Annotated in this window: 48 protein-coding genes and 2 pseudogenes (2 of these 50 cut by a window edge); 21 read left to right on the top strand and 29 right to left on the bottom strand. The window is 72.7% G+C overall.

The genetic code is table 11. From position 1 onward, the window contains the following. Positions 1 to 141, top strand: partial view of a hypothetical protein gene (locus CLT71_RS24385; protein WP_101369154.1) — the 3' portion only. It extends 129 nt beyond the left edge of the window; the window shows 141 of its 270 coding nt (coding positions 130–270); its start codon lies off the left edge, out of view; its stop codon occupies positions 139 to 141. A gap of 67 nt (positions 142 to 208) precedes the next feature. Here CLT71_RS24385 and CLT71_RS24380 read toward each other — a convergent pair whose 3' ends face one another. The 4 genes from CLT71_RS24380 to CLT71_RS24365 form a co-directional block, all read right to left on the bottom strand. Further along, positions 209 to 715, bottom strand: a complete 507-nt coding sequence (locus tag CLT71_RS24380; protein WP_101369153.1) for a tetratricopeptide repeat protein — start codon at positions 713 to 715, stop codon at positions 209 to 211. Positions 716 to 832: 117 nt separating this feature from the next. After that, positions 833 to 1,690, bottom strand: a complete 858-nt coding sequence (locus tag CLT71_RS24375; protein WP_101369152.1) for a low molecular weight phosphatase family protein — start codon at positions 1,688 to 1,690, stop codon at positions 833 to 835. 63 nt (positions 1,691 to 1,753) lie between these two features. Next, the gene (locus tag CLT71_RS24370; protein WP_199187708.1) at positions 1,754 to 2,020 is read right to left on the bottom strand and encodes a hypothetical protein; all 267 of its coding nucleotides are present in this window, start codon (positions 2,018 to 2,020) and stop codon (positions 1,754 to 1,756) included. Beyond that, positions 2,017 to 2,235, bottom strand: coding sequence for a DivIVA domain-containing protein (locus CLT71_RS24365; RefSeq protein ID WP_101371739.1), 219 nt, complete (start codon positions 2,233 to 2,235; stop codon positions 2,017 to 2,019). Before CLT71_RS24365 ends, CLT71_RS24370 begins: the two co-directional genes overlap by 4 nt. 492 nt (positions 2,236 to 2,727) lie before the next feature. Between CLT71_RS24365 and CLT71_RS24360 the strand changes: the two genes are divergently transcribed. From CLT71_RS24360 to CLT71_RS24350, 3 genes are all read left to right on the top strand, one after another. Beyond that, positions 2,728 to 2,955 carry a winged helix-turn-helix domain-containing protein gene (locus tag CLT71_RS24360; RefSeq protein ID WP_199187707.1) on the top strand — a complete coding sequence of 76 codons (228 nt, stop codon included), beginning with the start codon at positions 2,728 to 2,730 and terminating at the stop codon, positions 2,953 to 2,955. Positions 2,956 to 3,073: 118 nt separating this feature from the next. Further along, a complete protein-coding gene (locus CLT71_RS24355) occupies positions 3,074 to 3,628 on the top strand; it encodes a Uma2 family endonuclease (RefSeq protein ID WP_486483425.1) in 555 nt (184 codons plus the stop codon). Between the two features lie 114 nt (positions 3,629 to 3,742). Beyond that, entirely contained in the window at positions 3,743 to 4,372 is a 630-nt protein-coding gene (locus CLT71_RS24350) for a hypothetical protein (protein ID WP_101369149.1), read from the top strand. 13 nt (positions 4,373 to 4,385) lie between these two features. Here the strand turns inward: CLT71_RS24350 and CLT71_RS24345 are convergent, their stop codons facing one another. Continuing rightward, positions 4,386 to 4,952: a hypothetical protein gene (locus tag CLT71_RS24345; protein WP_486483424.1), complete on the bottom strand. Its 567-nt coding sequence runs from the start codon at positions 4,950 to 4,952 to the stop codon at positions 4,386 to 4,388. 184 nt (positions 4,953 to 5,136) lie between these two features. On the opposite strand from CLT71_RS24345, the gene CLT71_RS24340 reads away from it, so the two are divergent. Then, the gene (locus tag CLT71_RS24340) at positions 5,137 to 7,836 is read left to right on the top strand and encodes an FtsK/SpoIIIE domain-containing protein (RefSeq protein WP_486483423.1); all 2,700 of its coding nucleotides are present in this window, start codon (positions 5,137 to 5,139) and stop codon (positions 7,834 to 7,836) included. Then, positions 7,833 to 8,273 carry a hypothetical protein gene (locus CLT71_RS24335; protein ID WP_101369146.1) on the top strand — a complete coding sequence of 147 codons (441 nt, stop codon included), beginning with the start codon at positions 7,833 to 7,835 and terminating at the stop codon, positions 8,271 to 8,273. Before CLT71_RS24340 ends, CLT71_RS24335 begins: the two co-directional genes overlap by 4 nt. Before the next feature lie 15 nt (positions 8,274 to 8,288). Here CLT71_RS24335 and folE read toward each other — a convergent pair whose 3' ends face one another. The 4 genes from folE to CLT71_RS38190 form a co-directional block, all read right to left on the bottom strand. Beyond that, positions 8,289 to 8,966: a GTP cyclohydrolase I FolE gene (gene folE / locus CLT71_RS24330; protein WP_101369145.1), complete on the bottom strand. Its 678-nt coding sequence runs from the start codon at positions 8,964 to 8,966 to the stop codon at positions 8,289 to 8,291. 41 nt (positions 8,967 to 9,007) lie between these two features. After that, positions 9,008 to 11,032, bottom strand: coding sequence for an ATP-dependent zinc metalloprotease FtsH (gene ftsH, locus CLT71_RS24325; protein WP_101369144.1), 2,025 nt, complete (start codon positions 11,030 to 11,032; stop codon positions 9,008 to 9,010). Positions 11,033 to 11,514: 482 nt separating this feature from the next. Beyond that, on the bottom strand, positions 11,515 to 12,090 hold the full coding sequence (gene hpt / locus CLT71_RS24320; protein ID WP_101369143.1) for a hypoxanthine phosphoribosyltransferase: 576 nt from the start codon (positions 12,088 to 12,090) through the stop codon (positions 11,515 to 11,517). Between the two features lie 120 nt (positions 12,091 to 12,210). After that, entirely contained in the window at positions 12,211 to 12,342 is a 132-nt protein-coding gene (locus tag CLT71_RS38190; RefSeq protein ID WP_486483422.1) for a hypothetical protein, read from the bottom strand. A 184-nt stretch (positions 12,343 to 12,526) separates the two neighbouring features. Between CLT71_RS38190 and CLT71_RS24315 the strand changes: the two genes are divergently transcribed. After that, positions 12,527 to 13,513, top strand: a complete 987-nt coding sequence (locus tag CLT71_RS24315) for a helix-turn-helix domain-containing protein (protein ID WP_101369142.1) — start codon at positions 12,527 to 12,529, stop codon at positions 13,511 to 13,513. 87 nt (positions 13,514 to 13,600) lie between these two features. Here the strand turns inward: CLT71_RS24315 and CLT71_RS24310 are convergent, their stop codons facing one another. The 4 genes from CLT71_RS24310 to dacB form a co-directional block, all read right to left on the bottom strand. Continuing rightward, positions 13,601 to 15,247, bottom strand: coding sequence for a gamma-glutamyltransferase family protein (locus CLT71_RS24310; RefSeq protein WP_101369141.1), 1,647 nt, complete (start codon positions 15,245 to 15,247; stop codon positions 13,601 to 13,603). A gap of 9 nt (positions 15,248 to 15,256) precedes the next feature. Beyond that, a complete protein-coding gene (gene tilS, locus CLT71_RS24305) occupies positions 15,257 to 16,396 on the bottom strand; it encodes a tRNA lysidine(34) synthetase TilS (protein WP_101369140.1) in 1,140 nt (379 codons plus the stop codon). 7 nt (positions 16,397 to 16,403) lie between these two features. After that, positions 16,404 to 17,474 carry a zinc-dependent metalloprotease gene (locus tag CLT71_RS24300; RefSeq protein WP_101369139.1) on the bottom strand — a complete coding sequence of 357 codons (1,071 nt, stop codon included), beginning with the start codon at positions 17,472 to 17,474 and terminating at the stop codon, positions 16,404 to 16,406. A gap of 96 nt (positions 17,475 to 17,570) precedes the next feature. Continuing rightward, entirely contained in the window at positions 17,571 to 19,352 is a 1,782-nt protein-coding gene (gene dacB / locus CLT71_RS24295; RefSeq protein WP_101369138.1) for a D-alanyl-D-alanine carboxypeptidase/D-alanyl-D-alanine endopeptidase, read from the bottom strand. A 552-nt stretch (positions 19,353 to 19,904) separates the two neighbouring features. Here dacB and CLT71_RS24290 point away from each other — a divergent pair. After that, positions 19,905 to 20,411 carry an inorganic diphosphatase gene (locus CLT71_RS24290; protein WP_101369137.1) on the top strand — a complete coding sequence of 169 codons (507 nt, stop codon included), beginning with the start codon at positions 19,905 to 19,907 and terminating at the stop codon, positions 20,409 to 20,411. 101 nt (positions 20,412 to 20,512) lie between these two features. On the opposite strand, the gene eccD is transcribed toward CLT71_RS24290, so the two are convergent. After that, positions 20,513 to 21,940: a type VII secretion integral membrane protein EccD gene (gene eccD / locus CLT71_RS24285; RefSeq protein WP_101369136.1), complete on the bottom strand. Its 1,428-nt coding sequence runs from the start codon at positions 21,938 to 21,940 to the stop codon at positions 20,513 to 20,515. 301 nt (positions 21,941 to 22,241) lie between these two features. Between eccD and eccCa the strand changes: the two genes are divergently transcribed. Both eccCa and mycP read left to right on the top strand, forming a co-directional pair. Further along, positions 22,242 to 26,222, top strand: coding sequence for a type VII secretion protein EccCa (gene eccCa / locus CLT71_RS24280; RefSeq protein ID WP_101369135.1), 3,981 nt, complete (start codon positions 22,242 to 22,244; stop codon positions 26,220 to 26,222). Positions 26,223 to 26,396: 174 nt separating this feature from the next. Further along, entirely contained in the window at positions 26,397 to 27,698 is a 1,302-nt protein-coding gene (gene mycP / locus CLT71_RS24275) for a S8/S53 family peptidase (protein WP_486483421.1), read from the top strand. A 177-nt stretch (positions 27,699 to 27,875) separates the two neighbouring features. Here the strand turns inward: mycP and CLT71_RS24270 are convergent, their stop codons facing one another. From CLT71_RS24270 to CLT71_RS24240, 6 genes are all read right to left on the bottom strand, one after another. Further along, complete coding sequence (locus CLT71_RS24270; RefSeq protein ID WP_101369134.1) at positions 27,876 to 29,054, bottom strand: MarP family serine protease; 1,179 nt, start codon at positions 29,052 to 29,054, stop codon at positions 27,876 to 27,878. 125 nt (positions 29,055 to 29,179) lie between these two features. Further along, on the bottom strand, positions 29,180 to 29,896 hold the full coding sequence (locus tag CLT71_RS24265; RefSeq protein WP_101369133.1) for an NUDIX hydrolase: 717 nt from the start codon (positions 29,894 to 29,896) through the stop codon (positions 29,180 to 29,182). After that, entirely contained in the window at positions 29,893 to 30,576 is a 684-nt protein-coding gene (locus CLT71_RS24260; protein WP_101369132.1) for a redoxin domain-containing protein, read from the bottom strand. The genes CLT71_RS24265 and CLT71_RS24260 overlap by 4 nt, the downstream gene beginning before the upstream one ends. Next, a complete protein-coding gene (nth, locus tag CLT71_RS24255; RefSeq protein WP_486483420.1) occupies positions 30,573 to 31,433 on the bottom strand; it encodes an endonuclease III in 861 nt (286 codons plus the stop codon). Before nth ends, CLT71_RS24260 begins: the two co-directional genes overlap by 4 nt. A 197-nt stretch (positions 31,434 to 31,630) precedes the next feature. Next, positions 31,631 to 32,830 (bottom strand): CapA family protein, encoded by a 1,200-nt coding sequence (locus tag CLT71_RS24250; RefSeq protein ID WP_101369130.1) that lies wholly within the window; start codon positions 32,828 to 32,830, stop codon positions 31,631 to 31,633. 206 nt (positions 32,831 to 33,036) lie between these two features. Next, positions 33,037 to 33,762 (bottom strand): adenosylcobinamide amidohydrolase, encoded by a 726-nt coding sequence (locus CLT71_RS24240; protein WP_101369129.1) that lies wholly within the window; start codon positions 33,760 to 33,762, stop codon positions 33,037 to 33,039. Positions 33,763 to 34,041: 279 nt separating this feature from the next. On the opposite strand from CLT71_RS24240, the gene CLT71_RS24235 reads away from it, so the two are divergent. From CLT71_RS24235 to CLT71_RS24185, 11 genes are all read left to right on the top strand, one after another. Further along, a complete protein-coding gene (locus CLT71_RS24235; protein ID WP_101369128.1) occupies positions 34,042 to 34,719 on the top strand; it encodes a Crp/Fnr family transcriptional regulator in 678 nt (225 codons plus the stop codon). Between the two features lie 263 nt (positions 34,720 to 34,982). Continuing rightward, on the top strand, positions 34,983 to 35,408 hold the full coding sequence (locus CLT71_RS24230) for a PadR family transcriptional regulator (protein WP_101369127.1): 426 nt from the start codon (positions 34,983 to 34,985) through the stop codon (positions 35,406 to 35,408). Continuing rightward, on the top strand, positions 35,405 to 36,106 hold the full coding sequence (locus CLT71_RS24225) for an RDD family protein (protein WP_101369126.1): 702 nt from the start codon (positions 35,405 to 35,407) through the stop codon (positions 36,104 to 36,106). The genes CLT71_RS24230 and CLT71_RS24225 overlap by 4 nt, the downstream gene beginning before the upstream one ends. 11 nt (positions 36,107 to 36,117) lie before the next feature. Beyond that, entirely contained in the window at positions 36,118 to 37,371 is a 1,254-nt protein-coding gene (locus tag CLT71_RS24220) for an alpha/beta hydrolase (protein ID WP_158242296.1), read from the top strand. A 364-nt stretch (positions 37,372 to 37,735) separates the two neighbouring features. After that, positions 37,736 to 38,371 carry a TetR/AcrR family transcriptional regulator gene (locus CLT71_RS24215; RefSeq protein ID WP_101369124.1) on the top strand — a complete coding sequence of 212 codons (636 nt, stop codon included), beginning with the start codon at positions 37,736 to 37,738 and terminating at the stop codon, positions 38,369 to 38,371. Between the two features lie 89 nt (positions 38,372 to 38,460). Then, positions 38,461 to 39,294, top strand: a complete 834-nt coding sequence (locus CLT71_RS24210) for a TIGR03084 family metal-binding protein (protein WP_101369123.1) — start codon at positions 38,461 to 38,463, stop codon at positions 39,292 to 39,294. Between the two features lie 77 nt (positions 39,295 to 39,371). Then, positions 39,372 to 41,180 carry an acyclic terpene utilization AtuA family protein gene (locus tag CLT71_RS24205; protein WP_486483724.1) on the top strand — a complete coding sequence of 603 codons (1,809 nt, stop codon included), beginning with the start codon at positions 39,372 to 39,374 and terminating at the stop codon, positions 41,178 to 41,180. Continuing rightward, positions 41,177 to 42,352, top strand: a complete 1,176-nt coding sequence (locus tag CLT71_RS24200; RefSeq protein ID WP_101369121.1) for an acyl-CoA dehydrogenase family protein — start codon at positions 41,177 to 41,179, stop codon at positions 42,350 to 42,352. Before CLT71_RS24205 ends, CLT71_RS24200 begins: the two co-directional genes overlap by 4 nt. An 86-nt stretch (positions 42,353 to 42,438) precedes the next feature. Continuing rightward, positions 42,439 to 43,977, top strand: a complete 1,539-nt coding sequence (locus tag CLT71_RS24195; RefSeq protein WP_486483723.1) for an acyl-CoA carboxylase subunit beta — start codon at positions 42,439 to 42,441, stop codon at positions 43,975 to 43,977. A gap of 85 nt (positions 43,978 to 44,062) precedes the next feature. After that, positions 44,063 to 46,156: an ATP-binding protein gene (locus CLT71_RS24190; RefSeq protein WP_101369119.1), complete on the top strand. Its 2,094-nt coding sequence runs from the start codon at positions 44,063 to 44,065 to the stop codon at positions 46,154 to 46,156. 60 nt (positions 46,157 to 46,216) lie between these two features. Continuing rightward, positions 46,217 to 47,464 carry an acyl-CoA dehydrogenase family protein gene (locus CLT71_RS24185; protein ID WP_101369118.1) on the top strand — a complete coding sequence of 416 codons (1,248 nt, stop codon included), beginning with the start codon at positions 46,217 to 46,219 and terminating at the stop codon, positions 47,462 to 47,464. A 19-nt stretch (positions 47,465 to 47,483) separates the two neighbouring features. Here the strand turns inward: CLT71_RS24185 and CLT71_RS24180 are convergent, their stop codons facing one another. The 9 genes and pseudogenes from CLT71_RS24180 to sp36 all read right to left on the bottom strand — a co-directional run. Further along, positions 47,484 to 48,593 (bottom strand): hypothetical protein, encoded by a 1,110-nt coding sequence (locus tag CLT71_RS24180; protein WP_143743588.1) that lies wholly within the window; start codon positions 48,591 to 48,593, stop codon positions 47,484 to 47,486. A gap of 59 nt (positions 48,594 to 48,652) precedes the next feature. Next, entirely contained in the window at positions 48,653 to 49,594 is a 942-nt protein-coding gene (locus tag CLT71_RS24175; RefSeq protein ID WP_101369116.1) for a transporter substrate-binding domain-containing protein, read from the bottom strand. A 106-nt stretch (positions 49,595 to 49,700) separates the two neighbouring features. Next, the gene (locus CLT71_RS24170) at positions 49,701 to 51,485 is read right to left on the bottom strand and encodes a serine/threonine protein kinase (protein ID WP_101369115.1); all 1,785 of its coding nucleotides are present in this window, start codon (positions 51,483 to 51,485) and stop codon (positions 49,701 to 49,703) included. 31 nt (positions 51,486 to 51,516) lie between these two features. Beyond that, entirely contained in the window at positions 51,517 to 51,960 is a 444-nt protein-coding gene (locus CLT71_RS24165; protein WP_101369114.1) for a hypothetical protein, read from the bottom strand. Between the two features lie 191 nt (positions 51,961 to 52,151). Beyond that, positions 52,152 to 54,344: pseudogene (locus CLT71_RS38185) on the bottom strand (ATP-binding protein); the annotation flags it as partial. Between the two features lie 135 nt (positions 54,345 to 54,479). Continuing rightward, positions 54,480 to 56,051: pseudogene (locus tag CLT71_RS38180) on the bottom strand (adenylate/guanylate cyclase domain-containing protein); the annotation flags it as partial. After that, positions 56,048 to 56,899, bottom strand: a complete 852-nt coding sequence (locus tag CLT71_RS24155; protein WP_101369112.1) for an MBL fold metallo-hydrolase — start codon at positions 56,897 to 56,899, stop codon at positions 56,048 to 56,050. The pseudogene CLT71_RS38180 and the gene CLT71_RS24155, both read right to left, overlap by 4 nt. A 245-nt stretch (positions 56,900 to 57,144) precedes the next feature. Then, positions 57,145 to 57,606 carry a RidA family protein gene (locus CLT71_RS24150; protein ID WP_101369111.1) on the bottom strand — a complete coding sequence of 154 codons (462 nt, stop codon included), beginning with the start codon at positions 57,604 to 57,606 and terminating at the stop codon, positions 57,145 to 57,147. Further along, positions 57,603 to 57,671, bottom strand: the 3' end of a protein-coding gene (gene sp36 / locus CLT71_RS36610; protein WP_130465462.1) for a Sp36 family protein. Its footprint extends 87 nt past the window's final position; the window shows 69 of its 156 coding nt (coding positions 88–156); its start codon lies beyond the right edge, outside the window; it ends in the stop codon at positions 57,603 to 57,605. Before sp36 ends, CLT71_RS24150 begins: the two co-directional genes overlap by 4 nt.

The raw sequence follows: 57,671 nt of genomic DNA, 5'->3' as shown, positions 1-57,671 counted from the left end.
TTGCTGGATCTACCGACAAAGGACTCGTACGGCAACGAGCAGTCGGCAGGTATGCAGCAGTTCTTGGAGTTTGTTCAGAAGAAGCATCCGAACACGATTTCACAGAAGGCGAAGGACTGGCTCACGAAGGAGCAGTCCTGACGAGTACCCTCCGAGCTTGGACGGATAGGCGTCACCGGGGGCGCCGCCGCAGGAGTCCCGTGTGCGGTTACGAATCGCTGCGCGAGCGAAGCTCTTCGGCATAGTGGCTGACCGCACGGCCGTACTGGGTCAGGTGCGGCGCCAGCGCGGTCAGCGCCTCCGCTACGGCCTCCGTCGTCCTGGCGGCATCATGCAGTGCGAGCGCGAGAAACGCGGCGCGAGCGTCGGCTAGCCCGTCCGCTGGCCCAGCGGCGATCTCGCCGCGCAGCAACTCCACGCTCTCCGCAGCCCGGCCCAGATTGCGGACCGTGCTCGCCAGTTGTATTGCCGCCTGGCCGCGGCGACGCTCGTCTAACCCGGCGGCCAGCGCCGCACGGTACAGAGGCTCGGCCTCGGCCTCACGGCCGGCGTAGTCGAAGGCCGACGCCCGCTCAAACAGGGCGGCAGCGTCATCCGGCGAGCGCTGCGCGGCCAGGACGGAGATCGCCTCCACCACGTCCTCGTCGGATCGGTTGGCCGCGCTCGCCCAAACCGCCGCGACCTTCTCTTCCCAGTCCTGCTCCGCTAACGTCACCGCAGCATTCTGGCAGACCGCCCACCGTCGACCACCCTGGTGCGGGGCTGAGCCTGCGGGGATGGCAGCTGGTGCGATCTGCGTCAGCGAGTATTCGCTGAACCGATCGCTCGGCGGCTACCGCACGGTTCCGGTGGCAGATGCCGGCGGGAACAGTCGACGCAGCGTCGGGCCGACGGCGGTTGCCAGCATGCCGTCGTCGCCGGAGTGCATGACCAGGTTGACCACGCCCATCGCAACTTCTTCGGTGCGGGTTTCGGCGGCTGCGGTCGCGACGTCGGACAGCGCGAAATCGGCGAGTAGCTGCCGTACCAGTACGCCCTCGCCCCAGAGCGCCTCGGCTGGGATGGAGAGCCGGCCCAGCCAGGACAGCAGGATCGCGGCCCTGCCGGCGGACGAGGGCATGGCGGCGGTCAGCCGTCGACGGACGTCGTCGAGTTGCGCATCGGACAGCCGGCCGCATTGCTGACCGGTGACGGCGGCCAACACAGGATGCAGCACGTCAGGAACTCCACGCTCGGTCAGGTACCGCTTGCCTGCCTTCCCCGCAGGCCGGAACTGCGGGCGGCGTTCGTGCAGGTTCAACAGGTCGGCCAACGGCGCCAGAAAAGCGGTCAGCTGATTCGGTACCCCGTGGCCGGCCAGGAATAGGTGGAGCGCCGCAGGATCCGCCACGACCAGGTCGCTACGCCACCACGACCGCTCCCAACTGACTGAGCCATAGCCGTGCAGGCTAGCGCTGGCAAGCACTTCGCCCGGAATACCACGGAGCATGACCGTCAGCTCACCCGGACAACGGCAGACGTCACCGGTGAAACGACCCGTCGTGGTCAACACACGCACGGCGTCGACCGGCACAGCGTCCTCCAACACAGCCAGAACCGCGCGGCCGAGCAGAGGACCGCCGTCCTCACCGCCTTCGACGATGTGCACAGCGTGGGTTCGAGACCAGACCTCCTCGAGCCATTCGACCATCCGACCCTCCTGCGCCGACCTCGACGATCATCGTAGGCGTGCTGGACGCCGACCACCGCGTCGTCATATCGACCGTCGCCGTACTCGTGGGGTGCACGGAATTTCGTGGTCGATCCGCAGCCCGCAGCGGCGGCCGTTGGGCAGCCGCCGGGTGCAGAAGACCCGATGGCGTACGTCCTGGTTCCGTTCCTCCGAGACGGTGGTCTCCGGCACGTCCACGCAGAGGAAGGTCAGCGCCCGAGCGGCGGTCCGGGCCAGGACACGGGCCCGGGGCAGGTCGGTCGTGACGATCGTCAGGTGGATGACGTACCGGTGCAGTTCGATGGTCACCGTCGCGCCATCGCGCCCATGGTCGGCGCCTGGGCGGCCTGCCAGCGCCGCAGCGCGTCCTTGATCCGGGCCGCCTCCTCCTGACTGTTGGAGAGTTGGGCATAGACGCGGCCGAGGTCATCGGCAACCTGGTCGAGAAAGACCGAGACCTCGTCCGGGTCCAGGCCACGCCAGGTCGTCCGGAACCGCCGGCCCCGCACCTGCCAGGGCCGCATCGGCTGGTACGGCCGAGAGCGGCGCTCGCCGAGCACCGAAGACAACCGGTCCGCTCCCGTCGATCTCGTCAGGATGCGCCGAAGGAGTTGTCGCACGTCCGTCCATCCTTTCGCCTGGTGTTCGGTCCTGTTCCCGTCCTCGTGCCGCGCTGGTGGTGGGGGTGGTCCGGCCGTTTCGGGTCCGCCCGGACCACCCCCGCCCCGGCCACCGCAGCCCAGAGCGGCGGTACGGCAACAGGGGCAGCCGCGCTGTCGCATGAGGTGCTCGTCTGCCAGCCGATGCCGGAGAGGTGTTACGGCGCTCGCATCGCCCTGCGAAGGTGCCAACCGACCACAAAGGCCCTGCAACCGCCGTCTGCGAAGTTACTCGTCCAGTGTCACCTACGTCAAGTACGTCATTCGAGGATGCAGCGTCATTTCGCGTACCTGCATTGCCTACGTCGCGAACCGTGATCAATACTGGATGGGCCAACCGACCGCAGGGGACGAACCGTGCCTATCCCGCCGACCATGAACGAGCTGATCGACGATCTTGTAAAGCGCATCAAGAAAGGTGACCTGCCACCCGGCACTCAGATTCCCTCGACCAGCGAACTGGCCGACCACTACGACGTATCGAAGTCGACCATCTCGCGAGCAGTGGCCCGGCTCCGCCAGCGGGGAATCCTGATCGGCCGCCCAGGTCGCGGCGTCTTCGTCGCCGAGAAGCCAGGACGGTGATGGTGGTGAGCTCGGGCCGGCGCTTGCCGCCTTCGCGCGGCCCGGCGTCATCGACGAGTCGCACTTCACCGACCCTGGCCAGGCCCCACAAGCTCAGGCCGGCAGTAGCCTGACCGACATGAGCGCAGAGGCCGTCGGTCGACACATGCCCACGGTGATCACGCTTGACGACCTCACCGCGATGATGGCCGCGGACGAGCACCACCGCTATGAGATCAGCCCTGAGGGAGTGCTGTCGGTCATACCGCCGGCTGGATACACGCACGCGATCATCGCCACCCGGCTCATGGGCTGGCTGCTCACCGCCGGCATCCCGGCGGACCGCGTCGCCCAGGCGGTCGGCCTGCGCATCCCCGGCGTGACCGGCGGTGTCGGCGGTCGCATCCCCGATCTGGTCGTCTGGAGTAAGGCGCAAGCCGAATCCGTATGGCTGCCGGTCACGGATGTACTGCTCGCGGTTGAGATCATCTCGCCCGGGTCGGCTGCCATGGACACCGCCGCCAAACCGGCCGAGTATGCCGGCGCGGGCATACCGCAGTACTGGACCATCGACCAGGACCCAGGTCAGACCGTCACCATGTACCGGCTCGATGGCAGCCACTACCAGGTGGCGGCCAGGATGCCGCTCGCCTGGGTGCTCAACACCGCCCCGGGAGAGCACGGCCTGGACTGATCTGGTCGGCTGACCGTCACGCACCGTGTTGCCGTCGAAGTGGGAGCCTGGAGAATAGCGGTGTCAGGCGCCGAGCGCGTTCCATCCAGGAGCCACAGGTAGGTCGAGCGATCCGTGAGTCACGATCCCGTTCCCGATCCCTTCGCCGGCCAGCCCGACTGGGCTCCGGGGCCGCCCCGGCCCATCGTGATCACCGCTGCCGCCGGCCGGACGGAGCTGCGCGGCCGGCGGGTGCTGGTCGGCCTTCCCGGGCTCGGCTGGCGGGCCGACCTGCGGGCGGACGAGCGGGTGGTGCAGGGCAGCCGCAGCTACGTGCCGGTGCTGACCGAGCACGAGTGGTATCGGGCCGAGGCGGAGCGGATCGAGGTCTTCGCCCCGCTGGTACCGGTGGAACGGGTCTGGGTGGAGACCATCGGCGAGGTCTCCCCGTGGGACGCCAGCACCCCGCCGATCCCCCGACCGTCCCGACCGGACGTCATCTCCCGGCTGGTCTCGCTGGACGCGCCGACACACCGGCCCCCGGTGCCGGTGGTCGAGGCGGACGCGGTCGCCGGCCGCCGGGTGGTGCAGATCGCCGACGCGGTCGAGCGGCGCGACCTGCGCGCGGTCACCGAGGTCTACACCAGCGGCGACGGCGACATCTGCGTACGCGTCACCACCGAACTCGACTGGTACCGCTGGGCGTGGAGCGGACGGCCACCGACCACGCTGGAGGTTCCGGTGCACCTGCTCTGGATCGAATGATCCGGCGGGCCCGTCAGGTGACCGGGTCGGCCGTGCAGACCCGCCAGCCGTCGTCCTGCTCGGTGCCGAAGCGCCACCGCTGGTGCTCGGTCTGCGAAAGGTTCTCCACCAGGTGCGAGATCACCAGCTCCACGCCGACCTCGGCGCGCTCCCCCTGGCGGCGTACTTCCAGTGGCCCCCACTTGACCACGAAGGTGATCTGGAACTGCTTCTCCCGGGCCGTCATGTCGGCCCGCAGCTTCCGTAGCGGGGCGAGCCCGGCCGGGTCGGCACACTCGAGCTCTCCGGCGAGTACGTCGTTCTCGTCGACCAGGAACGCTTGCAGGTAGTTGTGCACGGCCATGTCCGGGGCGCTCCGGTCGGGCGCGGTGAACCGGTCGTAGGCGACGTACGCCACGGCGGCGCCGGCCAGGCAGAGCAGCGCCAGTGCGCCACCGACCACCGCCAGCACCAGGCCGAGGCGCCGACGACGGGGCGCCGGTGGCGGTGCGACCGGCTCGGGAGCGGCCTGTCCGGGCGGGGTCCGCTGGGTGGGTACCCGGGACACCTGGGAATCGGCCGGGGGATGCACTGATTCCACCCCCTGAGGCTAGCCGCTGGCGCCTCCGTACCCAATGGGCGCGAATTCCAGCTTGGTAACCAAAAGGGAGCAATCCGTGACTGTCCGCCTCAGCGGCTATCTGTGCCACAACCATCCCCGCAGGTCCACGAAGATGCCGCCGCGCTGGGATACCGTCTCAGACCAGGACGAGGGAGTTGGTGCGGTGGACACCTGGAGGGGACCGACCGGGCACGCCGCCACGCTGCGCTGGCGGGCCGCCGCCGGCACGGCTGCCGTACTGCACCGCCGGGCCGCCGCCACCACCGCCGCCGCGGCCACCGCCCTGGAGGCGATCCGCCCGATCCCCGCCGACCAGCGGGAACAGCACGAACTCGCCGAACGGCTGCGCGCCGCGGCGAGCCAGCTCGCCCCGGGCTGGCTGGGCGCGCCGCTGGACGCGCAGTCCGAGGATGCCCCGCTCGGCGGCCCCGCCCCGCCGGCCTTCGTGCGGATCGGCACCGCCCAGCCGCTGGACGACGCCCGCTTCCCGGTGCTGGTGCCGCTGCTCGGCACCGGCCACCTCACCGTCGACGCGGACAGCCGGGATCCCCGGGTGGCCGGGCTGCTCCGGTCGGTACTCCTCCGGCTGCTCGCCGCCGCTCCGGCCGGCTCGCTGCTGGTGCGCGGCGTCGACGCCACCGACGGGGGCCGGCTCTTCGCGCCGTTCGCCCCGCTCGCCGACGCCGGCCTGATGCCGCCGCCGGTCACCGACCGCACCGGCCTGCGGGCCGTGCTGGCCGAGGCCGAGCAGTGGGTACGCCCCACCCGACCGGCCGCCGCCCGCTACAACCGGCACGACCGCACCCTGCTGCTGGTGGTCGGCTCGCTGCCGGAGCTGACCGAGCCGAGCGACCTGGCCCGGATCGGCGCACTGGCCCGGGAGGGTCCCGAGGCGGGGCTGCATCTGATCGTCGCCGGCTGGCCACCTCCGCCGCTGGACGCCGAGACGAGTCAGGCGCCGCTCTCCCGCTCCACCATGATCGCGATGCGCAACCCGTACGCGCTGGTCGGCGATCCACCCGGAGCCTCGTTCAGCGCCCCGGTGCCGCACCTGCCGGGCACCGGCCTGAACGCGCCGGTCTTCCTCGACGACTGCCCGCCGGTACCACTGCTGGACCGGGTCTGCCGGGACCTGGCCGCGCGGTTCCACGCCGACTACCGGCGTACCCTCGACGACCTGCTGCCGGAGCCGTCGGAGGGGTTCTGGACGGAGTCGGCCGCCGACGGGCTGAGCACCCCGGTCGGGCACGACGGAAACCGGACCGTACCGCTCGGCTTCGACGAACGCACCCCGCACTGGCTGGTCGGCGGCCGGGACGGCGCCGGCAAGAGCGCCTTCCTGGTCAACGTCCTCTACGGGCTCTGCACCCGCTACCACCCCGACGAGCTGGCGCTCTATCTGCTCGACTTCGCCGACGGTGGCGCCTTCACCGAGTTCGTGCCCGAGCCGGTGCACGGGTCCGGCGGGACCGGGCCGGGCGGGCCGTGGCTGCCGCACGTCCGGGCCGTCGGGGTGCAGGCCGACCGCGAGTACGGCCTGACGGTGCTCCGCGAACTCGACGCCGAACTGGATCGCCGTGCCACGTCGGGCAGCTCATCACCACGGATCGTCTGCGTGCTGGACGGGTACCCGCTGCTGCTGACCGAGGACGACCCGGTCAGCACCGAGGCGCTGGCCCGGCTGGAGTCGGTGGCCCGGCGGGGGCGGTCGGCCGGCGTACACCTGATCCTGACCGGCCGACCGGCACCGGCGCTGGCCGCGCTGCGCGCCCGGCGGGACTCTTTCCTCGGGCAGTTCCCGGTCCGGGTGGCACTGCCTGGCGGCGGCGACGTGCTGGAGCCGACCAACGACTCGGCGGCGGGCCTGCCGCTCGGCACGGCGGTGGTGAACACCGCCGGTGGGCTCGGCGGGCCGCGTGGCGCGACCCGGGGGCACGAACGGACGGTCCGGTTCCCGGATCCGCATGCCGATCCGGGAGCGCTGCGCGGGCTCCGGCACCGGCTCTGGGCGGACCGGCCCGCCTGGACGCCCGCACCGGCCGTCTTCACCGGCTACCTGACCCCACCGCCACCTCCGGTCCCGACCGACGACCGGGACGCCACCGACGCCCCGCAGTCCCCCAACCCCACGCAGTCCCCCAACCCCACGCAGTCCGTCGGCAACCCGGAGCCGGCCAGCGTGCCGGTCGGGCTGCTTGTGGACGTGTCGCTGCGGCCGGCGGAGCTGCCGCTCGACGGGACGCCGGGCCGGCACCTCGCGGTCCTGGGTCCGGATCCGACCGGGGCCGAGGTACTGGCCGGCGCGGCCCGGGGACTCGCCGGGCGGCATCCCGCCGGTGACGTCGAGTTCGTGATCGCCGCTCCCGGCCCGGACCCGGTGGCGGAGGCACTCGCCGCCGAGGTGTCCCGGCGGCATCAGGTGCACCGGGTGGACGCCGCCGGGCTGGGCGGCGCGCTGGAGCTGGCCGGGCCCGGCTATCTGGTGGCTTTCGGCATGGACGAGCTGGCGAAGGACCCCGAGCTGCCGGCGGATCGGCTCCGGGACCTGCTGCGGGACGGTCCGGGGCGGGGCGTACACCTGCTCGGCTGGTGGCGGGCGGTCGGGCCGTTCGCCGACCTGGTCGCCGTACCGGCGGAGCCCGAAGCAGCGCCCGAGGACGGTGCCGAATCGGCAGTGCCGCCCCCGGCCACCGTCGACGGGCTGCTGCTCCTCGACGTACCCGAGCCGGAGGTGGCCCGGCTGCTGGGCCGGCCCGTACGATGGCGCCCCCGCCCGGGTCGGGCACTGCTCTACGACCGGCGCACCGACCTGGCCAGCCTGGTCGTCCCGTACGGCCCACCGGACGGGGAGGTCACGCCGTGACCGGCGACGCCTGGCAGGACTACCTGGCCGCCGCACAGCGGCTGGATGCGGTACGCCGCGCCGCGGCCACCGCCGCCGCCGAGCAGGAGCGGGGCGTGACCAGCGCCCGGGAGGAGCTGGCAGGGGTACGGGCCCGGCTGGTACCCCAGCAGTCCCGGCTGCGCGCGCTGGGCGTCACCGAGGCCGACCTGGTGCCCTCCGAGCCGGAGGTGGCGGCGGCAGGTCGGGCGATGGCCGACGACCCGCAGGCGGTACTCGCGGCGTTGCGGGACGCCCGGGCGACCGCTGACGCGGCGGACGCCGCCACCCGGCTGCCCGGCGCCGGCCCGCTGCCCTGGAGTCGGGTACTGCTCTACGGCGCGCTCGTGACGGCGTTGCTCGGCCTGGTGGCCGTGCTCTGCCTCGGCGGTGTCTACCTGGTCGGCTGGCGCGGCTGACCGGCCCACTGGCGGTCAGACGACGCGGCTGGCGTTCAGGATCAGGGCCATCGCCTCGGCCCGGGACTTGGCGTCGCGTTGCAGCAGCCCGCGTACCGCCGAGGTGATGGTCTTGGCGCCGGCCTTCTGGATGCCGCGCATCGCCATGCACATGTGCTCGCACTCCAGCACCACGATCACGCCGCGCGGCTCCAGCTTGGTCATCAGCAGGTCGGCGACCTGCGAGGTCAGCCGCTCCTGCACCTGTGGCCGGCGGGCGTAGACCTCGACCAGCCGGGCGAGCTTGGAGAGCCCGGTGATCCGGCCGTTCTCGCCGGGGATGTAGCCGATGTGTGCCGAGCCCCGGAACGGCAACAGGTGGTGCTCGCAGAGGCTCATCACGTCGATGTCCCGGACGAGTACGAGTTCCTCGTGGTTGGCCTCGAAGCTGGTGGTGAGCACCTGGGCCGGGTCGACCCGGAGCCCGGCGAAGAGTTCGGCGTACGCCCTGGCGACCCTGGCCGGGGTCTGGCGCAGTCCGTCCCGGTCCGGGTCCTCGCCGACGGCGATCAGAATCTCCCGGACCGCCTTCTCGATCCGGGCCAGGTCGACGGCGTCCTCGACCGGCCCACCGCCGAGCTTGCCGTTGACCAGCCGGGCGGCGAGATAGTCCAGCTCGTCGTCGCCGTCCGGCTCGGTGGCTGACGCGGACAGGCCGCCGGCGTTTCCGCCGGCGGCCTGGTGATTCGCTGCGTTCAGTGTGGGCCGTCCGAGTTGGGCGTGGTGTTGTTGGTGTTGCCCCCGACGGTCGCCTGGACGCCGTCGGCCTCGGCCTGCGCCTTGAGCTTCTCCTTCTCGGCCGGGGTGAGCACCGGCGGCTCGGTCGACGGCTGCCGCTTGCCGAACCCGTTGTACGGGGCCATCGGCGGCCGCTTGACGACCCGGGCGCAGATCCGCGCCATGTCGGCCGTGGAGAGGGTCTCCTTCTCGATCAGCTCCAGCACGAGGTTGTCCAGGACGTCCCGGTATTCCACCAGGATCTCCCAGGCCTCGTCGTGGGCCAGTTCGATGAGCGACCGGATCTCGGCGTCGATCTCGGCGGCCACCGCGTCGGAGTAGTCCCGCTCGTGCCCCATGTTGCGGCCCAGGAACGGCTCGTCGCCGCTGGTGCCGTACTTGATGGCGCCGAGCTTGCTGCTCATGCCGTACTGGGTGATCATCGCTCGGGCCAGCGCGCTGGCCTTGACGATGTCGTCAGCGGCACCGGTGGTCGGCTCGTGGAAGACGAGTTCCTCGGCGGCCCGGCCACCCAGCGCGTACGCCAGGGTATCGATCATCTCGGCCCGGGTCTGGGTGTACTTGTCCTCGGTCGGCAGCACCAGGGTGTGCCCGAGCGAGCGGCTCCGGGAGAGGATCGTGACCTTGTGCACCGGGGCGGAGTGCGGCAGCGCCCAGGCCACCAGGGCGTGCCCGCCCTCGTGGTAGGCCGTGATCTTCTTTTCCTTGTCGCTCATCACCCGGGTCCGGCGCTGCGGGCCGGCGACCACCCGGTCGATCGACTCCTCCAGCGCGTCGTTGGAGATCGCCCGCTTGTCGCTGCGGGCGGTCAGCAGCGCCGACTCGTTGATCACGTTGGCCAGGTCGGCGCCGGTGAAGCCCGGGGTACGCCGGGCCACCGCGTCGAGGTCGACGTCGGGCGAGAACGGCTTGCCCTTGGCGTGCACCCGCAGGATCGCCTTGCGGCCCTCCATGTCGGGGGTGTCGACGGCGATCTGCCGGTCGAACCGGCCGGGACGCAGCAGCGCGGGGTCGAGGATGTCCGGCCGGTTGGTCGCGGCGATCAGGATCACGCCGCCCTTGGTGTCGAAGCCGTCCATCTCGACCAGGAGCTGGTTGAGCGTCTGCTCCCGCTCGTCGTGGCCGCCGCCCATGCCGGCGCCACGGTGCCGGCCGACCGCGTCGATCTCGTCGACGAAGACGATCGCCGGGGCGTTCGCCTTGGCCTGCTCGAAGAGGTCGCGGACCCGGCTGGCGCCGACACCGACGAACATCTCGACGAAGTCGGAGCCGGAGATGGAGTAGAACGGCACCCCGGCCTCGCCGGCCACGGCGCGGGCCAGCAGCGTCTTACCGGTACCGGGCGGGCCGAAGAGCAGCACGCCCTTCGGGATCTTGGCGCCGAGGGCCTGGTATTTCGCCGGGTTCTGCAGGAAGTCCTTGATCTCGTGCAGCTCCTCGACGGCCTCCTCGGAGCCCGCGACGTCCGCGAAGGTGGTCTTCGGGGTGTCCTTGGTGATCATCTTGGCCTTGGACTTGCCGAAGTTGAGCACCCGGGAGCCGCCGCCCTGCATCTGCGACATGAAGAGCAGCAGCAGGATCACCAGGATGACGATCGGCAGCAGGTTGACCAGCAACGAGACGAAGAGGTTGTCGCCGGAGACCTCGGTGTCGATCGGCCCGCTGATCCGGCCGGCCGCCTTGGCGGCCACGACCGAGTTCCAGACCTCGTCGCCCACCTCGTAGGGGAACTGGGCCTGGATCTTGTCCGTGTCGGTGTCACCGAACTTGGCCGAGTTCTTCAGGTCGAGCTGAAGCGTCTGCTCCTTGTCCTGGAAGATGGCCTTCTCGATGTCACCCTTGTTGAGTTGGTCGAGCACCACGTTGGTCTCGACCTTGTGATAACTCGGGCCACCGCTGAAGAATGAGCTGAGCGCTATCGCACCGATGATCACCAGGATGATCCAGACCACCGGGCGGCGGAAGAAACGCGTACGTTCCATGCTGTTGTCGAGCGCCGTAACGCCCGGACCCTCCTGATCGACGTCCTGATCGTCTGGTTGCCTTCTGCCGCCGCCGGAGCGGCGGGCCGAAACCGTCCCCTGCGTGCGAGCCGGCCTCGACGCCGGGCGCTTGGTACCGCGCCGCGGTCATTCGACGGTACACCGTGAACGCGAGGAGCGAGCCCGCGAGCCCTGGGGTAACAGGTCCGCTTCCGCCGGGGTGCCGGGTGAGCACGGAACCATGCCGGGACACCTCGCCCCGTACGGTCCCATCTTTCGGGTCAAACTGGGCAGGAGACCCGGCGCGGGATGCTTCCGCGCCACCACCGCATACCGTAACCGCGTTTCCTGGGAGCGCGCTGTACGTCCACTCGATATTTCGGCGATGACATTCAGGATCGTCGGGGCGTACCGGACATCTGTTCGCGTTGCAGACAGGACGAGGGGATCGAGGGCCGAGCCGAAAAGGTTACGGGACCGGATCAGGACCGGGCGTAGACCTCGGGCTTCAGGACGCCGACGTACGGCACCTCGCGGTAGCGCTCGGCGAAGTCCAGGCCGTAGCCGACCACGAACTCGCTCGGGATGTCGAAGCCGACGTACCGCACCGGCACCGAGACCTTGATCGCGTCCGGCTTGCGGAACAGCGCCACCACCTCGATGCTGGCCGGCTCCCGGGACTCCAGGTAGCGCAGCAGCCAGGAGAGGGTGAGCCCGGAGTCGACGATGTCCTCCACCACCACCACGTGCCGGCCGGCGATGTCCCGGTCCAGGTCCTTGCGAATGCGGATGGTGCCGGAGGAGGTGGTGCCCTGCCCGTACGTGGAGAGGGCCATGAACTCCAGCTCGGCCGGCGGCCCGTGTCGGCCGAGCGCCCGGGCGAAGTCGGCCATGAACATGACCGCGCCCTTGAGCACACAGACCAGGATGATCCGGTCCGTTGTGCCCGCATGGTCCGCTGCCACCTGTTTGGCCAGTTCCGCGATCTTTTCCCGAATTTGCTCCTCCGAGATGATCACGTGGTCGATGTCGGCGTCGTACCAGGAGCCCTGAGCCATGCGCCTAGCCTGCCGTACGCCCGTTCGCGCCCGTCGCCGGGGCGGCACCTTGCTGCGGTGCTCACCCCGGCTGGCCAGGCTGACTCTCGGACATGCCCCGAAGGCTCTCCGGGACGGCCCTCAGCCACGGGGCGACGACCGCCAGCCACCGTTGCTGGGCCGCCAGTCGGCGGAGTCGCGGGTGTCGGCGGTGAACCCGAGAACGGAGGCGAGGAGCAGGACGAGGAAGAAGAGGGAGACGAGGAGTTCCATGGCGGCGTGACCTCTCTTGTCGATGGCCGGATCCGACGATGTCGGGCCTGACCAGCTCTTTTGGTTCGCCGCCGGTGCGCACCGGCTGTTATGACCCAAGTCTGCCCCGCCGGGCAGCACCCGGACAGTGGCAGCTTTGCCATGCAGCATCGATTTTCTGCCAGTTATCGGTTATCGTCGACGCATGCTTCGCAACGTGGCCGTGATCGCCCTGGACCCGGTATCCACCTTCGAGCTGGGGGTGTTCTGCGAGGTCTTCGGCACCGACCGGGTCGCCGACGGCTTCCCCGGCTACCGCTTCGACGTCTGCACCCACGACGGCAGGCCGGTCCGCACCCACTCCGGCTTCGGCCTGACCCCCAACGCCGACCTCACCCCGGTGGAGGACGCCGACCTGGTCGCCGTGCCGGCGATGCACCGCATCGGTGCCCCGATCCCGGAGACCGTGCTGGCGGCGCTGCGCCGGGCCGCCGACCGCGGGGCGTACGTGCTCAGCGTCTGCTCGGGCGCGTTCGTACTCGGCGCCGCCGGCCTGCTCGACGGCCGAGAGTGCACCACCCACTGGAAGTACGCCGACCAGCTCGCCGAGATGTACCCGCTGGCCAAGGTGCGGTGCAACTCGCTCTACGTGCAGGACGGCAACCTGCTCACCGGTGCCGGCACGGCGGCCGGGATCGACGCCTGCCTGCACCTGGTCCGTCAGGCGCATGGCTCGGCGCTCGCCACCAAGCTGGCCCGGCGGATGGTGGTGCCACCGCACCGCGACGGCGGGCAGGCGCAGTACATCGAGGCGCCTATCGCACCCACCCCGGCGGCACCGACCCTGGAGCCGGTGCTGAGCTGGCTGATCGAGCACCTGGACCGGCCGGTGACCGTCGACGACCTGGCCGCGCGGGCCCACATGGCGCCCCGGACCTTCGCCCGGCGGTTCCGGGCCGAGACCGGCACCACCCCGCACGACTGGATCACCAACCAGCGGGTGCTGCTGGCCCGGCGCCTGCTGGAGGAGACCGAGCTGGGCATCGAAGGGGTCGCCACCCGGGCCGGCTTCGGCGACGCCGCCACCCTGCGGCACCACTTCGCCCGCCGGATCGGCGCCACCCCGCACGCCTACCGGTCGACCTTCCGGGGCCGGCTCCCGACTCCGACACGCGAGTCGGTCACCCTCTGAGCGTCCGGCGACGGCGCGCGTCGGTCACCCGCTGAGCATCGGGCGACGGCGCGAGTCTGGTCACCAGCTGAGCGTTGCCCGACCGGCTCAGTACCCGATCGCGCAGCCGTCGGCCCGGGGCTCCGAGCCGGCCACGTAGCCGCCGTCGGGCAGCCGCCAGATCGCCTGGCCGTACCCGAAGGAGGACGCCTCGGGCTCGACGGTGACCTCGTGGCCCCGGGCGCGCAACCGCCGCACCACGTCCCGGCCCGCCCCACCGGCCAGTCCCGGCTCCACCAGCACCGAGCGCCCGGCGTGCCAGTACCAGCGCGGCCGGTCCAGCGCGGCCTGCGGGTCGAGCCCGTCGTCAAGGGTCGCGGAGACCACCTGCACGTGCCCCTGCGGCTGCATGTGCCCGCCCATCACCCCGAACGGGCCCACCGGCTCGCCGCCGTCCCGGCTGAGGAACCCGGGGATGATGGTGTGGAACGGGCGCTTGCCCGGCGCCACCACGTTCGGGTGGGCCGGGTCGAGGCTGAACCCGGCACCCCGGTTCTGCAGGCCGAAGCCGAGCCCGGGCGGCACCACGAACGAGCCGAAACCCATGTAGTTGGACTGGATCAGGCTCACCATCATCCCGTCCCGGTCGGCGGTGCAGAGATAGACGGTTCCGCCCCGGGCCGGGTCGCCGGGCGCCGGCGTGCCGGCCGTGCCGGTGACAAGTGCCCGGCGGGTGGCGGCGTACTCCGGGGTGAGCAGTTCGGCGGTCGGCACGCGTACCCGATCCGGGTCGGCGACGTACGCGTGCGCGTCGGCGAAGCCGAGCTTGACCGCCTCGATCTGCCAGTGCAGTCGCTCGACCGGATCCAGCGCGGCCAACTCCACCCCGTCGAGGATGTTCAGCGCGAGCAGTGCGGCCACGCCCTGCCCGTTCGGCGGCAACTCCCACACCTCGTGCCCCCGGTAACCGGCCCGGACCGGGTCCACCCAGGTCGAGGCGTGCCCGGCCAGGTCGTCGCCGGTGAGCCGCCCGCCGGTCCGGGCCGCGTACCCGGCCAGGGTCTCGGCGATCCGGCCGGTGTAGAAATCCGCCGCACCCGTCTCGGCGATCCGGCGCAGCGTGCCGGCGGCGTCCGGGTTGCGCCACCGCTGCCCGGCCCGGGGCGCCCGTCCATCCTCGACGGTGAAGACCCGGCCCCACTCGGCGTACTCCGCACCGGTCAGCCCGGCGTGCACCTCGACCGAACCGGCCCAGCTCGCGGCCACCCGGGGCGAGACCGGGAAGCCGTGCTCGGCGTAGCCGACCGCGTCGGCGAAGAGCTCGGCGAAGGGCAGCCGGCCGAACCGCTCGTGCAGGTCCCGCCAGCCGGCCGGGGCACCGGGTACGGTCACCGGCAGCCAGCCCCGCGCCGGCATGGCCGGCCCGACCGCCTGCGCACCGCCGTGTCCCGGAGTCGGCTCGGCGCCCCGCCCGCCGGTCGCGGCGAGCACCGCCTCCCGGGTCAGCCCGGCCGGTGACCGACCGGAGGCGTTCAGCCCGTGCAGCCGCTCCCCGTCCCAGACGATCGCGAAGAGGTCGCCACCGATATCGTTGGAGCCGGGCTGCACCACCGTGAGGGTGATCGCGGTGGCGAGCGCGGCGTCGACGGCGTTACCGCCCCGGCGGAGTACCGCCAGTCCGGCGGCGGCGGCGAGTGGCTGGCTGGTGGCGACGGCACCGTGCGGCGCGTAGAGCGGCGGTCGGGGGTAGGACATCCCCCATGTCTACTCCGCGATCAACATTCCGCCGCGCCGGGTCGCCCGGATGCCGCCGGGCAGGTGCGTCGCGCCCTGCCCGCGCCACGCGGTGACCAGCGCGTTCAGTGCCGCGATGTGCCGGTACGAGAGTGCTGCCGGCGGCGCGCCGAGTTCGCGGCACCACAGGTGCAGCACCCGGGTACGCACCGCCGGCGGCATCCCGGCCAGCACCGGTACGGCCAACCCGTCGGCCACCCCGCCCGTGCTCCCCGGCCCGACCAGGCTTCCCGCCCCGGCCGTGCTGTCCGGGTCGGCCACGGTCCCCGGGCCGCCCGCGAGCCCCGAGTCGGCAACGCCTCCCGCCCCGCCCGCGAGCCCCGGGCCGGCGACGGTTCCCGCCCCGGCTGCCGGGATCCGGGCCTCGGCGTAACCGGCCCGGGCCAGGTCGTCCAGGGCCGCGCCGTCCTCGGCGGCCAGCCGGGCGGTCCGGGCCAGGTTGTCCAACACCCCGGGGCCGAGCGCCCGGATCAGCACCGGGAGCACGTCGGAGCGGACCCGGGCCCGGGCGTACCGGTCGTCGGTGTTGTGCGGGTCCTCCCACGGCGTCAGCCCGAGCAGCGCGCACGCCTTGCGGGTCTGCTCGCGGGTGATCTCCAGTAGCGGCCGGGCCAGCGTCACCCCGGCGTACTCCCGGCTGGCCGGCATCCCGGCGAGCCCGCGCGGGCCGGCGCCCCTGGCGAGCGCGAGCAGCACCGTCTCGGCCTGGTCGTCGCGGGTGTGCCCGAGCAGCACGGTGCTGGCGTCGTACCGGCGGGCGGCCTCCACCAGGGCGGAGTAGCGCGCCTCCCGGGCCGCCGCCTCCGGACCGCCCGGCCGCCCGGCGACCTGGACGGTCGCCACCTCGATCGGCGCGAGCCCCTGCCCGGTGGCCCAGCGCGCGACGTCGGCGGCCCGACCCGCCGAACCCTCCTGGAGGCCGTGGTCGACGGTGACCAGCCCGGCCGGCACGCCGAGCCGGGGTGCCACGAAGGCGACGCCGGTGGCCAGCGCGAGCGAGTCGGCGCCACCCGAGCAGGCGACGAGGACCGGCCGGTTCCGGGGTACGCCGGAAAGCGCCCGCCGGACCGCGACCCGGATCGCCGCGACCGGCGGTGGCAGGGCTGCCACGGTCGGATCAGCCGGTGGCGGCGATCGGGCCGACCGGGCCGTGCACCCGGGCGACCCAGGCGTCCGGGTCGGCGAGTTCCTCCAGCCGGGGCAGGGTGAGCGGCGAGCTGAAGATCTTGTTGAAGCCCTCCATGCCGACCCGGTCCACCACGCCGTGCACGAACTTGCGACCCTCGGCGTACTGGCGCATCTTCACGTCGACGCCGAGCAGCTTGCGGATCGCCTTCTCCAGCGGGTTGCCGGACTCGCGGCGCCTGTTGAACTTGGCCCGGATCGACTCGACGCTCGGGATGACCTCCGGCCCGACACCGTCCATCACGAACTCCGCGTGCCCCTCGAGCAGGGTCATCAGCGCGGTCAGCCGGTCGAGTACGGCCCGCTGGCCGGGTGTCTGCACGATGTCCAGCACGCTGGCCCGGCTGTCCGGGTTGCGTACCGAGTCGGAGAGGGTGCCGACGCCCCGGCGGATCCGGTCGAGGAAGTTGTCCCCGCCGGCCTGGGACGCGTCGACGAACGCCTGCACCTCGCCGAGGAAGTGCCCGCGCATCCACGGTACGGCGGTGAACTGGGTGCGGTGGGTCACCTCGTGCAGGCAGACCCAGAGCCGGAAGTCCCGGGGGTCGGCCTGGAGCTTCCGTTCGACCTCGACGATGTTCGGGGCGACCAGCAGCAGTTGACCGGGGTCGGCGGAGAAGACCTCGTACTGGCCGAGGACCCGGCCGGAGAGATAGGCCAGTACCGTGCCGGCCTGCACCCCGGTCAACCGGGAACCGATCGTGTCGGTGATCACGCCCGGCGGCCTGTCCCCGGAGACCCGGTTGATCAGCGGGGTGATCACCTCACGCAGCCCGGCGATGTTCGTCGCCGCCCAGTCCCGCCGGTCCACCACCCGTACCGGCGGATGGGCCACCTGCGACCGCAGCCCGGTGTACGCCAGCACGTGACCGGCCGCCTCGTCGGTCAGTCGACGCAGCTCGGACACCACCTCGGTCGCCTCGTCGAACGAGACCCGCGGTCCCGACTTTCCCAACGCCCCAGCGGTGGCGGCGGCCAGATCCCAGTCCACGAACTGCGCCATACCACCACCGTACCCGGGTGTTCACACCACGACCCGGGTGAAAGGAAGGGCCCCCGCTTATCGGATTCTGTATAAGCGGGGGCCCTTCCTTGCATGTCAGCGGCAGCCGCACCGGGCGAGCGCGGTGGCGATCCGGTCCAGCTCCCGCTGTGCCTCCTCCTGCCCCACCGGCACCTTGTTGGCGAGTACGGCGAAGGCCAGCAGCCGGCCGTCGGCGGTGGTCACCACGCCGGAGATCGCGTGCACCCCGCTCAGCGTCCCGGTCTTGGCGCGCACCACGCCCGCCCCGGGCTTGGTCGGCTTCTCGCCCGACCGGTCGAACCGGTCGGCCAGGGTGCCCGACCAGGCCGCCACGGGCAGCCCGGGAAAGAGGTCGGCGAGTTCCGGTCGGGTCCGCTTGGCGGCCATCGTCAGCACGTCGGTCAGCAGGCTCGGGGTGACCCGGTTGGCCCGGGACAGCCCGCTGCCGTCGGCGAGCGCACTCTCCGCCGCCGGCAGCCCGAGTTCGCCGACCATCTCGTCGACGGCCTCCGCCGCACCGACGAACGAGGCCGGCTTGTCCCGGGCGAGCGCGACCTGCCGGGCCAGCGCCTCGGCCACCACGTTGTCGCTTTCCCGGAGCATGAACTCGACCAGCCGGATCATCGGTGGCGAGGAGACCCGGCCCAGCTCGGCGCCGGCACTCTGGCCACCGGGGCCGCTGCTCGCCGCCGCGGCCGGGGCGGTCGCGGCCGCCGCCGGCGCCTTGCCACTCACCACCGCCGAGTTCGGCAGCCCGAGCAGCTTGGCGAAGGCCCGCCCGGCGGCCTCGTCCGGCTTGGCGTGCCGTGCCTGGCCCCGCCCCTTGTCCTCCGGATCCTTCCGGGCGCCGTCGGTCATCAGCGCCGTGATCACCGCGCCGTACCCGCCGGTGGGGATGTCGGAATCCCAGGCCGGTTCGAGTACCGGGCCGGGGAAGAGGGTGCCGTCGACGACCACCTTCGTCGGCGCGGTACCGCCGAGCGCCTTCTTGACCTGGGTGGCGAGCCGGTCGAGCCGCCCGGCACCCGGGTACCAGCCGGTGCCGTTCACCGCCAGCGTCGGGTCACCGGCACCGATGATCACCACCTCGCCCGGGTTCGCCCCGGCCACCACCCGGGTGGTGATCCGGTACGCCGGGCCACGTGCCGCGAGTACCGCCGCCGCGGTCACCAGTTTGGTGGTCGACGCCGGCACTGTCGGGGTGTCCTGACCGTTCTCGTAGAGCGCCTGCCCGCTGACCGCGTCGACAACCGAGATGTTCACCTCGTTGCCGAGCGTGGAGCCGGTGACCAGCGGCCCCAGTACGGCCCGTACGCCCGCCGGGGTGGGCGCCGGAGCGTTCGCCCCGGCCGCCGCGAGTACGGGTGCTGGCGGCGGTTCGGTCGGGTCGACGGCACCGGGGGTCGACGGGGCGTCCCCGCCCAGCCACCCGTCCACCGGGCCGGGGCGGACCACGGCCACCCCGGCGACGGCGAGCGCCAGCACGAGGACCGTCGCGAGTACCCCGAGCAGTTTGCCCCGGCCCCGTCCCCGGGTCGGCGGTACGCCACCGGGTCCCGACCCGCCGACCGGTACCCCGGACGGCGGGCTGCCGGGTGGCGGGGTACCCGGTGGGGTTCCGTCGCCGGTGGCTGCGCTGCTCGGCGCGGCGCCGCTGGCTGCGGCACCGGTGGTGGGGGTGCTCGGCGCGTCGCGGCCGGGCCAGGCCGGCGGCGCGGGCCGGTCCGACCAGGCGGGAGACTCCACGGGCCGGTTCGACCAGGCGGCGGGGTCGGTCGGCGCCCTTCCCGGGCCACCGGGCGGCACCGGCGAGGGCTGACCTGGCCGGACGGCGGCACCGGGCGGCGGAATCGGCATGCTCTGCCCCGGCCAGCCGGCGGCATCCGGCGGGGTGGTCCGGCCCGCTCCGCCCGACGGCGGCGGGCTGGCCCAGCCGGCTTCACCTGGCGGGGTGGCCCGGCCCGCTTCGCCTGGCGGGGTGGCCCGGCCCGCTTCGCCTGGCGGGGTGGCCCGGCCCGCTTCGCCTGGCGGGGTGGCCCGGCCCGTTCCGGCCGACGGCGGCGGGGGTCCTGGGCGGTTCGACGGCGGGATCGGTAGGCTGGCCGGCAGCGGCACGACGGCGCGGCCCCGGACCGGCGCGGAACCGGCGGGCGGCTGCGGCCCGCTGGCGCCGGGCACCACCACCCGACCCTGCGCCGGATGCTCCGGCGGGTTCTCTCCGGTCAGGCCCGAGTGTGAATCTTCACTCCCCACCGGCCCCTCCTCCCCGTCGAATTCTGCCTAGGCGACACTACTTTGGTCCGAACACCGCACGGGTGCCGGCGGCAAGGTGAATCGCGAGATCACCCGCGCAGGTGCCGACCGTTGTGGTTCCGTTGGCCAGCGCCGGCAAACGAGGGAGCGTGCGAGATGGATTTCGACGTCACGGTTGAGATCCCCAAGGGTCACCGCAACAAATACGAGGTGGACCACGTGACCGGCCGGATCCGGCTGGACCGTACCCTCTTCACGTCGACCCAGTACCCGGCGGACTACGGCTTCATCGAAGGCACGCTGGGCGAGGACGGCGATCCACTCGACGCTCTGGTGCTGGTACCCGAACCCACGTTTCCAGGTTGCCTCATCCGGTGCCGGACGATCGGCATGTTCCGGATGACGGACGAGAAGGGCGGCGACGACAAGGTCCTCTGCGTGCCGTACGAGGACCCGCGTCAGGAGCACCTGCGGGACATCCACCACCTCGGCGAGTTCGACCGGCTGGAGATCCAGCACTTCTTCGAGGTGTACAAGGATCTGGAACCCGGCAAATCGGTCGAGGGCGCCACCTGGGTCGGTCGGACCGAGGCGGAGGCGGAGATCCGGACGTCCTACCGTCGGCACAAGGAAGCGGTCGAACGGGGCGAGTCGCCGCACTGACCCCCACAGAGACGGCAACCGGCCGGTGGCACCCCGTCAGGGGCCACCGGCCGATTTCGTTTCCGCCCCGAGCCGGAGGTGGCCGGGTCAGCCGAGCCGGGTCAGCCGAGCAGGCCGCGGGCCTGGGCGTAGAGGCCGAGCACGGCGCAGGCCACCGGCACCACCGCGATCACCATCAGGGTGTCGATGATGTCGGCGGTCCGGCCCAGGTAGGGCCCGGGCTCCCGCTTCGAGTAGGTCGCGCCGGCCGCGATCACCACCAGGGCGAGCAGCAGGCCACCGGCGGTGAGCAGCAGCAGGCCGGTCTCCTGCATCCGGAACAGCAGGGCGATCCCGAGCACCACCGCGCTGCCGATCCCGGCCGCCATCAGCGGCACCCGCTGCCGGACCGTGACGAAGAGCCGGGAGCGCAGCAGCAGGGCCGCCGCCGAGACCGCGACCATCAGCCGGCCGGAGAAGCCGCCCGCGACCACCAGCACCAGCGCCGCCACCACGGCGAGTACGGCGTGCCCGACAAGCATGCCGGTGAGCATCTCCTCCGTTCGGGCGACGGCGGCGAAGACCCGCCCCCGGTCCGGCCGCTCCCGCACCCCGCTCTGCTGCGGCGACGACGCGGTGAAGCCCTCGGCCGCCTCGGCGCCGGTCGGCAGCGTGATCGGCGGCATCGGCAGCTTGCCGAACCGGATCGCCAGCAGCGGCAGCATGCCGATCGCGCAGACCAGCGCGGCCATCAGGATCGCCGCCGACCCCGCCGCCGAGAGGATGAACCCGACAAGCGCGGTCAGCGCGCCGAGCAGCCCGACCGAGACACCCGCGGCGTAGACCCGCAGCCCGGCGGCGACCCCGACCATGCCGAGCACCGCGATCAGCAGCAGCGCGACCGAGCCGGCCAGCGCCTCCGGCGCACCGAGCCAGTTGATCCAGCCGACCACGCCCACCGGGTCACCGGAGGCGACCAGCAGGGCACCGCCGAAAAAGGCGAACGGCATCGCGTACCCGCCGAGGGCGGCACCGGCGGTGGAGTCCCCGTACGCCCGGGAGGCCACCACCGCGCCGAGCGTCAGGAGTACTGCCGCACCTAGCGCGACGAAGGCGCCCAGTTCCCACAGTGTGCCGCCCGCGATCACCGCGAAGAGGCAGACGGCGAGCAGGGCACCAGCCGCGCTCAGCGTGCCGATCCGGGTGTTCCGCCCGGACCACGCGCTGCCCCGGCGCCTCGCCCCGTCGGCGATCGCCTCGACCACGTCGTCGTACTCCAGCTCGGGCCACTGCGCCCGGGCCGGCACCAGGTGCAGCACGTCGCCGTCGCGTACCCCCTGCGGCAGCAGTGCCTTGCCGGCGGACAGCGGTTCGCCGTCGGTGCGGCGCAGCAACCACCCGCCGTGCTTCTCGCCGTCGTCGGCCAACCCTTCGCCGGCATGCCGGAGAACTTCGGGCAGGAGTTCGGCCAGCGGCAGGTGTTCGGGCAGCGCGACGTCCACCCGTCGTTGCGGCGCGCTGATCGTGACGCGGGCGAGCCCGGTACTCATCGACAGTCCTCCATCGAGGGGGCAACCCATGGCTGCGCGGACGACCGCACTTTACCTAGGATGGGTCACACTCGTCCGACCGAGCGCGATGACATTTGCGACGCGGGGGCGTCGGATGGCCCGCCGGGACGGCCAACTGGAAGGCGTCGGCGCGGCCTTAGGGGAGGTCTGGGATGGACACGGGTAGCCAGCGCCGGGGCGGCACAGACCGCTCCGGAGGAGCCCTGGTGCTCGACGAACGGCCTGGTGGCGGGCGGTCTGGGCAGGCGGGCAAGGGTCGACGGGCGGCGGGAGGCGACCGATGAGCACCGTCGTCATCAAGCGCCCGCCGCGTCGTCCCGCACCGGAGATTCCCACCGGCGAACTGGCCGTCGAGGCGCCGCCCGAGATTCCGCAGGCGACCGGCGGCAAGTGGCAGCAGCTCATGATGGTGCTGCCGATGCTCGGCGGTTCCGTCGCGATGGCGATGATGTTCGGTCGGGGCGGCGGTGCCTACTCGTACGTCGTCGGCGCCATGTTCGGCATCTCCTCGCTCGCCATGGTGGCGTCCTCCTGGGGCAGCGCCTCGGGTTCGCCGAAGAAGTCGGAGATGATGCAGGCCCGCCGGGAGTACCTGCGACACCTGGCCACCCTGCGGCGGCGGGTCCGGGAGACCGCGTCGAAGCAGCGGGCCGGCCTCTTCTACCGGCACCCCGACCCGGCCCAGCTCTGGTCCACTGTGGGCAGTTACCGGGTCTGGGAGCGGCGCCCCAGCGACGGCGACTTCGGGGTCGTCCGGGTCGCCGTCGGCCCGCAGACCCTGGCCACCCCGCTCGTGCCACCGGTGACCCGGCCGCTGGAGGACCTGGAGCCGATGACCGCCGGTGCGCTGCGCCGGTTCCTCGACGCGTACTCGGTGGTGCCGGACCTGCCGGTGGCGCTCTCCATCCGGGGCTTCGCCCGGGTCTTCGTCCGCAACGCACCCCACCAGCGCGACCAGTCCCGCGAGCCGGCCGGCGGCGACCCGCAGGCGCTGGCCCGGGCGGTGCTCACCCAGCTCTCGGTCTTCCACGCCCCCGAGGAACTGCTGATCGCGATCTGCGCCGGTCCCGAGCGCCGGAACCGGTGGGAGTGGGTCAAGTGGCTGCCACACGCCCACCACCCGACCGCAGTGGACGCGCTCGGCCCGGTACGCCTGGTCGCCAGCTCCGCGGTCGAGCTGGAGAAGCTCATCGACGACGTGGTCGGCAACCGCTCCCGGTTCAGCCTCTCCGGCCCGGCGACCGACGGCCCGCACGTGGTGATCGTGCTCGACGGCGGCGACCTGAACGGCGCCGGCTACCTGGCCGGGGACAGCGGCATCGACGCGGTGACAATCATCGACCTGGACAGCCCGCCGCCCCGGCTGCTGGACCGGGCCATGCTGGTGCTGGAGACCGACGGCGGCCGGCTGAACACCTACTCGATGGACGGGCAGGCCGAGGTCGGCACCCCCGACCGGCTCAGCGTCGAGGAGGCCGAGGCGGTCGCCCGCCGGCTCGCGCCGCTGCGGCTCGCCGCCGCCCAGAAGGGCTCCTCGGACGACTCCCTGGTCAAGGAGATGACCCTCGGCGAACTGCTCGGGGTCGGCGACCCGGAGAACTTCAGCACCGTGCAGGGCTGGGCACCCCGGCCCAACCGGGACAAGCTGCGGGTGCCGATCGGCGTCGGCGGCGACGGCGGTGTGGTCGACCTCGACCTCAAGGAGTCGGCGCAGGACGGTATGGGCCCGCACGGCCTGCTCATCGGCGCCACCGGTTCCGGCAAGTCCGAGCTGCTGCGTACTCTCGTGCTCGGGTTGGCGGCGACGCACTCGTCCGAGGCGCTCAACTTCGTACTCGTCGACTTCAAGGGTGGCGCGACCTTCGCCTCGCTGGACCGGCTGCCGCACACCGCCGCCGTGATCACCAACCTCGCCGACGAGCTGCCGCTTGTCGACCGGATGGTCGACGCCATCAACGGCGAGATGATCCGCCGGCAGGAGCTGCTCCGCAAGGCCGGCAACTACGCCAACCTGAAGGACTACGACAAGGCCCGCTCCGGCGGTGCGGCGCTGGCACCGCTCCCCTCGCTGCTGATCATCTGTGACGAGTTCTCCGAGCTGCTCAGCGCCAAGCCCGACTTCATCGACCTCTTCGTGCAGATCGGCCGGCTGGGCCGGTCGCTCGGGGTGCACCTGCTGCTCGCCTCGCAGCGGCTGGAGGAGGGGCGGCTGCGCGGGCTGGACACCCACCTGTCGTACCGGATCGGTCTGCGGACCTTCTCGGCGCTGGAGTCCCGGGCGGTGCTCGGCGTTCCGGACGCCTACGAGCTGCCCCGGGCACCGGGACACGGCTACCTGAAGTTCGGCACCGAGCCACTGATCCGGTTCAAGGCGGCGTACGTCTCCGGGCCGTACCAGAAGGCCAACGCGAGCGGGCCGGGTGCGCAGGGGTACACCGGTCCCCGGCTGCTGTCGTACGCGACGCACTACGTGCCGGTACCCAAGCCGGTGGTGCAGGCCACCCCGAAGCCGGCCCCGGAGGATCCGGAGGCGCAGAGCCTGCTCGACGTGATGGTCTCCCGGCTGGTCGGCCAGGGCCCGCCGGCCCACCAGGTGTGGCTGCCGCCGCTGTCCCAGGCTCCGGCACTGGACGAGATCCTCGGACCGGTGGTCACCGATCCGTCTCGCGGGCTCACCTTCGGCAACCCCGAGCTGCACGGTGCGCTCCAGGTGCCGGTCGCGATGATCGACAAGCCGTTCGAGCAGCGGCGCGACCTGCTCTGGCTCTCCCTGGAGGGCGGCGCCGGGCACGTGGCGGTGGCCGGCGGTCCGCAGTCCGGCAAGTCGACCCTGCTGCGCACCCTGATCTGCGGGCTGGCGCTCACCCACACCCCGACCGAGGTGCAGGTCTACTGCCTCGACTTCGGCGGTGGCTCGCTCGCCTCGCTGCGCGACCTGCCGCACGTCGGCGGGGTCGCCGGTCGGTCCGAGGCGGCGGCGGTGCGGCGTACCGTCGGCGAGATCGCCACCCTGCTCAACGAGCGCGAGCAGCGCTTCGCCGAGCTGGGCGTGGAGTCGATGCCGGCGTACCGGAAGCGGCGGGCCGCAGCCGGTGGCGTCGGGGTCGGCGCGGACCCGTTCGGTGACGTCTTCCTGGTCATCGACGGCTGGCCCACCCTGCGTGGCGAGTACGACGACCTGGAGCCCCTGGTCACCGACATCGCCACCCGCGGCCTCTCGTACGGCGTGCACGTGGTCGCGGCGGCGCCCCGCTGGATGGACTTCCGGCCGGCGATCCGCGACCTCTTCGGCTCCCGGCTGGAGTTGCGGCTCGGTGACCCGACCGACTCGATCGTCTCCCGCAAGGCGGCGACGAACGTGCCGGAGAAGACGCCGGGTCGCGGCATCACCGCCGAGAGCCTGCACTTCCTGACCGTGCTCCCGGAGCTGTCCAGCCTCGGCGGCGGGCAGACCCAGGCGCTGGTCAAGGCGGTTGCCGGCAACTGGAGCGGCGCTCCGGCGCCCCGGGTACGGCTGCTGCCGCCGGTGCTGCCCTACGCCGACCTCGACGTCGCGGGTGCGGCCGGGCTGCGGCTGCCGATCGGCATCTCCGAGGCCGACCTCCAGCAGGTGTCGATCGACTTCGCCTCCGAGCCGCACTTCCTGCTCTTCGGCGACGCCGAGTGTGGCAAGTCGTCCTTCCTGCGGGCGCTGGCCACCTCGATCACCAGCCGGTACACCCCGGAACAGGCCCGGATCATCCTGGTCGACTTCCGGCGCAGCCTGCTCGGTGTGATCCAGTCCGACCACCTGATCGGGTACGGCACCGCCGCGCAGGCGACGAGCGAGCTGATCGAGTCGGTCGCCGGTTACATGCAGCGCCGGCTGCCCGGCCCCGACGTCACCCCGCAGCAGTTGCGGGACCGCTCCTGGTGGACCGGGCCGGAACTCTTCGTACTCGTCGACGACTACGACCTGGTCGCCACCGGCCCGAACAACCCGCTGCTGCCGCTTGTGGAATACCTTCCTCAGGCCCGGGACGTCGGCCTGCACCTGGTGTTGACCCGGCGTTCGGGTGGCGCCTCCCGGTCGCTCTACGAGCCGATCATCCAGCGGCTCCGGGAACTCTCCTCGCCCGGTCTGGTGATGTCCGGTAGCAAGGACGAGGGTGCCCTGATCGGCTCGGTACGCCCCGGCCCGATGCCGCCCGGCCGGGGCCGGCTGGTGACCCGCAAGGAAGGGATCCGGCTGGTGCAACTGGCCTACCTCCCGTCGACCTGACCCTTCGTGGAGCCCTCGGGGCCCGGCCGACCCGATCTTTCGGGTGGTCGGGCCCTCGGTCTCGGGGCGGTGGACAGTGGATCTCAGATCGGTTGCAAAGTTTCACCACGCGACAGGGGTGAAACGGGGTAACCTCCGTGCATCATGTGTCCCCCGGGGTGAAATGACCATGCTGTGACGAGGCTGCCGCAGATACCCGAACGTGCTGTCGCCCGGGTCGCCGGAGTGGCGCTGCTCGCCACGGCCGGGCTCGCCGGATCGCTGTTCGGTCCGCGTCCGGTGCCGGCGACGGCCGCCGTGCCGGCGCCGCCGGCCAGCCTGCCCGTGCTGGCCGACCCGGTCCGGGACGAGCAGTGGCAGTTGGACGAGTTCAACGCCAAGGCCATCTGGAAGGTCGCCACCGGCAAGGGCATCACGGTGGCGGTCGTCGACTCCGGTGTGGACGCCTCACACGCCGACCTCGCCGGGCAGGTGCTGCCCGGCATCGACCTGGTCGACGGGAGCGGCAACGGGCAGACCGACCCGGTGGGACACGGCACCACCGTCGCCGCGTTGATCGCCGGCCGCAACGACGACAACCGGGGCGTCGCCGGGCTCGCCCCTAAGGCCAAGATCCTGCCGGTCCGGGTGCTCGACGAGGAGAACCGCTACGACGACGCGCTGATCGTGGCGAAGGGCGTCCGGTGGGCGGTCGACAACGGCGCCCAGGTGGTGAACCTGTCGCTCGGCGGCACCGGGGAGAGCCCCGCGCTCGCCGCCGCCCTCGACTACGCCTTCGCCCGGGACGTGGTGGTGGTCGCCTGCACCGGCAACCTGGGCTCCTCCGCCGGCAAACGCGTCTGGTATCCGGCCCGGGAGCCGGGCGTGGTCGCCGTGGCCGGCCTGGAACGGGAGAGCGATGCCCTCTGGTCCGGCTCGATCACCGGCGCGGAGACGGTGCTCTCCGCTCCGGCCACCGGCCTCACCGGTGCCCGGCCGGGCGGTTTCTGGCGGGTCCAGGGCACCAGCTTCGCCGCGCCGCTGGTGGCCGCGTCGGCTGCCCTGGTCAGGTCGCACTGGCCGAAGATGTCCGCCGGGGACGTGGTCAACCGGCTGATAAACACCGCCCGGGACGTGGGGCCCTCGGGCCGGGACGACCGGTTCGGCTTCGGCGTCGTCGACCCGGTCGCCGCGTTGAACGGCGAGGTGTCGAGCGTACGGAGCAATCCACTCGACGACGGTGCGGCGCCGCCCGGCGTCGCCGGCTTCGGCTCCGCGCCCGGCCAGGAGTCCGCGACCCCGCCGCCCGGCGACGGTACGGAGAGCGTGGGTACGGCTGCCTCCGGCCGTTCCGCCGACTGGACAGCGCAGGCGGCGGGCGACCAGGTCGACGACCCGGTGCCCGGGCTGTGGAGCGGTGGCGGACTGTTCTTCCTCGTGGTCGCCGCCGGGGCGGTGCTGGTGGTCCGGCGACAGTTCCACCGCGACCGCCACTGACCACGACCTCAGCGGCCGGGACGCCCTACCGGCTGCGGTGCCGCCCGGTCACCGACCGGCTATCGGTCCCGTTCTTCGCGCCGCGAGCGCCGAGCAGCTTGTCGCCGCTCGCGGTGACAAGCGCGCCGGCCCGCAACGCGGAGGCGGCGTCCGGCTCGGCCGGAAGCGTGTCACCGGTCAGGTGCAGGCGCCGGTGTTGGTGACCCTGGTCCGTTCGAGGCCGGTGTTGGCGGTGGAGCGGGCCTCGTCGGCCGTCACCGCGAAACCTGTGTTCGGGTCGTCGGCGGCCGCCGCGAAGATCACCCCGAGCACCTGGCCGTCCGGGGCGACCAGCGGGCCGCCGGAGTTGCCGCTGCGGACCAGGCCCCGGATCGTGTAGATCTCCCGGTTGACCCGGCCCGACTCGTAGATGTCCGGACCGGTGATGTCGCCGACGTCACGGATCCGGGCGGGCTGGGCGTTGTAGGGCCCGTCCAGCGGGAACCCGAGCACGATGGCGTCGTCCTCGATCGCCGCCTCCCCGGTGGCGAACCGCATCACCGGGGCGGAGAGTTCCGGTACGTAGAGCACCGCCAGGTCACGGTCCGGGTCGTAGACGACCACCCGGGCACTGTGTCGCTCACCGGCGACCTCGACCTGGACGCTCCGGGTGCCCGCCACCACGTGCGCGTTGGTCATCACCCGGTTCTCCGCGTAGACGAACCCTGAGCCCTCGATCCGGCGGGAGCAACTGGGCGCGTTGCCGAGCACCTTGACCACCGAGCGCCGCCCGTTCACCACCACCTGCGAGCCGGCCAGCGCCGGGTCGGGCGAGGCCACCTCACGGGACCGGGTCGGGGCCAGCCCGCCGAAGACGTCCGGGAAGCCGTTGGTGTCGACGGTGTCCCGCAGCGCCCGGGACAGCGCCTGTGCCTCCGGTGGGAGTACCCGGTCCACCACGGTCAGCAGCGCGCTGTTGCGGACCGCGCTGGCCAGCCAGGGCAGCGAGGAGGAGGCCAGCGGTACGGCCACCAGCCAGGCCACCAGGAGTACGGCGAGCAGCGAGACCACCGCACCGCCCACGTCGTCGGCGGTCCGGCCGGCCTTGCTGGTGATGGCGTGCCGCAGGTGCGAGCCGAGCCAGCCGGCCAGGGCCTGCCCGAGCACCGCCAGGCCGAAAATCGAGACCAGCGCGACCACTACCCGGGTCGAGTTGCTGGTGAACTGCTCGGCGAGCAGCGGACCGACCTGCAATCCGATCAGGGCGCCGCCGAAGAAGCCGGTGAAGGAGAGCAGACCGATGACGAATCCCTGCCGGTAGCCGCTGATCGCGAACAGCAACATGAGCAGGATCAGAACGACATCCACCACCGACACCCGTTCAGGGTACGGGGGAGAACTGGGAATGGCCTGGGCCACCGAACGCTTACCGCCAAATCGGTTCCCCGCACCGCTGTCCGCCGCAGCTCCCCGCACTCACGCGACTGCGGGCGCCTCCCGGTTCAGGAGGGTGTCGCCGGCCGGGTCAGCTCGTCGGCGTCGTCGTCATCCTCGATGCCGGGCGCGGAACTCGGGGGCGGGCTGGTCGGCGGCAGGTCGAGAATCCGGTCCTGCGGCCAGGGTCGCGCCCAGCCGGCCATCTCCAGCAGCGTGGCGAGCACCCCGGCGGTGAAGCCCCAGACCAGCATGCCGCGGGCCTGGAAGGCCGGGCCGATCCAGCCGCTGGGATGGCGTACCCGGACCCGGTTGGCCGGGTCGACGAGTTCGGCGATCGGCAGCCGGGCGACGTGCGCCACCTCGGCCGGCTCGCGGGAGTGCACCGGATGGGGCCGGTGCCACCAGGCGAGTACCGGGGTGACGACGAAGTCGCTGACCGGGATCCACAGCCGGGGCAGTTGAGCCAGCACGGTGACGCTGGCCGGATCGAGACCGACCTCCTCGTGTGCCTCCCGCAGGGCGGTCGCGGCCGCATCCTGGTCCTCCGGATCGCACGCCCCGCCCGGAAAGGCCGGCTGCCCGGCATGGGTACGCAGGGTCGCGGCCCGTTGCAGGATCAGCACGTCGAGCCCGTGCTCCGGCTGCTCACCGAGGAGCACGAGTACGGCACTGGCCCGCCCGCCGTTCACCGGGGTGCGTACCTGGGTGAAATCCTCGGTGCGGGCCGACCGGACCCGGGTGAGGAGTGGCTCGCACCATATCGGGAGTTCGTGCTCGGTCACGACGGTACCGCCACCCCCAGGTGCCGCCGGACCAGCGTGGCAAGCTCGGCGTCGTCGAGGGCGCCCGTCTCGTCCCGGTGCCGGATCCGCCCCTGCGCGTCCACGAAGAGCGTGATCGGCAGTACGGGCCGACCGCCCAGCCTGGTCAGCAGCTTCTTGTCCCGGTCGTAGAGGTTGGGAAACCGTAGCCCGAAGTCCTCGCCGATCGACTGGGCGGCGGGGCGGGAGTCCCCGCTGTTCACCCCGACCACCCGGAGTCGGTCGCCGGCCCGCTCGGCGAGCCGCTGGAACGCGGGCAGCTCCCTGCGGCAGGGTTCGCACCACGAGGCCCAGAGGCTGAGCACGGCCGGCCCGCGAAGGTCGCCGACGGCGATCTCACCGTCCCCGACGAAGCAGGGCAGATCCAACGCCGGCAGTGATCGTCCCGCTGCCGTCGGTGTCGTACCGGGTGCGCGGGCCGCAGCGCCGGAGCCGCCAACCGCAACGCCGGGTGCGCCGGGCGAGGTGCTGGGTGCTGCACCGGGCGGGGTGGCCAGTGCGGCGCAGTCGGCGAAGGCGGTCGTCGTGCTGCTCTCCCCGGCCCGGGCCGGTCCGGCGTCCGGCTCCGCGTCCCGCCCGGTGCAGGCGGTGGCGAGCAGCAACAGCGCCAGCAGCGGCCCGCCGACTGCCAGCCGCTTCACGGGGTGTCGCCGACGGCGGCGGTCGCCGGCACCAGGTCGGGATCGACCCCGGCCTGCACCGCCAGCTCGCGGGCCCGGGGACCCTTGAGCAGTTTCGCGGCGGCGGCCGGGTCGGTCGGGCCGAGTCCGTAGGAGGGGCAGAGCCGGGCCAGGGTGCAGGCACCGCAGGCGGGCTTGCGGGCGTGGCAGACCCGTCGACCGTGGAAGATCACCCGGTGCGAGAGCATGGTCCAGTCGCGGCGCTCGAAGAGCGCGCCGACGGCGTGCTCGATCTTGACCGGGTCGGTCTCGGTGGTCAGCTCCCACCGGTGCACCAGTCGGTCGAAGTGGGTGTCGACGGTGATCCCGGGCACCCCGAAGGCGTTGCCGAGGATGACGTTCGCGGTCTTGCGGCCGATCCCGGGCAGGGTCACCAGGTCGGCCATCCGGCGGGGCACCTGGCCGTCGTACCGCTCGACGAGCTGGCGACCCAGGTTGATCAAGGAGTTGGTCTTGTTCCGGAAGAAGCCGGTGGGCCGGATCATCTCCTCCAGCTCGGCCCGGTCCGCCCCGGCGTAGTCGGCCGCCGTCGGATAGCGGGCGAACAGCTTCGGCGTCACCTCGTTGACCCGCTGGTCGGTGCACTGGGCGGAGAGAATGGTCGCCACCGCCAGTTGCAGCGGACCCTGGTGGTTGAGCTCGCAGTGGGCGTCGGGGTGCGTATCGGTCAACACCCGGCCGATCCGCCGGGCCCGCCGCTTGCGACCCAGCTCTGATTCGACGGTACGCCGGGTCGGCCGCGCCGTCCGGATCGCCCGGGTCGCCTCGCCGGGCGCGACTCCGACTCCGGTCCGCGCGGAGTCGTCTGTGGCACTCACGCCGGCCAGCCTACGTCGCGGCGCCGACATCGACCCCAGGGAGTCCGACCCCAGCCGAACCCTGGGAACCCGCCCGCCCCGATGGCGAGCCGCCCACCGCCGCACGCTCCCGGTTTCCGCCTCCCGGCTCTCCCAGTTTCCGCCTTCCGGCGCTCCGGCTCCCGATGCTCCCGGCGCTCCGGCCCCCGATGCTCCGGTCAGCTCTCGGCGGCCGGCGCGGTGATCTTGCCGTCGGCGGCCACCCGGGCACCGGTCTTCGGGAAGTCGGACTTGCACAGGTCCCGGACCAGACCTGCGGCCCGGCGCTGCGAGTCCATCGTCGGCTTGCCCTCGCCGTTCATGTACGTCGAGATGAGCTGCCCGCCCGCCCACTCGCCCTCGGCGGTCAGCGAGACCTTCAGCACGGCTCCCCAGCCGAGCCGGCCGTTGTTGCTAAGCGTGCCCCCGCCACCGGCGAAGTTGCCGAGGCTGTACGCGATCAGCCGCCCCTTGTAGAACTCCAGCGCCCGCATCACGTGCGGCCCGTGCCCGACGACCAGATCGGCACCCGCGTCGATCATCGCGTGCGAGAACTTGATCGGGTCGCCCCGGTTCTCGCCGAGGAACATCTCGGTGCCGGGCCGGACCCGGGTCTTCTCCGAGCCCTCGCCGCCCATGTGCACCTGCACGACGACCAGGTCCGCCATGGTGGCGGCCTTCTGGATCACCTTCTTCGCCGAGCTGATGTTGGTCAGGCTGTTCGACCAGACGTACGACGAGAAGCCCGCCACCGCCACCTTGACGCCCTCGACGTCGACCACGGTGATCTGGTTCGGTGCGCCGGTGTGCTGGAGGTCGTACTTCTCCAGCGCCTTCTGGGTGTTCTCGTAACCGGCCTTGCCGTAGTCGTACCCGTGGTTGTTGGCCTGGTTCAGCAGCTCGAAGCCGGCCTCCTTGAGGTGCGCCGCGTACGACGGGGGCGCCCGGAACTGGTGGCAGCGGGTGGAGTTGGCACCGCACTTCGAGGTACCCGTGTCGTCGGTGAGCGGCTCTTCCAGGTTGCCCATCACCAGGTCGGCGGCGAGTGCCTTCTTGACCGAGTTGAAGAACCCCTTGCCACCGTTTGATGGCAGCCGCCCGGGGGCGTTGCCCATCACGATGTCGCCGGTGGCGGACATGGAGATGACCTTCGGTGCCGGTTCGCCGGTCGGAGACGGGGCGGCCGAGGCGGAACCGGCGGTGCTCGGCGCGGTCTGCGGCCCGGCCGGATCGTCACCGCCGAACAGGTCGAACGCGGCCACCGCCGCCACCCCGGTGCCGAGGAGCACGGCGAGTACCGCGGTTACGACGAGGACGGTCCGGCCGGCGCTGCGCGGCGCCCGGCGGGACTTCGGTGTGGTCGGCTGGTTGTCGTACATCGCCCGGTGACAGTACCGGGATCGGCGAACGGAGGGCGTCCCACGTCCGGCCGATGTTGTCCCGCCGCCTGTCGCCGTAGCCCGGACGGGTCACCACGATGCCGGGTCACCGGCGTGCCCCGGGCCCGGCTCCGGCTCCGGCTCCGGCTCCGGCTCCGGCTCCGGCTCCGGCTCCGGCTCCGGCTCCATGGTGCGTGCGAGCGCGTTCACCGCTGCGACCAGGGGATCGTCGGTCGAGCGCCGCCCACGCGTACCGCCCGGCACGCGGCACGGGCCAGCGGCGCACCCCAGTACGACCGTGGACCGCCGTACGCGGCAGCGGGGCCGTCCGGCGGGCAGAGCACGGTCACCGCGTCGGTGGCGGTACCGGTGGCCGGCAGGCCCAGTTCGTGCAGCGCCTGCGCCTTCGCCTCGGTTATCGTCGCGACGGCGTTGACCAGGGCGGCGTCGCCGAGGCGCTCCGGCAGCAGCGCGACGATGTTGACCGTGCCGACGTGCTGCACCGCCGTGCCGTCGGGACCCGCCGGATCGGAAGGGTGCACCGTCGCGCGGGGATCGGGCGCGGTGACGGGCTCCGGTGACGGCGCCGGGGAGTCCGCTGCCCAGATCGGGGCACCGAGGCCGACGGTGGCCCAGACCCGGACACCCTGGTCGTCGGCGGTCACCACCTCCGCGACGTCGACGCCGGTGAGCAGTCCGACCCCGGGTCCGCGCAGGTCGAGCCGGTCGGCCAGCTCACCGAGGTGGACGTCCGGGTCGTCCCGGCGGTACGACATCGGCACGGTCGCGTTGACCACCCAGTTCCGTACCCCGATCCCGCCGCCGAACGGGCCGGAGCTGATCGCCAGCGCGGGCCGGTCGAGCCGCCACACCAGTACCGGCACCTCCCGCCCGTCCTCGACCCGGTACGTCAGCTCCAGTTCGCGCAGCACCGCCCGACCCTACGGTCCGGTCTCCGACCCGCCACTCTGGGTCGGCCCCGACAACCCGTGCAGTCGCCCTCGGGCGGCGGCCGGAGACTCGCCCGGGCGGACACGGGAGGCACCAAACCGGGCGTTACACGGGGTTACCTGGGGTTACGGGCGCCGGTATCGGATCAAGATTCCAGGGGTGCTCCTCCGATTACTCTTCACATGCGCCTAGACTTGGCGGGCGCGCCGATCACCGGCCGGAACCCGGCCGCGGGCGGCTCGCGTGGGCGGAGGTGCGCGATGGACGAGGTGTTGGCTCGGAGCGGGATCTTCCAGGGCGTGGACCCCGAGGCTGCCGAGGCACTCGCGAAGGACATGGAGACGCTCGAGGTCCGCAAGGGCGAGATCGTCTTCAACGAGGGCGAACCGGGCGACAGCCTTTACATCGTCCTGAGCGGCAAGATCAAGGTTGGTCGCCGGGCCGCCGACGGCCGGCAGAACCTGATCGCCGTGATGGGCCCGTCCGACATGGTCGGCGAGCTCTCGCTCTTCGACCCCGGCCCGCGTACGGCGACCGCCACCGCCGTGATCGACACCCGGCTCGCCCGGCTGCGCAAGCAGGCGCTGCGGCCGTGGCTGAACAACCGGCCGGAGATAGCCGAGCAGTTGCTCCGGGTACTCGCCCGCAGGCTGCGCCGGACGAACGACAACCTGGCCGACCTGATCTTCACCGACGTGCCCGGCCGGGTGGCGAAGAACCTGCTCCAGATGGCGGGCCGGTTCGGCACCCGGGACGGCGGCGTACTCCGGGTCACCCACGACCTGACCCAGGAGGAGATCGCCCAGCTCGTCGGCGCCTCCCGGGAAACCGTCAACAAGGCGCTTGCCGACTTCGCCTCGCGGGGCTGGCTGCGACTCGACGGCAAGAGCATCATCATCCTCGACCCGGAGCGTCTGGCCCGCCGCGCCCGGGTCTGACCGCCTGCCGCGCCCGGGTCTGCCCGGCCCGCCGCGCCTCTGGTCTGACTGCGGTCCGACCGCCCGCGCCCACGGGCCTGCACGGCCCGCGCCCACGCCTTACGGCCCGCCCCACCGCCGAGACCGATCGGCCGGTGGGGCGGGCCGTTTCCGCTTGTGCACGCCCGGCCAACCGCCGCTCCTTGGCAAGCGCGCATCTCCCTACATTCCCCACCGCGACCACATACCTTGTTGCCCGAGGTATCGGGTTGTACTGTGGTGTCGTGTCGAACAAGGGGGACACTGCGCCGGAAGACGAGGCGGCCGGCCTCACCCGGTTGCGCCGCGAGCTCGCCCGGGGCACCGCAGAGCTGGCCGTCCTCTCCGTGCTCTCCTCCGGACGGCGCTACGGCTACGAGCTGCTGAAGTTGTTGCAGAGCGCCGGTGCCGGCGTGCTCGAACTCAAGGAGGGCACGCTCTATCCGCTGCTGCACCGCCTTGAGGACGCCGGGCACATCACTGCCGAGTGGGAGGCCGAGGGGCGGCAGCGGCCACGCAAGTACTACGCCCTCTCCACCACCGGGCGGGAGCGGCTGTCGCTGCTGCGCACCGAATGGAGCGGGCTGGTCGGCGCGCTGGGCGGCCTTCTCGACTCGCTCGACGCGTTGAATCACGACGGCGCTTCCGGCGCGGAAACGGATGCGACATGACCGACGATCGGCAGGCGATCGAAGCGTACGCGGCCCGGGTCGAGAGCCATCTGGTCGGTTCCGCGTCGTACCGGGCGGCGATCCGCGCGGAACTGCTCGACCATCTCGACGGTGCCGCCGACGCCGGTGAGCTTCCCGAGGCACTGCGACGGCTGGGTGATCCCGCAGCGGCTGCCACGCTGTTCGCGCAGGCCAGACCGCTGCCCCCCGCCCCGTTGACGCGACGCCTGGCGGCGGCAGTCGTCGACAATCTGCCCCTGGTCGGCGTGACTGTCGCACTGTTCGTACTCGATCTGGTCGACGGCGGCGGAGCGTTCGGCACCTTCCCGCCGTACGTGTACGTCCAGTTCGGGGATTCGGTCTGCCTCAGCGGTCCGGTCGGTCCGGGCTGCGGGGCGTACGACGATGCGGGTCTGCTCTACACCCTCGGTGTTCCGCTCACGCTGGCCTGGTCGATCCTCGGGCTGGGCCTGCTCGAGTGGCGGACCGGGTCCACCCCCGGCAAGCGGCTGCTCGGCCTCTCGGTGGTGACCGAGGCCGGTCTGCGCATCGGTGCGCTGGCCGGGATCGTCCGGCGGACCAGCCTCCTGCTCGGCCCGTTGGCCTGGTTGGACTGGATCCCGTTCCTGGCCGGCCGCCCCCGCCGGGTCTTCGACTACGTGGCCGGTACCCAGGTCGTCGGGCGGGCCGAGTCGTGACCGTGGCGAGAGTGGCCCGTCGGCTGGTCTTCGTCGCCGCTGCGCCGATCGGCGCGTCCGTGGGGATCGTGACCCTGCTGGTGACCGTCGCGGCAACCGGGCAGCGGATCCTGTCCACTATCGCCGGGGCACTCGCGCTCACGCTCGGTACGGCTGGGTTGGCGTGGTGGGCCGTCCGAGGGGTCCGTTGGCGGGCCGGTCTCACCATCGGCGTCACCATCCTGACGTTCGGGCTGGTGGCAACCGTGGTGGGAACGCTCGTCTACGCGCCCGCCCCGCCGTACACCGCCTATCCCGCGTCGCCGGCCGTCCGGTACTGGGAGCTGTCGACGGGTTCGCGGATCGCGTACACCAGAACCGCCGCAATCGCGACGGCGCGGGCCACGCCGGTGATCCTGGTCCACGGTGGACCCGGCGCGCCCGACAGTCCGGACCCGGAGCCGTCGGCGGCGCTCGCGGCGGCCGGTTTCGACGTGTACGCCTACCACCAGCTCGGCGCCGGGCTGTCCGGGCGGCTGGCCGACGCCTCCGGTTACACGGTCGCCCGGCACGTGGCCGACCTGGAGGCCATCCGCGTCACGCTCGGTGCCGAGCGGATGGTGCTGATCGGCGCCTCCTGGGGTGGCCAGCTGATCGCGAACTACCTGGCCGCGCACCCCGGCCGGGTGGAGAGGGCGGTCGTCTCCTCGCCCGGGGTCATCTGGGCACCCGCGTTCACCGATGCCGAACGGCTGACCGAGGCCGGGCGCCGCGACCAGAGCGAGATCGTCGCTGGTCAGCCGCGATTCGCACTCGCACACGCGCTGATGCACATGATCGGCCCGGGACCGGCCCGGTCGCTGCTTCCCGACGCCGCCATGGACGGCGTGTACCAGGCCGTCGTCGCCGACATCGACATGCGGCCCGGCTGCACTGCCCCGGCGGCGTCCACGGCGAACCCGAGCGACGACGCCCCGGTCGGGTTCGGGTTCTGGGCCAACGCCGCGACCGTGCACGACAGCCAGCGGATCGCCGATCCCCGGCCGCGCCTGCGCCAGGTGACCGCGCCGGTTCTCGTGCTCCGGGGCGAGTGCGACTACGTCGGCTGGGCCGTGGCCCGGGAGTACCGGGACCTACTGCCCGGGGCCGTGCTGCTGCTGATCGACGGCGCCGGACACAGCATCGCGGCGGACCAGCCACAGCGCCATCGAGAGGCGATCCTCGCGTTCCTGCTGGACAAGCCGCTGCCGGGCGACCCCTACACCGCCGCCGGCCCACCCTGGTGAACCAGCGTGGGCCGGGACGCGCCGGTCACCCGGCCGGCCGACCACCCCGGACGGTCAGTCGCCGTCGATTTCGACGTCGATGCCGACGTCCTCCAACGCGTCCTCAAGCTCGTCGAGATCTTCCTGGATCTCCTCTACGAGGTCGTCGAACATCCCGCTGACCCACCCTTCTGCCGAGCGTGCGAACGCCTCGCGAACCGCGAAGCGTTAATACCGTACTTTTTACGCAAAACGCCGTCAACAACTTCGGGTGGCCGCTGGACGCAACGGTGTCGTGCGCCGAGTGTACGAAGTGGATTCGACGAACCGACGACGAAAAACAAGCAGTCTTGACTGTTTGTTTGCGGCGGGGCAGGCTGTTCCCGTGCCCACCACACCGACCCGTACGCCCCAGCGGGAACGCAGCCGGGCCACCCAGGCCCGGGTGTTGGAAGCCACTGTGGACTGTCTGGTCGAGCGGGGCTGGTCCGGCACCACCACCACCGTGGTGGCCGCTCGGGCGGGCGTCTCCAGGGGCGCCCAACTGCACCACTACCCCACCAAGAGCACGCTGGTGATGGCCGCCGTCGAGCACCTCGCCGAGCGCCGGGCGGCGGAGATCCGCGCCGAGGCGGCCGACCTGCCGGCCGGTCCCGAGCGGCTCGACCGGGTGATCGACATGCTGGCCAGCGCGTTCACCGGCCCACTCTTCGTCGCCGCCCTCGAACTGTGGGTCGCCGGCCGGACCGATCCGGAGTTGCGGGACGCGCTGGTGCCGCTGGAGGCCCGGGTCGGTCGGGAGATGCACCGGCTCACCGTCGACCTGCTCGGCGCCGACGAGCGGCAACCGGGGGTACGCGAGGCGATCCAGGCCACCCTCGACCTGCTCCGCGGGCTCGGGGTGGCCAACCTGCTCTCCGACGACTCGGCCCGGCGCGCCGCCCTGCTCAACCTCTGGAAACGACAACTCGCCTCGATCGTCGCCACCGCACAACACCGACCCGCACCGCAACGCCACTGAGCAGCACCGCAACGCCACTGAGCAGCACCGTGAGCTGCTGAACGAGCACCGTTGGCTGAGCAGCACCGTGACCGGCAAGGAGCCCGCGCATGGTCGACCTCGACACTCTGTTGACGGACCTGGCCGCCGAGTCGGCGGCGCTGGAGACGCTGGTGGTGAAGCTGCCCGAGTCTGACTGGGCCCGGCCCACCCCGGCGCCGGGCTGGACCGTCGCACACCAGATCGCCCACCTCGCCTGGACCGACCACGTCGCCACGCTGGCCGCCACCGACGTCGACGCGTTCGCCGAGTCGATCCGGCGCGCCGCAAGCGATCCATCCGGCTTCATCGACCGGGGCGCGGAGGAGTTCCTGGCCCCCGTACCCGAACTGCTGGACCGGTGGCGGGCCGGGCGGTCCGCGCTGGACCGGGCGCTGCGCGGCGTACCGCCCGGGGAGAGGTTGCCCTGGTACGGCACCCGGATGTCGGCCACCTCGATGGCCACTGCCCGGATCATGGAAACCTGGGCGCACGGCGAGGACGTCGCCGACACCCTCGGCATCAGCCGTACGCCGACCGCTCGGCTCCGGCACGTCGCCTACCTCGGCACCCGTACCGTCGGACACGCCTTCGCCACCCACGGCCGCCCGGTCCCCGACGCACCCGTACGCGTCGAACTGACCGGCCCCGACGGCGAGCCCTGGCACTTCGGGCCGGCAGACGCGGCGGACCGGATCTCCGGCCCCGCACTGGACTTCTGCCTGCTGGTCACCCAGCGGCGGCACCACAGCGACCTGGCCCTGGTCGCGGTCGGGCCGGTCGCCACCGAATGGCTCGACATCGCCCAGGTCTTCGCCGGCCCACCCGGCCCCGGCCGCCGGCCCGCCGACGACGCCGACGACGCCGGACCGGGTGGACGCGACGAGCCGGGTGGAGTGTCGTGATCGGCGCCAGCCCGGAGGTGCTGCGGATCGGCAACGCCTCCGGGTTCTACGGCGACCGCTCCAGCGCCTGGCGGGAGATGCTCGACGGCGGCGACCTCGACGTGCTGACCGGCGACTACCTGGCCGAGTTGACCATGCTGATCCTCGGTCGCGACCGGCAGCGCGACCCGCGACTCGGCTACGCCCGGACCTTCCTCCGGCAGCTCGAACCCTGCCTCGGCACCGCGCTGGACCGGAGCGTCCGGATCGTGACGAACGCGGGCGGGCTGCACCCGGCCGGCCTGGCCGCCGAACTGCGCGCCCTGGCCGACCGGCTCGGGCTGCCGGCCCGGATCGGGTACGTCGAGGGCGACGCGCTGGACCGGCCCGGCGCGCTGACCGCCAACGCGTACCTGGGGGCGTTCGGCATCGCCGCCTGCCTGGCCGCCGGGGCGGACGTGGTGGTGACCGGACGGGTCACCGACGCCTCGCTGGCGGTCGGCCCCGGAATCGCCCACTTCGGCTGGACCCACGCCGATCTCGACGCGCTGGCCGGTGCGACCGTCGCCGGCCACCTGCTGGAGTGCGGCGCCCAGGTCAGCGGCGGCAACTTCAGCTTCTTCACCGAGTTGCCGGACGGCGGGCGCCGCCCCGGCTTCCCCCTCGCCGAGCTGCACCGGGACGGCTCGGCGGTGCTCACCAAGCATCCCGGCACCGGCGGTGCGGTCACCAGGGAGACCGTCACCGCGCAACTGCTGTACGAGATCGCCGGCCCCGACTATCTCGGCCCGGACGTGGTGACCCGGCTCGACACGGTCACCCTGACCGACGCCGGACCCGATCGGGTACGCGTCAGCGGGGCGCGCGGCACTCCCCCGCCGCCCACCCTCAAGGTCGGGGTCACCCGGCTGGGCGGCTTCCGCAACTCGATGACCTTCGTCCTCTGTGGACTCGACATCGAGGCGAAGGCGGCACTGGTCCGGGATCAGCTCACCGATGCGGTCGGCACCGAAGGGTTGGAGTTCACGCTCGCCCGTACGGACCGTCCGGACGCGGCCGACACCGAGACGGCGAGTGCGCTGCTGCACGTACACCTCCGCGACGGTGACCCGAAGCGGGCCGGACGGGCCTTCTCGGCCGCCGCCGTCGAACTGGCCCTGGCCTCCTACCCCGGCTGTACCCTGACCACCCCGCCCGGCGACGCCAGCCCGTACGGGGTCTTCGCCGCCGAGGAGGTGGCCCAGGAACGGGTACGGCAGGTCGCCGTACTTCCCTCCGGCGACCGGGTCGAAATCGCACCTCCACCGATTACCACCGCAGCGCAGCACGAACAGCCGGTCACGGCGGCACAGCACGAGGAAGCGGGCGCACAGCACGAGGAACCGGCGGCACAGCACGAGGAAGCGGGCCACGAGTTCGACGGGCAGGTGCCGGGTGGGGGTGGCCCGACCCGGCGGGTGCCGTTGGGGACGGTGCTGGGTGCCCGGTCCGGTGACAAGGGCGGTGACGCCAACCTCGGGGTCTGGGCCCGGTCGGCCGCCGGTCACCGCTGGTTGCGCGGCTGGCTGACCGTCGAACGGCTGCGCACGCTGCTGCCGGAGACCGCCGCACTGCCGGTACGGCGATACGAGCTGCCGCACCTGCGCGCGGTCAACTTCGTGCTCACCGGGCTACTGGGCGCGGGTGCGGCCGGCTCGACCCGGTTCGACCCGCAGGCCAAGGCGCTCGGTGAACTGCTGCGCGCCCGCCTCGCCGACCTGCCGTCCGAACTGCTCGACGGGCAGACGGCCGGGCAGCGCAACGGACCAGCGATCGAGCAGCGCGACCCGGCGGCTGCCGAGCAGCGCCACGAAGCCGCAGCTGCCGAGCAGCGCCACGAAGCGGCGGTTGTCGAGGGGGCGGGATGAGTGGATCGGAGAGCCTGGAACGGCGGCAGCTCCGCGAGCTGACCCGGCGATTCGTCACCCGTGACGTGCTGCCGCACCTGGACGGGTGGGAGCGGTCCGGCGAGGTACCCCGAGGGTTGCACAGCACCGCCGCCGAACTGGGCCTGCTCGGGCTCGGCTTCCCGGATGCGGTCGGCGGTAGCGGCGGCGACCTGCGGGACAGCCTGCTGGTCACCGAGGAACTGATCCTGGCCGGTGGCTCCTCCGGGCTGGTCGCCGCGCTCTTCACCCACGGCATCGCCCTGCCGCACATGGTCACCGCCTGGCAGCAACACCACCAATCCGGTTCCGGACAGCGTGCCGCCACCGAGCTGGTCGACAGGTACGTCCGGCCAACCCTCGCCGGGGCGCGGATCGGGGCGCTCGCGGTCACCGAGCCGGACGGCGGCTCGGACGTGGCGGCGCTGCGCACCACCGCTCGGCGGGACGGTGCTGACTACCTGGTCAACGGCACGAAGACCTTCGTCACCAGCGGGGTACGGGCCGATTTCGTCACCACCGCCGTCCGGACCGGTCCACCCGGTGCGGCCGGCATCTCCCTGCTGGTGATCGACAAGGACGCACCGGGCTGCACCGTCGACCGCCGCCTCGACAAGCTCGGCTGGCACTGCTCCGACACCGCCACCCTCAGTTTCGTCGACGTGCGGGTCCCGGCGGGAAACCTCGTCGGCACCGAGAACGGCGGCTTCGCCGCCATCATGCGCCAGTTCGACACCGAACGGCTCTCCCTGGCCACCCAGGCGTACGCCACCGCGCAGCGCTGCCTCGACCTCACCCTGGCCTGGTGCCGCGACCGGCACACCTTCGGCGCTCCGCTCGTCGCGCGGCAGGTCGTCCGGCACCGGCTCGCCGAGATGGCCACCCGGACGGCGGCGGCCCGGGCGTACGTCCGGCAGGTCGCCGACCGGGTGGCGGCCGGCGAGGCGGTGCCGCACGAGGTGGCGATGGCCAAGAACGCCGCCGTCTCGGCCTGCGACCGCGTGGTCGACCAGGCCGTCCAACTGCACGGCGGCCACGGCTACCTGCGCGACAGCGAGGTGGAGCGGCACTACCGGGACGCCCGGATCCTGGGCATCGGCGGCGGCACCACGGAGATCATGAACGAGATCATCGCCAGGGGCCTGGGGATCTGAGGCGTGGACAGGAGGAACCGGTCGTGACCGTGTTACGGACGGCCGTCGATCCGGCGGCTGCGGCGTACCAGGAAAACCGGGCGGCGATGCTGGACCGGCTGGCGGAGCTGGAGAATGCGCTGGACGCCGCCCGGGCCGGCGGCGGCGAGCGGTACGTGGCCCGGCACCACGAGCGGGGCAAGCTCCTGGCCCGGGAACGCATCGAGCTGCTGCTCGACCGGGACGCGCCGTTCCTGGAACTCTCCCCGGTCGCCGCCTGGGGAACGGACTTCCCGACCGGCGCCGCTGTGGTCACCGGGATCGGCGTGGTCGAGGGGGTCGAGTGCGTCGTCGTCGCCAACGACCCGACGGTACGCGGCGGCGCGGTCAACCCGTACACCCTGCGCAAGACCCGGCGGGCCGGCGAGATCGCGCTGGCGAACCGGCTTCCAATGATCAACCTTGTCGAGTCGGGTGGCGCCGACCTGCCCAGCCAGGCGGAGATCTTCATTCCCGGCGGACGGGTCTTCCGGGACCTGACCCGGCTCTCGGCGGCCCGGATCCCGACCGTCTCGGTGGTGTTCGGCACCGCCACGGCAGGCGGGGCGTACGTGCCGGGGATGTCCGACTACACGATCATGGTGCGCGGCCGGGCGAAGGTCTTCCTGGCCGGGCCGCCACTGGTGAAGATGGCGACAGGTGAGGAGGCCGACGACGAGTCGCTGGGCGGTGCCGCCATGCACGCCGGTACCTCCGGGCTGGCCGACTTCGTCGCCGCCGACGAGCGGGACGGGCTGCGGCTGGCCCGGCAGTGCGTACGCCGGCTCGCCTGGCGCAAACACGGCCCGTCGCCCCGCACCGCCCGGCCCGAGCCGCCGAAGTACGACCCCGAAGAGCTCCTCGGCATCCCCAACGGTGACCTGCGGGTGCCGTTCGACCCGCGCGAGGTGCTGGCCCGGATCCTGGACGGCTCGGAGTTCGACGAGTTCAAGCCGGCCTACGGTCGCGCCCTGGCCACCGGCTGGGGCGAGCTGCACGGCTATCCGATCGGCGTACTGGCGAACGTGCAGGGAGTCCTCTTCTCCGAGGAGGCGCAGAAGGCGGCCCAGTTCATCCAGCTCGCCAACGCCGCCGACATCCCGCTGCTGTTCCTGCAGAACACCACCGGTTACATGGTCGGCACCGAGTACGAGCAGCGCGGCATCATCAAGCACGGCGCACTCATGATCAACGCGGTGTCGAACTCGACGGTGCCGCACCTGACGGTCAACCTCGGCGCCTCGTACGGGGCGGGCAACTACGGCATGTGCGGGCGGGCGTACGAGCCCCGTTTCCTCTTCACCTGGCCGAACGCCAGGTCGGCGGTGATGGGTCCGACCCAGCTCGCCGGGGTGCTCTCGATCGTGGCCCGGCAGGCTGCCCAGGCCAGGGGCCGGCCGTACGACGAGGACTCGGACGCCGTCATGCGAGCCATGGTGGAGCAGCAGATCGAGACCGAGTCGGCCGCACTGCACCTCTCCGGACGGCTCTACGACGACGGCGTCATCGACCCCCGCGACACCCGTACCGTGCTCGGCCTCTGCCTCTCCACCGTCCACAACGGACCCGTACGCGGCACCGACACCTTCGGCGTCTTCCGCCTCTGAGGTGTAAGGAAGGGCCCCCACTACAACAGAAAACGATAAGAAGGGGCCCTTCCTTACACCTCAGGCGCAACGACAAGGAGCAGCGATGATCCGCAGACTGCTGGTGGCCAACCGGGGCGAGATCGCTCGGCGGATCTTCGCTACCTGCCGCTCCCTCGGCATCGAGACGGTTGCCGTGCACTCCGACCCGGACGCCGACGCCCCGTACGTCGCCGAGGCCGATGTCGCGGTCAGGTTGCCGGGTGCCGCGCCGGTCGAGACGTACCTCCGGGGCGACCTGCTGGTCGAGGCGGCCCGGCGGAGTGGGGCGGACGCGGTGCACCCCGGTTACGGCTTCCTCGCCGAGCACGCCGGTTTCGCCAGCGCGGTCGGTGACGCCGGACTGACCTGGGTCGGCCCGCCCGCCAAGGCGATCGCGGCGATGGGTGACAAGACCGAGGCGAAGGCCCTGCTCGCCGACGCGGGCGTGCCGATGCTGCCGACGTACACCGCCGCCGATCAGGTCGAGACATTTCCGGTACTGGTCAAGGCGGCGGCCGGCGGCGGCGGGCGCGGGATGCGGATCGTCCGTGACCCGGCGGACCTCGCCGGGGCAATGGAGGCGGCCCGCCGGGAGGCCGCCGCCGCGTTCGGTGACGGCACGGTCTTCGTCGAGCCGTACGTCGAGCGGGCCCGGCACGTCGAGGTGCAGGTCGTCGCCGACGCGTACGGCACGGTGCTCTGCCTCGGCGAGCGCGAGTGCTCGATCCAGCGCCGGCACCAGAAGATCGTCGAGGAGACACCCTCGGTCGCGGTCGATCCGCGACTGCGGGCCGGGCTGGAAAGTGCGGCGGTGGCCGCCGTCCGCGCCGTCGACTATCTCGGGGCGGGTACCGTCGAGTTCCTGCTCACCCCGGCCGGCGAGTTCCACTTCCTGGAGATGAACACCCGGCTCCAGGTCGAGCACGCGGTCACCGAGTGCGTCACAGGTGTCGACCTGGTCCGGCTGCAACTGCTGGTCGCCGAGGGCGGCCGGCTGCCGACCGCCGCCCCGCCGGCGACCGGGCACGCCATCGAGGTACGCCTCTGCGCCGAGGATCCGGCCACCGACTGGTTGCCGGCCACCGGGACGCTGCACCGGTTCGCGGTGCCGGGGGTGACCACCGAGTTCGGCCCCGTCCCGCACCGCGACATCGGGCCACACCGCGACACCGGGCTGGGACGCGACGCCGGACCGCACCGCGAAGCCGGGGTGCGGCTCGACTCCGGGGTACGGCTCGATGCCGGGTTGCGGCTCGACTCCGGGGTGCGGGACGGCTCGGTGGTCGGGGTGCACTACGACTCGATGGTCGCCAAGCTGATCGCCTGGGCACCGACCCGGAACGAGGCGGCCCGGACGCTGGCCACCGCACTGCGCCGGGCGGAACTGCACGGCGTGACCACCAACCGGGACCTGCTGGTCCGGGTGCTCCGCTCGGCGGAGTTCCTGGCCGGCGAGATCGACACCGGTTTCCTCGACCGGCATCCGGAGGTCTTCGCCCCGCTGCTGCCACCGGACCGGCTGGGGCTGGCCGGGCTGGCCGCCGCGCTGGCCGGCGCCGCCGACCGCCGGGCCGCCGCGCCGGTGCTCGGCACGCTGCCCTCCGGCTGGCGCAACGTCCCCAGCACGCCACAGACCATCGGGTACGCCGGTCCGGCCGGCCCGGTCGAGGTCGACTACCGGCTGGACCGCTCCGGCGCACTGGTCGACTGGGCGGCCCGCCCCACGGGCGACACCCCCGGCCACCAGCCCGAGCCGGACCGGCAACCCGAGGTGGTACTGCTCGCCCTCGAGCCGTCCCGTGTCGTGCTGGCGGTCGACGGGGTACGCCAGACGTTCGCCGTACACCGGGTCGGCGAGATGTCCTTCGTGGACGGTCCGGACGGCTCGGTGACGTTCACCGAGCTGCCCCGGTTCGCCGAGCCGACACCCGAGCTGGCCGAGGGCTCGCTGTTGGCGCCGATGCCCGGCACGGTCAGCCGGGTACTGGTGACCGCCGGGCAGCGGGTCGCCGCCGGTGAACCGCTGCTCGTGCTGGAGGCGATGAAACTCGAACATCCGGTCACCGCCCCGGGCGCCGGGGTGGTGGCGGAACTGCCGGTCGGCACCGGTGCCCAGGTGGAGACCGGTGCGGTACTCGCCGTGGTCACCCCGCAGTAGTCCGGCCACCAATCCCCCGTCCCGTCGGACCCCTGGCTCGCTAGTCGGAAGGCAACCCGCATGGACTTCGACCCCACCCCCGAGCAACGGCAACTCCGTGAGGCCGTCCGGGCGCTCGGGAAGCGCTACGGCCACGACTACTTCGTCGCGAAGGCGAAGGCCGGCGAGCACACCACCGAACTCTGGGACGAGGCCGGCCGGCTCGGCTACCTCGGAGTCAACATCCCCACCGAGTACGGCGGCGGTGGCGGCGGCATCACCGAACTCGCCATCGTCTGCGAGGAACTGGCGGCGACCGGCTGCCCGCTGCTGCTCCTGGTCGTCTCGCCGGCCATCGCCGGTACGGTGATCGCCCGGCACGGCACCGAGGCGCAGCGCAGTACCTTCCTGCCCGGCCTCGCCGACGGCTCACTGAAGATCGCCTTCGCGATCACCGAGCCGGAGGCGGGTTCGAACTTCCACCGGCTCGGCACCGTCGCCCGCCGGGACGGCGCAGACTGGGTCCTCTCTGGCCGCAAGTGCTTCATCTCCGGTGTGGACGAGGCGCAGTACGTCCTGGTCGTCGCCCGGATCCCCGACGAGCCCACTGCCCCGGAGACTGCCACTGCCACCGCCCCGGACACTGCCGGTGCCGGTGCAGCTGCGCCCGGCGAACGGCTCCGGCCGGCGCTCTTCGTGGTCCCGACCGACGCCCCCGGGCTGACCAGATCCAAACTGGAGATGGAGATCGTCTCCCCGGAGAACCAGTGGCTGCTCTACCTCGACGAGGTACGCCTGCCCGGCGACGCCCTGATCGGCGCGACTGCCGAGCCGGACGGCCGGGACGGGCTGGACGCCGGACTGCCGGCCCTCTTCGCCGGGCTCAACCCCGAACGGATCACGGTCGCCGCGATGGGCGCCGGCACCGGCCGGTACGCGATCGAGCGCGCCTCCACCTACACCGCCACCCGTCGGGTCTGGGGGCGCCCCGTCGGTGCCCACCAGGGTGTCTCGCACCCGTTGGCACACGCCGCCGTCCAGGTGGAACTGGCCCGGTTGATGATCGCCAAGGCCGCCACCCTGTACGACGCCGGGCGGGACGTCGAGGCCGGCGTCGCCGCGAACCTCGCCAAGTACGCCTCGGCGGAGGCGGCGGCGCTGGCCGTGGACACCGCCATCCAGGTGCACGGCGGCAACGGGATGACCACCGACTACGGGGTGGCCACCCTGCTCGGCGCGGTACGGGCCGGCCGGATCGCCCCGGTCAGCCGCGAGATGATCCTCAACTTCGTCGCCCAACGGGTCCTCGGCCAACCGAAGAGCTACTGACCACCCGCAGCACGGCGGCTCAGTAGGCCGGGGTGGCGGTACGGCACTCCGCGTCGATCCGGTGCACCGGGCGTACCCGCCGACCCATCCCCTCCAGCAGTGAGTCCTCGACGTGGAAGCCGTGGATCCGCAGCCGGTAGCGGGGCAACTCCTCCTCGGTCGGGCAGAGCACCTGCGCCTCGACCGCGTCGGTCGGCACGTACCGGACACCGCCCCGTTCCTGGAGGATCACCATGCTGACGTCGTCCACCGTGATCACGTGCCCCCGGATCCGCTCGACCTCGCCGGCCGCCGGAGCCGGTGCGGCCGGCCCGTCCTCCGGGGCGGTCGGGGTGGCACCGGTGCCGTCGTCGGCGGCCCGGACGGTGGTGACGGTAAGCGGCAGCACCGGGGTGGTGATCACCGGCAGCGCCGCCCAGCAGAGCATCACCAGCACCGCCACCTGCACCGTCACGCCGAGCGGCCGCACCACCGCCACCGGTACCGGCCCGGTGACGAGCAGGGCCAGCAGCGGCGGGGCGGCGATCACGAGTACCGCGAACACCTCCCGCTGCCGCCACGCCTCGCTCAGGGTCGGCAGCATCAGCAGCGCGTAGCCGGCCACCAGCGCGGCGAGGAGCAGCAGCCGGGGGATCCGCCGCTCGTCGAGCCGGGCCGGGCCGAACTGGAACGCGGCGGCGAACGCCGGCAGCAGCAGCGGCAGGTAGAGGATCGGCCAGGTGGCGAGCGCGACGGCGAAGCTGGCGATCACCACCCACGGCGGGGTGATCGCCCGCCAGCGGGCGAAGAGCGGCGGATGCCGCCCGATCCGGTGCGTCGGGTTCGCCTCGGCGCTGGCCAGCAGCACGGCGCCGATCGCGAAGACCGCGACCAGCCCGGCCGAGACCAGCCGGGCGGCGGTGGTGACCAGCGCGGCTGCCAGGTTTACCGGGTTCACGTTGGCGACGAGCAGCAGGGTGGTCTGCAACTCGCCGCCGGCCTCGACGCCGAGCCGGAGTACCGAGAAGATCGCCGGCACCCCGACGACGAGCGTCCAGAAGGACTGACTGGCCCGGGACCTGCGCTCGGCGGCGTCCACCGCGGAGGGCCAGCCCGGCGCCGGCCCGTCGGTCACAGGCCCGTCGGTCACCGTTCCGTCGGTCACAGGCCCGTCTGTCACCGGGGCAATGCGGTTCTGCTCGGCCAGGGTCACACCGGCGCCTTCTCGTCGAAGTCGACCAGGTCCGGGACGTTGAGCGGTGGCGGCTGCTGGCGGTCGGCGCCGAGCCACGGCCCGAGGTTGCGGTGGTACGCGCTGAGCCACGGACTCGTCCGGCCGTCCCGCCCCTGCCGGTAGCTCTTCTGGAGGAAAAAGGCGACCAGGTCACGGAGTGCCGGATCGCTGATCGGCACCCCGACGCCGAGCTGCTCGCTGGTGCCGAACGGCATGTCGACGATCTCGAACTTGCCCGGATGGTGGGAACGGAACCCGGCGAGGATCGTCTCGTCGGAGCTCACCGCGTCGTACCTGCCCTCGATGATCCCTTTGACGCAGTCCCCGACGTTCTTGACCACCAGCGCCTTGACCTCGTGTTTCTCCAGTTCGGCCTCGGTGGTCGAGCCGCCGCCGACGCAGATCCGGAAGCCGGGGGCCCGCAGGTCCTCGATCGTGCGGACCCGGTCCTTCAGCGCGATCGGGATCATCACCTCCTGGGTGGTGACGAAGTACGGCCCGGCGAAGCTGACCAGCTTCTGGCGTTCCTCGGTGATGGAGAAACTGGAGACCACCATGTCGACCTGCCCGCTCTGCAGGGCGGGGATCCGGTCCTCGGTGGCGAGGTGGATGAACTCGATCCGCTCGTCCCCGGCGTACCCGAGCGAGGCCGCGATGTAGCGGGCGATGTCGATGTCGAACCCGGAGTACTTGCCGGTGTCGTCCAGTACGCCCATCAGTGGTTCGTAGGTGGCGACCCCGATCCGCAGCCTGCTCTGGCCGTGGATGTGCGACTGCTTGAGTTTCTCCTGCACCGAAGGGGGTTCGGGACCGCGCCGGCTGTCGCAACCGGCTCCGGCGGCGAGCAGCAGGGTGAGCACGACCGCCATGGTCGTGCCGAGGAGCCGTACCCGGCCTCTGGGTGATGTCTCGGTCATCGGCGGACCCCGGTCTGAAGGATGGGGGATGCTATCGCCGAGCGTAACGGTCAACGTCCACTTCGGTGTTCAACACGGCAGGCGGTCAGCTCGCTGTGCGCAGGGGTCAGCTCGCTGTGAGGGTGGGGCCGGTGAGCCGGTCGACGCCCTTGCCGGCCAGGCAGCGAAAGGTCCGCTCGACTCCGCCGGCCGGTGGTGGAAGTACCTCGAAGCGCCACGGTTCGACGTCGATCAGGGTGGTGGTGTGCCGGAAGACGGTGGGGTTGCAGACCTGGCGGATGGTGGTGTGGTCCTTCACCGCCGCGTGGTCGGCCGGGTCCAGCCCCACCGGAAGGTCTCCCTCGGCATAGGACTCCCAGGTGTGCCGGCCGGAGCAGGAGGTCTTGGTCGCCTCCGCCGCGGTCCCCCGGAGCCGGACCGGGCCGAAGCACTCCAGCTCGACCGGGCAGCGGGCGGCCTCGGGCAGCGGCAACTGGCAGCCCGGCAGCGCGCCGATCCCCAGCGGCGGCCGGCTGGCGGTCGGAGCTGCCGTCGTCGCCACCGCCCGCCCGGTCGGCGACGGGCCCGGCAGTCCCCGGGTGGCGACGAACCAGGAGCCGCCGGCGATGCTGGCGAGCAGGGCCAGCACGCCGAGCCCGCCGAAGATCCAGTAGCGCCGCTTGCGGCGGCTGGGCCGGGAGACGGTCGGCTCCCCGTCGACCTCCGGCTGGCCGGAGCCGGACCGGGGTGGTGGTGGCGTGTAGGACTTCGAAAGATAGACGCTGGGCGGGGCGCCGCCCGAGGTCGGTGCCCCGGAGATGGGGACGCCGGAAATCGGCACACCCGAGACCGGCACACCCGAGACCGGCGCGCCGGAGACCGGGGCTCCCGAGGTCGGCGTGCGGGGTGCGGGCGTACCGGCGGGACCCGACGTCGCCCCGGAGCCCACCGATGCCGACCCGCTGACCCCGGCCGGGGCGCCGGACGGCCAGGACCCGCTGGTGACCGGGATTCCGGAAACCGGGATCCCCGACACCGGCACGGCGGCCACCACTGTCGGGTTCGGCGTGTGCGTCACGGTCGGCGGATCCAGCGGTACGGCGGCGAGCAGGTCCCGCAGTTGCTCGGCGCTGGGCCGGTCGGCCGGATCGTTGGCCATCCCGTAACGGAGCAGGTCGAGCAACCGGGTCGGTACGCCCGGCAGCTCGGGGATCGGCTCGGTGAAGAGTTCGAGCAGGGTGAGCAGTCCGGGGTTGCGATCGGCCTGCCAGCGCGGCGGCTTGCCGTGCATCACCGCGTAGAGGGTGGCGCAGAGTGCGTACACGTCGACGGCGGGCGACGGCGGGCTGTGCCGGAACATCTCCGGTGGCGCGTACGCCGGGGTGAGCACCTCCAGGGTGATCGCCGTGTCCCGCGCCTCGGCGAGTACGGCCAGCCCGAAGTCGGCGAGCGCCGGCTCGTTGAACCGGGAGTAGAGGATGTTGGCCGGCTTGACGTCCCGGTGCAGTACTCCGAGGTGGTGGGCGTCGGCGAGCGCGTCGGCGATCTTCACTCCGACGTCGCGCGCCTCGGCCGGGGTCAGCGGCGAGGTACGCATCCGTTCGGCGTACGACCCGTCGCAGAGTTCCATGATCAGGTATGGGTGCTGGTCCTCGGTTACCCCGGCGTCGAAGAGGTCCACCACGTGCGGATGGGACGACATCCGGCCGGCGGCCCGCGCCTCGCGGAGGAAACGGCGCTGGTCCCGCTCGCTGTCCAGGGTGCGGTTCTCGACCTTCACCGCGACCTCGCGCCCCACGGACTGCTGGGTGGCGCGGTAGACGGTGGCGTAACCACCTCGGGCAAAAACCTGCAAATCGGTTAGACCGGGCACGACGGGCAGCGGCAGCGCGCCTGGCGGGGTGTCGGTCACAGAGTCGAAAATACCGGGAACATGAGTCGGTTCAGCCCCCCGCACCGGTGGCTGTTACCGGCTGGTTGCCATTCCGGCGCCGGTCGTACCAGAGTCCGGCGGCTGTGGCAACCGCACCCAGACCCTCCCATAGCGCGACTCCGAGGAACCGACCCGGCGCCGCCTCGGTCAGCACCAGGACGGTAAAGACCGTGAAGGTGAGCGCCCGGAACAGCACGGTGAACCCGAAGAAGGGCCGCCAGTCCGTCCACGCGGCGAGCAGGTAGTAGACGCCCATGTTGAACGAGGCCATCGACGATGCGGCGACGAAGGTCCTGGTGTGGTCGCCGTCGGCCCGCTCGGCCGGCGCGAGCACCTCGAAGCCGAGCATCGCCAGCAGCCAGTCCGGGCGGACCAGGCCCACGGCACCGAGCAGCAGGGCGAGTCCGCCGAAGACGGCGATGGTCCAGCCTGCGACCGAGCGGGGCAGCCTCACCTACGGTCCTCCGTGCCGGCGCCGGTCCGCTGTAGACGGCGGTGGGGCCAGGCTAACGGCTACCCGACCCAGGCGGTACCCCGAAGATCGACAGATTCGGTACCCAACGCCTGATCGACTTCTCCGCGCACCGGCCGCACGGTCCGAGCGCGGGCCCGCCCGCTGCCCGTCCGTCCCAGGCCGGAGTCTTTCTAGGCCGGAGTCTCCCCGGCAAGGGCGGTCGGCGCCGGAAGCTCCCCGGCGATCCGCTGCCGGACCACCAGCCGTTGCGCGGTCGCAGGCGTGGACGACCGGACCAGCCGGTCCCGCAACTCCTCCGCCGCGGCCCGCTCACTTGTCTGCTGCGTCGAGTACGCCAACCGGACCGCCTCCTCGGCGACCTCCACCGCCTCCGCCGACTGCCCCGCTTCGGCAAGCGCCTCGGCGAGTACCCGTGCGGCGATCACCCGACTGCGGATGTCCTCGCCCGGAGCCTCGACCGCCTGCCGGGCCCAGTCCAGCGCCGCCGCCGTCTGCCCGTCGGCCAGCAGCGCGGAGGCGTACCGGGCCAGGGCCTGGCGGCGGCTGAACAGCACCGACGGCACCGCACCCGCCGCCGCGATCGGTTCCAGCAGGCTCACCGCGGTCGCCGCGTCGCCGTCGGCCAGCCGGCTCGCGGCGAGCAGCATCCGGGGACCGAGCTGGGTCGGCGCCAGCGGATTGTGCGGCTCCACCGCCGCCAGCACCGCCTCGGCGTCCTGCTCCGCCGCCGCGACGTCGCCCCGATCGAGTGCCACGAACCCGCGCAGCGTGCCGGCCAGCCCGGTAAGCAGCGGGTGCGAGGTGCGCTTGCCGTACCCGAGCGCGTCGGTGAGCAGGTCTGTGGCGTGCTCCGGCTCGCCGACACCACGCGCCACCGCACCGCGTACGACCAGGGCGAAGCCCCGGCCCCAGTCGTCGGAGGCGGCGACGAAGTCCCGGTACGCCCGCCGTGCCTCGCGGTCGGCGTCGGCGAGTTCACCCAGTTCGGCAGCGGCGAACGCCTCCACGGCGCGCAGTGTGCCCACCGCCCACGCCTCGCTGACCCGCTCGCCGAAGGGCAGGAAGATCTGGGCCAGTCGGCGGGCCTCGCCGAGCCGGCCGGCGAGCAGCCGGGCGAACGCGGTGGTACCGCGCAGCCAGGCCCGACCCACCGGATCGTCGATCTGCGCGAAGAGCCGGGCCGCCCGACCCAGCACCGCGTCGGTGCCGGCGAAGTCGCCCCGGGTGGTGGTGACCCAGGCCAGGTTCTGGAGTGACCAGGCCTGCCCCCGGGGATCGTCGGCATCCAGGTTCACCTGGTAGGCACCGGCGAACCGGCTGCTGGCCTGGCTCAGCCGGCCGCTGACGAAGTCGGCCATCCCGAGCCGCCGCATCGCCGAGGCGCGGGGCCCCGGCAGGTCGTGCCGGGTGGCCACCTGCAACGCCTCCTGCCAGGAGTTCACCGCCCGTGCCTGGTCACCGAGCGCCTGGTACGCCTGACCGGCCACGAGCAGCGCCCCGGCCCGTACCGCCACGTCGTCCCCGGCGTTCGCCCCGATCTTCTCGGCGAAGGCGAGCGCGTCGGCGATCCGCCCCACCTGGAGCAGCGCTCGGGCGTGCACCAGCCGGTCGCCACCGGGTACGGACTCTCCGGCGAGCCGGGCGGCCCGCTCGGCGTACTCGACGGCCTGTGCCGGCTCCCCGGCGGCGAGTGCCCGGCGGGCGGAGCGGCTCAGCGCGGCCATGCCGAGCGGCGCCACGTTCCGGGCGGTCGCGTCGGGGCGCAAACTGACCACGTCGGCGAGCGCGCTGGCCCGCTCGGCGTGCTCGGCGATGAAGGCGTCGCGTTCGGCGACCGGCAGCCCGCTCGCCCCGTTGCCGGTCCGGCCCGGCTCGCCCGGACCGGTGCCCGGGTCCGGCGGCGCCGCCCACTCGGCGAGCGCGGCGTGCCGGTCGGCGAGATCGGCCTTGCCGATGCCGGCGTAGACGGCCTCCCGCATCAGCGGGGTGGCGAAAATGTAACCGTCCCGGTTGCGGTGCAGCATCCGGCGCTGGAGCAGCTCCTCGACGGCCCGCTCCAGCTCGACGGCGAGGACCGCTGTGGGCCGCCCGTCGCGCCCGGCCCGCCGCTCGCGCAGCGCCTCCAGCGCACCGGCCGGGACCGTGTCCCCGACCACCGCGGCGTCCCGCAGCGCCGCCCTGGCGTCGGGCGGCAACGCGTCGATCCGGGCCGCCAGCACGGCGGCGAGGTCCCGGGAGAGCAGCCGGCTGCCCAGCGAACCCGGCGCCAGCCGCCAGATGATGCTGGCCCCGGTGGCGGCGGCCGGGCTCGGCGCCACCGTGCCGGATGCCGCCTTGGCTCCCCGGCCGCCATCCGAGCCGGCCGGTCCGCCGTCGCGGCCACCGGCCCGTTCACCCGGCGCGGTGGTGCCGGTCGCACCGGGCCGCCCGGCAGAGCCGGCAACCGGGGCGCCGGCCGGGCCGGCGGGAGGTCGGGCCGGCGCCCGGCCCAGCACGGTGGTCAGCGCGCCCCGCTCCATCAGCAGGGTGACCAGCTCGGCAAGATAGAACGGGTTGCCCTGGGCGGTGGCGAGCAGCCGGTCCACGTCCGCCTGCGGCAGCCGCCCCCCGCCGAGATAGGCGGTCAGCAACCGGGCGGCGTCGGCACCCCGCAGCGGCGGCAGGGCGTGCACCTCGGCGTCGGCGACCCGGGTCAGCGCACCGGCGGTACGGACCAGTTCGGGACGGCCGAGCAGCAGCACCAGTACCGGCCCGGTCAGCCGGGAGAGCGTCACGCCGAGCGCGTCGGTGGTCTCCGGAGTGGCGTCGTGCAGGTCGTCGACGATGACCGCGAGCGGTCTCTCGGCGGCGAGCGCGCTGAGCAGCTCCGCGACGGCGGCCGGGATCGCGTCGGCGTCCGGACCGGGCTCACCGGCCGACCACTCGGCCGGGCCGGCCGGTACGGTGCCGTGTGCCGCCGGCAGTTCGGCGTACCCGAGCAGGGCGAGCAGGAGGTCGACGGCGACCGGCGCCGGGTCCGGCCGGTACCGGGACAGCCGCTGGCCGAGCCGGCGCAGCCGCTCCTCGACCACCGGCCGGGTGACGGCGGTGGCCGGGCTGTCCGGCAACCCGACCGCGGCCCGGACCAGGTCGGCGAGCGGGGCGAGCCGGCGACGCTCCCCGAACGCCGCGCACTTCACCGAGAGCACCCGCGCGCCGGTGTGTGTCGCGTACCGGCCGGCGCCGACGTCGTAACCGGCGGCGAGCCGTTCCACCTCGGCGGCGAACCGGGACTTGCCGATCCCCGCCTCGGCGGTCATCAGCAGTACCCGGGGCTGGCCCTGGTCGACCACCTCGGCGAGCCGACCGGCGACCCGGCCGATCTCGGTCTCCCGACCGACGAACGGCGCCTCGTCACCGAGCCCGGACCGGGTACCGGGGGCGTCGAGCAGACCCAGCAGTTCGTACGCCTCGACCGGCTCCCGCTTGCCCTTGAGCCGCAGCGGCCGGAGCTGTCGCCAGGAGGCCACCCGCCGGGTCGCCGCCGCCGTCCGGGCACCGGCGTAGACGGCGCCGATCGCGGCGGCGTCGGCCAGCCGGGCGGCGGTGTTCACGGTGTCGCCGATGACCGTGTATTCGATGGACGCCTGGATGCCGGCGACCACGTCACCGGTGTTGAGCCCGACCCGGAGCCCGAGCGGCGCCCCGCCGCCCTGCTCGTCGTCGAGCACCCGGCGCACGGCACGCTGCATGGACAGGGCCGCCCGGACCGCCCGCTCGGCATCGTCCTCGTGCGCGACGGGGGCGCCGAAGACGGCCATGATCCCGTCGCCGGTGAGCTTGTCGACGTGTCCGCCGAAGGTCTTGACGGCACCGGCGAGCGCGGCGAGGACCCGGTCGGTGACCGTGCTGACCCGTTCCGGATCAAGGTCCTCCGACCAGGAGGTAAAATCGGACAGATCGCCAAAGAGCACCGTTACCACTCGGCGCTCCGCTTCCGGAAGGGTCGCGGCAGCCGGCAGCGCGACTCCGCAGTTGTGGCAGAACCGCGCACCGGGTACGGCAACGGTTCCACACACCGGGCAGGTCACGGACTTTCCAACCCACCGGCCCCCGGGCCGGATTCCCGGTTCTCTTGATCGAGATAGGCGAGCTGTGCCCGGACGGACCACTCGGCCGCCGGCCAGAGCGACCGGTCCACGTCCGCATAGACCGCCGCCACCACCTCGGCGGCGGTGCGTGCCCCCTGGCTGCGGGCCGTGCGCACCTGTTCGAGCCGGGCCTGCCGGTGCGCCAGGTAGAAGCGGGCCGCGGCGGCGCAGTCGGCCAGCGGCGGGCCGTGCCCGGGCAGGGCCGGCACCCCGGAGTACCCGGTGAGCGCCTCCAGGCTGGCAAGGTAGTCCCCGAGGTCTCCGTCCGGGTGTGCGACGACGGTGGTGCCCCGGCCGAGGATGGTGTCGCCGGTGAAGACCGCCCGCTCGTCGCCCCCCTCCGCCAGGAGATCGCTCCCCTGCACGCCGCCGCTTTGGGGAGTCGACGACGAAACCAGGAAGCAGAGCGAGTCGGCGGTGTGCCCGGGGGTGCGCAGCAACCGGATCCGCAGCCCGGCCCGCTCGATCGTCGACCAGCCGTGGCTGGCGGTCAGCGGCTCGGCGCCGGTCAGCTCGATGAACCGGTCCAACCCCTCGGTGTGGTCCGGGTGGCCGTGCGTGACCAGCACCCCGGCGACCGGCCCGCGCGCGGCCACGGCAGCCAGGTGCTCCTCGTCGAGCGGACCCGGGTCGATCACGACCACCTCGCCCGCGCCCGGGGCACCCAGGACCCAGGTGTTGGTGCCGTCCAGGGTCATCGGGCCCGGGTTGGGGGCACGGACCAGCGTCGCCCAGCTCGGTAGCTGGTCAGCCAGCGCCGCCGCCGGCGCGGTCACGTGCCCGGTCATGGCTGCGATGGTACGACCTGCGGGCGACAGGGGCCTGAACTGCCGGTATCACCCGTGGGACGAACCACCCAGGGCAGCACCGGGACGCACCGGAACGCGCGGCGTTGCCAAGCACCGTCCCGGCAGCGCTGCGCCCGGTTCGATCCCGTCCGTCCCTCGACTCCCCCGCCGTTCCGTTTCACCGCTTCGCAGCGGTGGTTGCCGGACCCCCCGAGGCGCAGCGGTACGCCGAGGGGGCGGAGTGCTCAGGCCACCTCGACGATGACCTCGACCTCGACCGGCGCGCCGAGCGGCAGTTCGGCGACGCCGACCGCGCTGCGGGCGTGCCGGCCGGCCTCGCCGAAGACGGTGCCGAAGAGTTCGGAGGCGCCGTTGATCACGCCGGGCTGCCCGGTGAACCCGTCGGCGGAGGCCACGAAACCGGTCACCTTGACGATCTTGACAACACTCTCCAGCCCCACCAGCGCGTCGATCGCGGCGAGGGCGTTGAGTGCGCACTGCGCGGCCAGGTCCTTGGCCTGTTCGGCCGAGACACCCCCGCCGACCCTGCCGGTGGCCAGCAGCTTGCCGTCGCGCATCGGCAACTGGCCGGAGACGTACACCTGGCGACCGGACTGGACGGCCGGCACGTACGCGGCCAGCGGCGGCACCACCTCGGGCAGTACGAGGCCCAGCTCGGCGAGCTTGGCGTGCGGCCCAGCCGTCACGACTTGGCCCGCTTGAGGTACGCGACGAGCTGCTCCGGGTTCGGGCCAGGTATCACCGCCACCAG

The sequence above is a fragment of the Plantactinospora sp. CNZ320 genome, from assembly GCF_002846275.1.
This window is presented reverse-complemented; position numbering and strand designations above follow the sequence as displayed.

What these genes read in the sequence shown, in the direction of transcription:
- CLT71_RS24235 (WP_101369128.1), top strand. Translation starts at nt 34,042, where the DNA reads ATGGACGAGGTGTTGGCTCGGAGCGGGATCTTCCAGGGCGTGGACCCC.
- CLT71_RS24185 (WP_101369118.1), top strand. Translation starts at nt 46,217, where the DNA reads ATGGACTTCGACCCCACCCCCGAGCAACGGCAACTCCGTGAGGCCGTC.
- eccD (WP_101369136.1), bottom strand. Translation starts at nt 21,940, where the DNA reads ATGAGTACCGGGCTCGCCCGCGTCACGATCAGCGCGCCGCAACGACGG.
- ftsH (WP_101369144.1), bottom strand. Translation starts at nt 11,032, where the DNA reads ATGGAACGTACGCGTTTCTTCCGCCGCCCGGTGGTCTGGATCATCCTG.
- CLT71_RS24250 (WP_101369130.1), bottom strand. Translation starts at nt 32,830, where the DNA reads ATGTACGACAACCAGCCGACCACACCGAAGTCCCGCCGGGCGCCGCGC.
- CLT71_RS24315 (WP_101369142.1), top strand. Translation starts at nt 12,527, where the DNA reads ATGCTTCGCAACGTGGCCGTGATCGCCCTGGACCCGGTATCCACCTTC.
- CLT71_RS24200 (WP_101369121.1), top strand. Translation starts at nt 41,177, where the DNA reads ATGAGTGGATCGGAGAGCCTGGAACGGCGGCAGCTCCGCGAGCTGACC.
- eccCa (WP_101369135.1), top strand. Translation starts at nt 22,242, where the DNA reads ATGAGCACCGTCGTCATCAAGCGCCCGCCGCGTCGTCCCGCACCGGAG.
- CLT71_RS24355 (WP_486483425.1), top strand. Translation starts at nt 3,074, where the DNA reads ATGAGCGCAGAGGCCGTCGGTCGACACATGCCCACGGTGATCACGCTT.
- CLT71_RS24290 (WP_101369137.1), top strand. Translation starts at nt 19,905, where the DNA reads ATGGATTTCGACGTCACGGTTGAGATCCCCAAGGGTCACCGCAACAAA.
- CLT71_RS24155 (WP_101369112.1), bottom strand. Translation starts at nt 56,899, where the DNA reads ATGACCGGGCACGTGACCGCGCCGGCGGCGGCGCTGGCTGACCAGCTA.
- CLT71_RS24300 (WP_101369139.1), bottom strand. Translation starts at nt 17,474, where the DNA reads ATGGCGCAGTTCGTGGACTGGGATCTGGCCGCCGCCACCGCTGGGGCG.
- CLT71_RS38190 (WP_486483422.1), bottom strand. Translation starts at nt 12,342, where the DNA reads ATGGAACTCCTCGTCTCCCTCTTCTTCCTCGTCCTGCTCCTCGCCTCC.
- hpt (WP_101369143.1), bottom strand. Translation starts at nt 12,090, where the DNA reads ATGGCTCAGGGCTCCTGGTACGACGCCGACATCGACCACGTGATCATC.
- dacB (WP_101369138.1), bottom strand. Translation starts at nt 19,352, where the DNA reads ATGCCGATTCCGCCGCCCGGTGCCGCCGTCCGGCCAGGTCAGCCCTCG.
- CLT71_RS24225 (WP_101369126.1), top strand. Translation starts at nt 35,405, where the DNA reads ATGACCGACGATCGGCAGGCGATCGAAGCGTACGCGGCCCGGGTCGAG.
- CLT71_RS24365 (WP_101371739.1), bottom strand. Translation starts at nt 2,235, where the DNA reads ATGCGGCCCTGGCAGGTGCGGGGCCGGCGGTTCCGGACGACCTGGCGT.
- CLT71_RS24375 (WP_101369152.1), bottom strand. Translation starts at nt 1,690, where the DNA reads ATGGTCGAATGGCTCGAGGAGGTCTGGTCTCGAACCCACGCTGTGCAC.
- CLT71_RS24205 (WP_486483724.1), top strand. Translation starts at nt 39,372, where the DNA reads ATGCTCGACGGCGGCGACCTCGACGTGCTGACCGGCGACTACCTGGCC.
- CLT71_RS24190 (WP_101369119.1), top strand. Translation starts at nt 44,063, where the DNA reads ATGATCCGCAGACTGCTGGTGGCCAACCGGGGCGAGATCGCTCGGCGG.
- CLT71_RS24210 (WP_101369123.1), top strand. Translation starts at nt 38,461, where the DNA reads ATGGTCGACCTCGACACTCTGTTGACGGACCTGGCCGCCGAGTCGGCG.
- CLT71_RS24175 (WP_101369116.1), bottom strand. Translation starts at nt 49,594, where the DNA reads ATGACCGAGACATCACCCAGAGGCCGGGTACGGCTCCTCGGCACGACC.
- CLT71_RS24195 (WP_486483723.1), top strand. Translation starts at nt 42,439, where the DNA reads ATGCTGGACCGGCTGGCGGAGCTGGAGAATGCGCTGGACGCCGCCCGG.
- CLT71_RS24310 (WP_101369141.1), bottom strand. Translation starts at nt 15,247, where the DNA reads ATGTCCTACCCCCGACCGCCGCTCTACGCGCCGCACGGTGCCGTCGCC.